Consider the following 57,671-nt stretch of genomic DNA (forward strand, 5'->3'; position numbering starts at 1 on the left):
GAAGGTAAAATTAAAAGACCTGAGTCCGATAGAATACCGAACTCAGGTCTTAGAAGCTGCTTAAACTATATGTCTAACTTTATTGGGTCAGATCAACTCGATTTTCATCGAGTTTGTCTACAGTCTGAGCTGACATCAAAAATGATGTCAGCTTTTTCTTTGGAAAATATCAAATAGTTGAAGAATGACAGTAAATGTTGTGAAAAAAAGAAAAGGTAAAAAAAAGTTAAGCCAGAGTGAAGTGATTAAAGGATGCAGCAATATACCGAAGAAAATAGAGAACAGCAAAAGGTCGAGAATGATAAACACTTTTAAACTGTAGATATCAAGAACTTCTTCGGCAAGTTCACGGTGCTCATGCAGGATGACCTTTTTATTATTGGTTTTCATGTAATCACCTTAAACCTTTTACGATTAGATACTGTTGATATATGAAAAATCCGGAGAATTGGTGCTTCCTGGGAGAAATCTTAAGCCAAATTTACCAGAAAAACATAGAGTTTTTACATTGTTTTAATATGCTATACTAATATAATAGTTTAAGGATTTTTGGTAGTTTAATATACATATATTTTCACAATATACAATGGATTTATGGAAAGGAATGGTTGAATGTGAAATATAAAAATTGGATAGCAGTACTTGTATTATTTGCTTGTTTCCTTTCAATGCTTTCCCTTTCCTTAGCTAAAGCGGAAGGAGTGAAATGGCGGAATTTGACGAAAGATAACCCTTTAAGGCAGGCGGAAATATTGCAGGAAAATAAAGAACTGCAAAGTTTATTTTTATTTCCTGAAGAGGATTTCGATGAACAGGAAGCCTTAAGAATTGTAGAATCTATTGATGCACTACCTCATTCCCTATTGTTGAAAACCGTAGACCATGGAGTGAGAATGAAGCTATTCAACGGAAATCTGACAGAAAATCAATCAGCGGCCTATTTAAAAGGGAAAGCTCCACGTGGTTATTTGAATAAAGATACAACATGGGATTCAGTACCAGGCATGGGTGGGTCATATACCGTATTAGTTAAAATCGGTGCAAGCGATAAGGGACACGGACATGGTTCTGTAAATTTGGAGCTACATGAACTTGCGCATTCCATTGATAATATTGTTTATAATGGCATCCGTGAGGATATAGATTATTTGAAAATTTGGGGAAAGGAAGTAGATGCACTGTTTCCTGGACAGTCTTATTTTTTAAATTATCCTGAAGAATACTTTGCAGAAACATTTGCCATGTTTTATGTAAACTTTGAAGAAAATCAATTACTTAGACATAAAGCACCTGAGACTTATAATTTTATTAAACAATTAGATTAAACATTGAGCTGAAATACGTTAAAATAAGAAAGATGAATGTAGAAAAGGTGGTTTACCATGAAGCAATATTTAGATTTATGTAAGCATGTACTTGAAAATGGATCTCAAAAAGGTGATCGTACGGGAACAGGAACGATAAGTACCTTTGGATATCAAATGAGATTCAATTTAAAGGATGGGTTCCCTGTCCTTACAACGAAAAAAGTTAGTTTAAAAGCCATTATTCATGAATTATTATGGTTTTTAAAGGGTGACACAAATGTCGGGTACCTTCAGGAAAATAGCGTGCGTATTTGGAATGAATGGGCTGATGAAAATGGAGAATTAGGCCCGATTTATGGTCATCAATGGCGTTCTTGGGGAGCAGCGGATGGAAGGCAAATCGACCAAATCAGTGAAGTGATTGAACAAATAAAAACGAATCCAAATTCAAGAAGATTGATAGTAAGTGCTTGGAATGTGGGAGAACTGGACGAAATGGCATTGCCGCCTTGCCACGCTTTCTTTCAATTCTATGTCGCTGATGGCAAGCTTTCGTGTCAGCTTTATCAGCGTTCTGCTGATGTATTTTTAGGTGTCCCGTTTAATATAGCTTCATATGCGCTTTTAACGATGATGATTGCTCAAGTATGTGATTTAGAAGTTGGGGAATTTGTACATACATTTGGGGACGTTCATATCTATTCGAATCACCTTGACCAAGTGGAACTGCAGCTGACACGAGATCCCAAACCATTGCCAATCATGAAAATAAATCCGGAAGTGAAAAATATCTTTGATTTTAATTTCGAGGACTTTGTTCTGGAAAACTACGAAGCCCATCCCCATATAAAAGGTGAGGTTAGCATATGATATCGTTGATAGTAGCTATGGATCAAAATCGAGTGATAGGGAAAAACAATCAACTACCATGGCATTTACCTGCAGATCTCCAGTATTTTAAAAAAGTGACGATGGATCATCCAATCGTGATGGGTCGTAAAACTTTTGAATCAATCGGGCGAGTACTGCCTGGTAGGGAAAATGTCATCGTTACCCGAAATCTCGATTATACTGCAGAAGGTTGTACCGTATTACATGATATTTCAGAAATTAATACGTTTGCAGATAAAAGTGACAAGGAAGTCTTCGTGATTGGTGGAGCGGAAATTTTCAAAGAAATCCTTCCTTATACAGACCGCTTATATATAACTGAAATTCATGAGAACTTTGAAGGTGACACTTTTTTTCCGGCAATTAATGATGAAGAATGGGAAAAGATCTCCTCTCACCCGGGAATCATGGATGAAAAAAATCTCTATCCGCATGAATTTATTATCCTACAAAAAAAATAAGAGTGAAATCCGATTATGGAACATTAGCCATAATCGGATTTTTTTGGTTTAAAACAAACAAAAGATAGAATTTTTAGAAAAATCAATTACATTAATAACAGTAAAGTGCTATAATAATTTAATTGATTAGGAAGGAAATGAGGGATTGTTATGAACCAGACTGCATCTAGGAATAGGGGGATACAATTGGAAGATATTCTAATTGCCTATAGAGAACTGAAAGAGATTGTTTTACATACTCCTTTACAAAAAAATCAGAGACTCTCTGATAAATATGAATGTAATGTTTATTTAAAACGAGAAGACCTTCAACATGTGCGTTCCTTTAAATTAAGAGGAGCCTACTATAAAATGAAAAGCTTGACCCAGGAAGAGACGAAGAACGGAGTCGTATGCGCCAGTGCAGGAAACCATGCACAAGGAGTAGCCTTTTCCTGTAGTCAATTAGGAATCCATGGAAAAATTTATATGCCTGCTACAACACCAAGGCAAAAAGTCGATCAAGTTCAGTTATTTGGCAGAGAAAATGTTGAAATAGTCTTAGTTGGTGATACATTTGATGATGCATTTGCCATGGCGATGGAATGCTGTGAAAAAGAAGACCGCTGCTTTATCCATCCATTCAATGATGAAAAGGTGATCGCCGGGCAAGGTACAACAGCTGTTGAAATCCTAAATGATTGTGAAGATGGAATTGACTACGTATTCGCAGCCATCGGTGGTGGGGGACTAATGGCCGGTGTATCAAGTTATTTCAAATTGGTCTCGCCGAAAACGAAATGTATTGGAGTAGAGCCACTTGGTGCTGCTTCAATGGAATACTCATTCAAAGAAGGAAAAGCGACTGAACTTGAAAATATAGATACGTTTGTTGATGGTGCAGCTGTTAAGTGTGTAGGACAGATGACATATCAGACTTGTAAGGAAAACTTGGAAGATATCGTTGTCGTTCCTGAAGGGAAAATCTGTACCACGATACTGGATTTATATAATCAGCATGCGATTGTGGCTGAACCGGCTGGGGCGTTATCTGTAGCTGCACTTGATTTGTATAAAGAACAAATCAAAGGAAAAACAGTTGTTTGTCTTGTCAGTGGGGGTAACAACGATATTGGCCGTATGCAGGAAATTAAGGAAAAGTCTTTATTATATGAAGGTCTGCTTTATTACTTTATCGTAAATTTCCCACAACGGGCGGGAGCGTTAAGGGAATTTCTTGATGAGGTGTTAGGACCGAATGATGATATAAGTCGTTTTGAATATACGAAGAAAAACAATAAAGAAAGCGGGCCAGCTCTTGTTGGTGTGGAGTTAAAAGACAAAAATGATTATAATGGACTGATTCAAAGAATGAATAAAAAAGGATTCTCCTTTGTTGAAGTTAATAAAGACAGTAATTTATTTCACTTATTAATTTAATTATAGACAAAATGATAAATTAGGTTAGAATAATACATATGTTTTTACATTTTATTCTACCTGTCCATTAATTTTGAGTAATCTGTCGATAATGTTACCATTTTATGAAGAAATGCCAGTTTACTTTCAATTGGCTGGAAATGGTATTATAATCAGAGTAGGTCGAATTACAACACCAAAGGGGATGTATCCATGTCGAACATTGGAGTACCTGGTCTAATTCTCATTTTAGTATTAGCTTTAATCATTTTTGGCCCGAAGAAACTGCCGGAAATCGGTCGTGCTTTTGGACAAACACTTCGTGAATTTAAAAAATCCACAAGTGAATTAACAAAAGGTGAATATGAAGAAGACAAAAAAATACAACAAAAAAATCAGGACTGATTAAATGCTGGGCGTAAGATGGAACCGTCTTGCGCCTTTATGCTGTAACAAAGATACGGATTTTCAGATGAAGGCGTGATCAACTTTGGAAGATAAAGAATTGAATATCATCGATCATCTCGATGAATTGAGAAAACGGCTTATTATTTCAGTTGTTGCTTTTTTCATCTTTTTTATCGTCAGTTTTGTTTATGTTGAAGAAATTTATCGTTGGTTTGTGAAGGGTCTTGATTTTGATTTAATGGTATTAGGACCGAGTGATATTATTTGGATTTACTTTATGCTTTCTGGAGTTGTAGCCATTGCTGCAACGATTCCGATAATTGCTCTGCAAATCTGGCTATTTGTTAAACCGGCATTGATGCCAAATGAAGTAAGAGCGACCCTTTCCTATATACCTGCTCTCTTCCTCCTTTTTATTGGAGGGCTTGCTTTTGGTTATTTTGTTATTTTCCCAACGATTCTTCAATTTTTGATCGAATTGGGCGATGGGATGTTCATAACCAACTTTACAGCGGATAAGTATTTTTCATTCGTCTTTAATATGACAATACCTTTTGCCGTTTTATTCGAGCTCCCTGTAGTTACCATGTTTTTGACCTCGATTGGTCTAATTAATCCATACGTTCTTCAAAAATTAAGGAAGTATGCATACTTTGTACTTGTAGTGATAGCAGTCTCTATTACGCCGCCCGATTTTATGTCGGATTTCTTGGTTATGGTTCCCTTATTATTATTGTATGAAATCAGTATTTCACTTTCTAAATTAGTTTATAAACGTAGAGTGAAACGCGAAAGTATGCGGGAAGAAATCCTTAACAATGAGGAAGGATTATAAAAAAAGTGACCCATAAAGGCATTATGCCCTTGTGGGTCATTTTTGTAATTTGAGAAAAGCTGGTGCTTGTCTATTTTTTATACATATGAATATTTATACTTTTGGGTTTATTGTGTATAATGTAAGCAATCGGTTAAAAATGAGGATTGATATTTTGATGTTCAAATGCTTGGAATTCAAAGATTGTTTTGGACATAAGGTCACAATTTCAGAAATTCCTGTTTTATTGCCTAGTGATCCGAATTTTTTTATGTTGACCGTGCGTTTGGAGGTATTTGTAAATCGAGTTTTTGATAATAAGGATCATAAAGAAAATTACTCATTTAAGCATTATTTAGCATCAGTACTTAAACAGCCTGTTTATCACAAGATTTTTTTTGAGAATTTACTTAATAATGCTTAAAGTGGACTGTTCCCATAGCTAACTTCTCCGATAAAAGAGATGCCTCTAATTCCATGTAATATCGAAAAAGCGGCGTGTGGTTAGTTGGCTTATGGGATGGTCTTTTTTTTTGTGTGATCATTTAGGGTTAAATATATTCTATAAAATAAAAAATGATTAGCTTTAGTTTGAATGCGTTCTTTGAGTAGGTATAATACAATAGATATGTTATGTTAATTTAGGGATGTGTGTAATGATGAATAAAGTAAAAATTGTAACAGACTCAACAGTAGATATGACACCGGAAGAACTTGAATATTATGATATAACAATGATCCCTCTATCGATCTATATTGATGGGGAGACTTTTTTGGATAAGGTTGAAATCGAACAGGAAGAATTCTTGGAAAGAATGAATCAGTCTAAGGAACTTCCAAAAAGCTCACAACCAGCAGTAGGAACCTTTGTGGAGGTTTATGATGAACTTGGGAAGGATGGTAGTGAGATTATTTCTATTCATATGACTGGTGGTATGAGTGGCACTGTCCGCTCAGCGGAGAGCGCAGCGAGTATGTCTGATACAAAAGTTACTGTTTTAGACTCTAAATTCATTTCAAAGGCCATGTCATTTCAGGTGATTGGGGCAGCAAAAATGGCGAAGGAAGGGAAATCTTCTGAAGAGATCATTGAACGGCTAGAAAACATCAAAAAACAGACAAGTTTAATTATTGTCATTGAAACTCTTGATAACCTTGTGAAGGGTGGAAGAATTGGTAAAGTTTCTGCGTTTATCGGTTCCCTATTGAACATCAAGCCGATTGCTCTTCTTGACGATGGTGTACTGAATCCTGTGTCCAAAGCTAGAAGCCAGTCACAGGTTGTGAAGTATATTGTCAAGAAATTCAAGGAAGATACGCAAGGAAAAACAATTAAAAGCATTGGGTTTGTTCATGCAAACGGTTTTGAAATTGCGGATAAAGTCCGGGAATCTATATCAGAATTATCAGGTTTTCACGATATAAAGATAGAGGCAACTACTGCTGTAGTCAGTACCCATACAGGTGAAGGCGCCATGGCTATTATGTATTATTGGGACTGATTTCTTATAGAAAAGCAGATACCGAAGTTATGTGTATGATTTGAGCTAGTTCATTGTTCAATAAATTGTCTTTAGTTTGTAGAAAGAGTTACTTTTCTCACACCACTTGGTCTGGTAGAATAAATGAAGTAACAGAATATTTTATACATAAAGGACGGGGTAGGGATGAGAATGCTGCATTTGCTTAAGGCAGCTATAGGCACAACGGTATTATTGCTGTTAACAGCATGCGGTTCAAGCGGAGTACCTGATGCGAAAAACTGGGACCTTGAAAATTTCAGTTACATAGATCAGGAAGGGGAACCCTTTTCAAAAAGTGATCTTAAAGGAAAGGTTTGGGTAACGGACTTTATCTTTACTAGTTGTGATGATGTTTGTCTGCCAATGACTTCAAATATGTCGAAGCTTCAAAAAATGTTGAAGGACGAAGGCGTCTCAGATGTAGAGTTTGTTTCCTTTTCTGTGGATCCAGAGATTGACAAACCCGATGTATTAAAAAAGTTTGGAGATCAATTTAATGTAGACTATGGAAACTGGCACTTCCTAACTGGTTATGGCCAAGAAGAGATCGAGCAGTTTGCATTGGAGAACTTTAAAACACTTGTTAAGAAGCCTGAAAAAGAGGACCAGGTTATTCACGGGACTAGCTTTTTTTTAGTGGATCAGGATGGGAAGATTATTCAAGAATACACAGGTTTGCAGGATATTCCATTTGATGAAATCATCAAGCACATTAAAATCTTACAGAATTATTGAACAGGTTAAATTACCTGTTCTTTCTGTTTTTATAGTTTTTAAATTAAAATAAAGGGAAAAGTACATTACCTATAGTCAAATAGTTGTAAATCGTTTATGAACGCAACAGCAGAAGTGAAGAATGATTTTACATGCTAAGTACATGCTAAAATTTATAGGACTAGCTTTAATTCCCTGCTTTATTTCATAGTATATAGTAACTATTGCTTTAGTAAGAAGTAGAATAGAAAGAGGGTAGATTGTTTGCAGTCTTTCGTTTTCTACATGATATAATATATGGGTAGGAAGGTGAGGATCATGTGGTACAAAATCACCTGTCTTTTCATATGCCTAGTTTGGATTTCAGGTTGCAGTCAAAGTGAAACTGTTTCAAATCAGTCATCAGTTCAGCAGAAGAGCGTCGTTGAACTGAGTGAAAAGGAAACCATTCCAGCCAGCTTTTTTCCGGATCCTGTTCAAATTGTTTCTATCGGTGATTCCTTGACCCAAGGTGTCGGCGATAGCAAAGATAATGGCGGCTATCTGCCTTATTTACAAAATAAGCTGGAAAAAGAACCATCCATTATTTCTGTAGAGATGATTAATCACGGAATTCGGGGAAATCGGACCGATCAACTTTTAAAAAGATTGGATAAGGCCGATATTCAAGAAGACATTGAACAAGCCGACTCCATTGTTGTCACAATCGGTGGAAATGATATCATGAAGGTATTTAAACAGAATTTTTCCAACTTGGAACTGAATCAGTTTGATTCAGCAAAAATAGGATATGAGAAAAGATTAAGACAGATACTTGATAAGGTGCGCTCTGAAAATGACCACGCCCAGATTTACCTTGTGGGCGTATATAATCCATTTTCAAAATGGTTTGCCGATTTTTATGAACTTGATATGATCATGAATGATTGGAATGAAAGCGGGAAAGAGATTATCAAGGAATATGACTCAGCTTATTTTATCGAGATAGCTGATATTTTTAAAAACTCTGAAGAAGACCTGCTGTATGCTGAGGATTATTTTCACCCGAATGATCGCGGGTATGAGTTAATTGCAACAAGAATCTATAATAACATGGAAATTACCACTATTGGAAAGGATACGTTAGAGGCAAGTGCCAAAGGAGATGATGACCAAGAATGACAAAAGTCAAATGGAAGGCTTTGTTTATTTCTTTATTAGCCCTAAACATCCTGGTCATCCTGTTCGTCCTGATTTTAGTTAATCTTCCGGCTAAAGATAAAGAGCTGATACCAAAAGTAAGTTACGAAGAGGATATACAATTTCAGATTCATACGAATCGGGAAGACCTGACTCGATTAATAAACCAGTATCTTGATAAAGAAGGATTGACAGGATCCATTCATTATGAAGTTTTTTTAACGGATGAAGTGGAGTTGTATGGAACAATGCCATTTTTCAATCGTGAAGTTGAAATGAAATTAACGTTTGAACCAATTGCTCAAAAGAATGGTGATTTGATCTTAAAGCAAAAATCTGTTGCTGTTGGACGAATGAATCTACCGGTTTCATATATCATGAATTTAATAAATGATCGGTATAGTATGCCGGAGTGGGTCAGTATTCGCCCCAACGACGAAAGTATTTATGTATCACTGCAAGATATGGAACTTAAAAGCGACATTAGGGTAAAGGCAAAAAAATTTGATTTGGAAAATGATGATATTTCATTTTTATTGACCATCCCATCTTCGCTGCAGTGATTAAAGAATAAATGGGTAAAAAACCAGGATAAGGGGTATCCTGGTTTTTTACCTATTTATGGAGTTAATGTTAGTGTTTCTAATGTAGGTTGATCTTGATTCAATCCGATTATATAAATGGTTGAGGAGGTGTCTGCTTGGAAATCTGTGTTAGGTAATGAGAGTGCAACATCTTTGGTACCAGCGGTTCTCACCTCAAAATCAACTTTCATAGGGTATAGATTTAAATATTCGCTTACTTTACGGAAGGGAAGATTCGCAAACACGACATCTCCATCTTTTACGGCAATATCTACTGAAGGGGTATTATATGATAGATGGATAAATCGAACCTTGGCCTCATTTTGAGGAACATATGGATTATCTTCTAATGTTAACATTTTCAACGATTCATTTGCCCCAGCGGTAGCAACTGTAAATGATTTTCCACTTTCGAGCCCGAGCTTACGGCTCAATAAGGTTGAAGTGGTTTGCCCAGTAGGGTATATATCAATTTGGTACTTTCCAGGGGGTAATGATAAATAACCACTGTTACTTTTATATGCAAAGTTCTTGAGAATGCGCATTTCGTTTACATATACATCGATTGCTGGAGCTTTTGGTGCAGCGTGTAAAATTCTTACATGTGCGGGTGCTACTGCATTCCTTTGTTCATATCTCATTGGTTGTGTTGCTTTTTCAAGATTTTTTAAGTGCTTATGATAATAATAATCATGCAGATGTGGATTGGTGTATTTATAGTAAGAGGATAGTAAATCATAAGCTACCGCTTTTTGTAAAAATGATTGTTTATTGCTCATATTTCTTCACCTCTCATTTTTCTTCACTATGAACCCATCATATGGAAGTATGCTTGGGCATGTGCCAAACCTAACTTAAAATGGTGAGGCAGCATATATAAATAATTTTGAACAGCAAAATATTTTACAGGGCAAAATAAAAGCGATAAAATGCATTCAATGGAACGTTTGTATAAAAGGAGGATTTTTCATTTGACAAAGCAATTAGAGAAAGCAACATTCGCAGGCGGCTGTTTCTGGTGTATGGTAAAACCATTCGATGAGCAGCCAGGTATCGAATCCGTTATCTCAGGCTATACAGGAGGTACAAAGGAAAATCCTACGTACAAAGAGGTTTGTTCTGAAACCACTGGACATTTTGAGGCTGTTCAGATTACTTTTGATCCGAGCGTATATCCTTATGAAAAACTAGTCGAATTGTTTTGGCAGCAAATTGACCCAACGGATGCTGGAGGACAATTTTATGACCGTGGCAGTTCCTATCAAACGGCGATTTTTTATCATGACGAAAATCAACGTGAAATTGCTGAAGCTTCCAAAGCAAAACTGCAGGAGAGCGGCAAATTTTCCAAGTCAATTGTTACTCCGATTATTCCTGCCCAAACGTTTTATCTGGCTGAGACGTATCACCAGCATTATTATAAAAAACAACCTGAACATTACGAAAGGTATTCGATTGGGTCAGGACGTAAAGCATTTCTACAACATCACTGGGGGGAAAAAATGAACAGTAAAGAAGAGTTAAAGCAGAAGCTTTCACCAATTCAATATGAAGTCACTCAAGATAATGGGACAGAACCAGCTTTTCATAATGAATATTGGAATTTGAAGGAAGCGGGACTATATGTGGACGTCGTTTCAGGCAACCCTCTATTTACTTCAAAGGAAAAGTTTGATTCTGGCTGCGGATGGCCAAGCTTCACTAAACCTCTAGTGGAAGAAGAAGTGGTAGAAAATCTAGATACTAGCTACGGTATGAGAAGGATTGAAGTACGCTCAAAAACTGCGGATTCACATCTTGGTCATGTTTTCAACGATGGACCCGGACCATCCGGATTACGTTATTGCATTAATTCTGCCTCGTTAAAGTTCATTCCGGTCCAAGATCTTGAAAAAGAAGGATACGGGGAATATAAGAAGCTGTTTGATTAAATTAAAAACCCTATCACTGGATGATAGGGTTTTTCTATCTGCTTTAGTAGTGGTTAATATCATCAGTGATGATCGATGATATGCGGACATATGGTAATGTGGTAGGATCGCTTTCCATTGTTCTTCCGGTTACTTCAAAACGGACCGTGTGTGAACCGGGAGAAAGACCATTGGTGATAAACAAATATCTTTCTCTGGCAAAGGGCCACCATGTATTTAAAGAAGTGATATTATTTCCATCGATAAATACAGCCGCTTCACCGCCATCGGGACTTCTAAGTAGTTTCACACCAAGAATACTCCCTTTGAAATTGTATTCAATCAGGCTCCCCTTTTCATTACTTGTAAAGTAGTCTCCTCTCGGACGAAAACCGATCATCTTTTCAAAGTTGTCAACTTCTGATAATTCTAATTCAGAACCGGCGTGAAGCTTGGAGGGAAGGCTTGCTATGGGCTTCTCCTGTTTTATATTATCAAGAAATTGTTCATAAATTGCATTAGCATAAAATTGATAGCCTAGTCCATTTGGATGAATCAAGTCTTTAGTCAGCTGTTTTTCAGTATACCCTGATGTCTGAAAAATTGGCCGCATATCTACATTAGTAGCCCCATAATGTTTAGATAATAGTTCGATAGCTGATGCAAATTCCTCATATTCCAAGCTACTTTCCGTTATTGTGAACACTTCCGCATTAGGATGGAGACGCTTCGCCTTCCTAATTAACGCCTCATACGTCATGATGAAATCGTCTACATTCATGTATTTGCGGTCATTTTCGCCGAATACAATGAAAATTAAATCTTTATGGTCATGTTTCTTTCTGTGGGAGAGCTTATATAGGCCTTCAAAAGCAGTAGAGCCGCTTTGGACCACATGATCCCCGTGTAAAGGAATATCGTTGACGTCATTCATCTTGTTTTCTAGCTGTTTGAACCATGTTAAATTAGGACTTTCAGCTCCAGAGCCTCTTCCAATACTGTCACCAACAACAAGGTATTGAATCGGCTGGCCGGATTGGAATTTTTGATAAACATTTAATGAATCATCTGATCCATAGGTTTTAGGAACTTTTTGAAGGATATAGCTGATTAGAAGAATCGTGGCAATTGCAGCGAAAGGGATGAAGGATTTTGCGTTCTTTTTCAATTTAGTTCCTCCGAATTAACATTTTATTTATCTAAATGAGATAGCTTAAAGGGCTAAGAATGGTTTTTTCCTTATTATATGCCAATTTGTAACTTACACAATAAGTACTAAACGATTTTTTGACATTTTCGCGGTTGCTCTTGGCTGCTCACCTAAATATGATTTATTAAGTTGAAAGCAATAATTGGAAAGTTTTTTTCTTAAATCTGAAAAAATAGGCTAATGCACAGACCAAGGCGGGCTTAATGACATATGGTAAGGTGTAAAGAGAAATAAGAAATTAAGAAGGAGTGAAACTTAATGTACGGATATGGTGGATTTGGCGGAGGATATGGTTATGGTGGTGGCTGCGGTGGCTGCGGTTTTGGTTCAGGGTTCGCATTAATCGTTGTCTTGTTCATTCTGTTGATTATCATCGGTGCTTCATTCTGTTGCTAACTAAATAAAAACTAAAAGACCAGTTAATAAAGCTGGTCTTTTCTTATTGTTAGTATTTCACCGGATTTAATTCTTATTTAAATACATACTTGCTCAGGCCAGTGCCTGGGGGGCTGGATTGCCCTTGAGATTATCGAAAAAAAACCAACAGAAAAACATCAAAGAATCGGTTTTAGCTGGTGAAAGAAAATAACCAGGAATCCTAGTTATTTTGGTGGATTAAAATGAACAGGGAAAACTAGAACTTGTGATAATATAATGAGAATGCATGTTCTTAAGTGTCCCGGTTTTTCTTTATTCAGCATATCTGCTAAAATAACGAAAGATGTAATTATTTTAGGGGGAAAAAGATATGAAACCTTCTCGTTTAAAAGCTGGCGATGAAATCCGGGTTATTGCACCTTCGAGAAGTCTGGCGATTGTCAAAGGGGAACAACGCAGACTGGCAGAAGAAAGATTAATGGAGCTTGGATTTAAAGTGACATATGGTAATACGGCTTTGGTCCATGACGACTTTTTCTCGAATTCAATTGAAGATCGAATTGAGGATTTACATAATGCGTTTAGGGACCCAAATGTAAAGGGAATCTTTACGGCTATTGGTGGTTATAATGCCAACCAATTACTACGATATATCGACTACGATTTGATTAAGGAAAATCCTAAAGTGTTGATGGGGTATAGTGATATAACGGCTATCTTATTGGCAATTTATAAAAAAACAGGTATAACTACATACTCTGGTCCTCATTTCTCGACGTTCGGTATGAAGGCTGGACTAGAATATACAATGGAATACTTTAACAAAGCGGTTCTCCAAGTTGAAGATTTTTATCTTGATCCAAGTGAAACGTGGAGTGATGACTCATGGCATTTAGAACAGGATGATCGCACTTTCCATACAAATTCAGGATATATGGTCATTCAGGAAGGGGAAGCGACAGGGACAATTATTGGAGGTAATCTTTGTACAATCAATCTTTTACAAGGTACAGAGTATATGCCTTCTTTAAAGGATAGTATCCTGTTTATAGAAGATGATGAAGAAAGCCATCCATTCAGTTTTGACCGAGATTTACAGTCATTGCTTCAATTGCCAGATGCAATCGGAATAAAAGGAATAGTCATAGGTCGTTTCCAAAAGGAATCCGGGATGACAGATTATGCGTTGCAGGAAATTATTGCAACAAAGAAAGAAATAAATGGAATACCTGTCATCGCGAATGCTAACTTTGGACATGTACATCCATTTGTAACAGTCCCGATAGGTGCAAAAGCAGTGATGAATGTGAAAAACGGAAAAGTAACTGTTAATGTTCTTTCATAAAAAACTATAGATAAAACGCCGTTCAAAAGTGGACGGTGTTTTAAGTTATTTTGGATGTGGTCTGGATTCCCTATAATATGAATACATGTCTACTTGCCTGAAGCTTTGTTTTTTTGGTTTATTTTAGGAGTAATACCTCTTATCAGCGCTGAATATTTTACTATTTTACAAGCATTATTAGGGAATATGAGGCTAATTGTTCAATTTCTATGTTTTTCTGATATAATACTAAGAGATTTAAAATAGAAAAGGTGATTATGTGTTATTAACAATTCCCGCATCCATTCGTTTAGAAGGGGCTTTGGCCGAGTATAATAAAAAAGGCCGTGTAAGCCATACTTGCTTCGTTTGTAACGAAGACACTTCAAATGGTGATGCAAGTAACTTGAACTACTATAAGTTAGGTACTAAAAAAGTTTGTCATTCCTGCATGAAACATGTTTTACGTCATCCATCTTTAAAAGAGTATGAATATGTACATACCTCAGTCATTGATAAAACTGCTTTTTATAAAAATGTGCTGGCTGTTTTAAAGGATGAAAATTTTTTAGAGTCAATTCGTCAAGAAAAGCTAAATAGCGCATTGTAAGAAAAAAGTGTATCTCTTGTGGATACACTTTTTTTGTCCCCTTTTAAGAAACCTCCTTATAATGGCCCATTCCATAAATCTAAAAGAAATTTACAAGCTTAGGTCAATTTCCTTAGCAAGATTCCCTGAAACAGGACATACACTTTACTATAATGCTAGTTTGTTTCTCAAAAGAAGGAGAGTGTGGGCATATGGATCAGTCTTCATTGATCAAGCCGGTACTAGGTGGAGCCTACCCGACTATCAGTCATGGTCAGGGAGTATTTTTATACGATAAAGAAGGAAAGAACTACCTGGATGCTTCATCCGGTGCTGTTACGGCTAACATCGGCCATGGTGTTCAGGAAATCTTTGATGCTTTGAAAAAACAAGCTAATCAGGTTTCATTTGTGTATCGTTCACAGTTTACGAGTGAGCCAGCCGAGAAGCTCGCAAAAAAAATTGCTGAACTAACAAAAGGAGAACTGACTTATAGCTTTTTTGTAAATAGCGGCTCCGAAGCGACCGAAACTGCCTTGAAAATTGCCATTCAGCATTGGCAGGAAAAAGGGAAACCTAAAAAACAAAAAATTATTTCCAGATGGATGAGCTACCATGGCATCACGATGGGGGCTCTTTCTATGTCGGGCCATCCGATTCGCCGTGAGCGGTTTACTGCTTTACTTGAATCATACCCTTCCGTTTCTCCTCCATATTGCTACCGCTGCCCACTTCAACTTGATCCCCATACGTGCGGAATGGCCTGTGCTGCGGAATTGGAAGCAACGATTCGACGCATTGGTGGTGACAATATTGCTGCTTTTATTGCTGAGCCTGTCATTGGCGCAGCCGGGGGAGCTATTGTTCCACCGGATGGTTATTTTCAAAAACTCAAGAAAATTTGTGAAGAGCATGACATTTTATTCATTGCCGATGAAGTTATGACTGGATTCGGTCGGACTGGTAAGATGCTTGCTTCCGAATATTGGGATGTAGAACCTGATATCGTAACATTCGGAAAAGGAATGAGTGGGGGCTATACTCCTATAGCTGCCGCTGTAATGACGAGAAAAGTGATGGAGCCAATCATGAGTGGCTCTCAGTCGATTATCGGAGGGCATACACTTAGCGCCAATCCTTTATCGTGTGCGGTATCGTTAGCGGTGTTAGAATATGTAGAAAAAAACAATCTCGTTGAAAAATCAGCCGACAGAGGGAGAAACTTAATTGGAGGGCTGAAGAAGTTAGGAGAGAAGTATTCCTTTATCGGAGACATCCGTGGTAGGGGTTTATTGATTGGTATGGAATTCGTCCAGGATAAAGCGACGAAGTCTCCACTTCCAAAGGTTGTCGACGTGACTAATGAAATCATTAAATTGGGAATGAAAAATGGAATCCTATTGTACCCTGCAGCAGCGGGTCTAGATGGTGTAACGGGGGCTGCAATTATCATATCTCCACCTTTAACGATATCGGAGGATGAGTGTGCAGAATTGTTAAGGAGGCTCGATATAACACTTCGGCAATTTAATGAACAGATACTACCAGGTTATCTGTCATCCTAACAAGGAAGTGAGTTAGTGTGTTAGAAAATTCATTCCAGAAAATTTGTCGTTTCGAGGATGTCCTGCATCTCTTTAAAGATAATCAGTCTGTTCTCTTTGGAGGGTTCGGTGGCATCGGTACCCCGCCGGGATTGATCAATTTAATCTTGGAGTCAGGTATTAAAAATTTAACCTTAATCGGAAATGATACTGGTTTTCCAGATATAGGGGTCGGGAAACTGGTCACACGGCGACGTGCGAAAAAAATCATTGTTTCTCATATTGGTTCTAACCCAAATGCGGGCTTATTTATGAACAACGGAGAGCTGGAAGTAGAGTTCTCACCGCAAGGGACGCTTGTCGAACGTATCCGGGCAGGTGGGATGGGTCTTGGTGGGATTTTGACCGATATTGGTCTGGAGGCCGATATAGTCCGTGACGGAAAACAAACCATAAGGATTGGTGAGAAAAATTATCTAGTGGAACCTGCGTTGACTGCAGATATCGCTATTGTTTACGCAGAAAAGGCAGATCCTTATGGAAATCTAATATTTGACAAAAGCGCTCGGAATACGAATCCGCTCGTAGCGACTGCTGGACAAATCACTATTGTCGAAGCAGTGCAAATCGTTCCACTTGGCGCTTTGAATCCGGAAGACATTATTGTACCGGGAGCATTTGTGGATTATATCATTCAATCAAAAGGAGTCGATTGGAAATGGGTTTGGGAACCAAAATCAGAAATCGATTAGCGAAACGAGCCGCAGCAGAAATAAGCAATGGCATGCTGGTCAATTTGGGAATTGGTATACCATCCCTAGTGCCGAATCATCTTTTGAATGATCACCGAGTTATGTTTCATGCTGAAAATGGGCTTGTTGGAATCGGGAGTTCTCCAGAAAAGGGGAAGGAAGATCCGCATCTCTGCAATGCTGGAGGTCTTCCCATTACCATTAGAGAAGGAGCTTCATTCTGTGACAGTACGATCGCATTTGGAATGATACGACGGGGCAGGGTGGATATTACGATTCTTGGAGCACTACAGGTAAGTGAATTAGGCGACTTGGCTAATTGGAATGTACCAGGAAAGAGGGTACCAGGGATGGGTGGGGCGATGGAACTTGCGGCAAAGGCCAAAAAGGTCATCGTTTTGATGGAGCATACCGATAAAATAGGCATGTCTAAATTAGTAAAAAAATGTACGTTACCTTTAACCGCTAAAGAATGCGTACATATGATTATCACGGAGCTTGGCGTGTTTTCTGTGACGCCCGAGGGCCTCTTACTAACTGACTTATTTGAAAATTCTAGTGTCGAGGAAGTCAGGAATCATACCGAAGCCTCGTTTACGGTCTCTAAAAATATCCATATTTTAAAAGAATGAGGGAGGAGAATGGTGATATGTATGAAGAAAAAATCAGAACTTGGTTGAACGAACATCGAACGAATGGAATTAGGCTGTTACAAAAGCTGGTGCAGGAACCGAGCAAGCGTGGGCAAGAGGGAAGTGCACAAGCTATTGTAGTTGAAAAGTGCAGACAACTTGGTCTCGAAATAGATTTATGGGAGATTGGGGATGAAAAATTAAGAAATCATCCCCATTTTTATTGTGATCGTAAGGATTTTAAAGGAAACCCCAACCTTGTTGCGATTAAAAGAGGAAGCGGCAACGGCAAATCTCTCATTTTAAATGGTCATATTGATGTGGTTCCCGAGGGAAATCATGCAGCTTGGCACGATGACCCATTTAGCGGCGTAGCAAAAGACGGAAAAGTGTTTGGGCGTGGAACGACCGATATGAAAGGTGGCAATGTTTCTTTATTATTAGCACTCGAGGCAATTGTTGAATCTGGGATACAATTGAAGGGGGATGTGATTTTCCAAAGTGTGATTGAAGAAGAAAGCGGAGGTGCAGGTACACTTGCCGCAGTCTTGCGAGGATACCAGGCTGATGGGGCAATCATTCCTGAGCCAACCAATATGAAACTATTTCCACTTCAACAAGGATCGATGTGGTTTCGGCTAATAGTCAAAGGTAAGTCGGCACATGGTGGTACAAGATATGAAGGGGTAAGTGCAATAGATAAAGCAATTGGTGTAATGATAGAAATCAAGAAGCTTGAACAAGAACGAAACGAGTCACTTCGTCATTCTCTCTATAAAAATGTAACAATTCCAATTCCGATTAATATTGGTAGTATTCAAAGTGGGAATTGGCCTTCTTCTGTGCCGGATACAGCCGTCCTAGAAGGCCGGCTAGGGATCGCTCCAACGGAAACAATGGAAGCGGCACAACGCTCGCTGATGCAGCGTATCGAGGCTCTAAACCAGACTGATTCATGGTTCAAAGAAAAGCCCATTGAATTAGAATGGTTTGGGGCTAGATGGTTGCCTGGCAGTCTTGAACTTGAGCATCCACTGATGAAAACAATAGGTGCATACTATGAAAAAGTGATGGGTGAGCAGCCGCTAGTTGAAGCTTCCCCCTGGGCGACGGATGGAGGTTATCTTTCATCAGTAGGGAAGACTCCTGTAGTTGTCTTCGGACCGGGGGAAACGAAGTTGGCTCATGATTCTAATGAATATATAGAAGTAGATAAAATGATGGACGTTGCAGAAATCATCGCTTTAACTATTATCGAATGGTGTGGAGTGGAAGAGCAATAATACATTTCTCACGGGTCTGATTCTCCAAGGGTCAGGCCTTTTGTTACAATAATTAGATTGATAGGAAAGGAGCAAGTTAGATGGAGACAGGAATTATTGAAAAAAGAATTCAAAAACCGCGTTGCACATTACATATTACAATCGACGGGTTTAATAAGAGGGTCCGGGTGGACGATTATCTCGGTCATTTTCAAGATTGCTTAGAGGAATCTTTGAAAGTGGCTGAGAACATATCAGCAGAGAAAATTATTTTTAAAACACGAAAGGAAAATGTTCAAGAATTACTAGTTCAGGGTTTTTTATATGAAGGAAGTATCGATAAGTACTTTTTAGGAAGCGATTGCTTCTTCCTTGTAAAATATAATAAGAATGAACGTAGAAATAGTGAAAACTGGGAAAAGGAGGATCAAATCCTTGCAGGTGTACAGAGTCTCGCGTTAAAAGCAGATTTAGATGTTCCGCCTGCAGCCTATCAATGTCGTAAGGTAGAGGAATCTGATGCTATTCAGCTGGCACAATTGTATGGAAAGGTGTTTGAAGTATATCCCACTCCGATGAATGATCCGGAATATGTGAAAAAGTGCATGAAAAACGGAACAGTTTTTTATATTTACGCCCATGAGGATAAAATCGTTAGTGCTGCCTCAGCAGAAATCGATGCCTTCTACCATAATGCGGAAATAACTGATTGTGCGACACTGCCCGAACACCGGCAGTACGGCTTAATGAAGCATTTGATCGCTAAACTTGAAGACCACCTTGTCTCACATGAAATTTATTGTATCTATTCAATTGCCCGATCACTGTCATTCGGTATGAATGCGGCCCTGCACCAGCATGATTACTCATACCGAGGGCGATTGGCCAATAACTGCTACATCTTCGATAAACTTGAGGACATGAATCTGTGGGTGAAAAATTATACATGAATGCTCATTTTCAGGCAGGTTTATGACAAGTTTTTGGCATTTCCTCATATATATTAAGTAAGGACGTATTAGAGGAGGTGGACCTTGCCTAGTGAATTTTTTAATACAAGTGAAGTATTAGAAGCCATACTGGAAACCATTGATGAGGGCATTCATGTTATTGATCCGAAGGGACAAACCATCTTTTATAATGGAGTGGCTGCCAATCATGATGGAATGAAAGTAGGGGAAGTACTCGGGAAACCATTACTTGAAGCCTTCCCTTCGTTAAATCACAAATCTTCTACATTACTGAGAGTTATTAAGTCTGAAAAGCCTATTTATAATTACAGTCAATCGTATGTTAATGCACATGGGAGGATCATTGAAACGTTAAATACAACGCTCCCCATATATGTAGATGGGTTTATAGTTGGTGCCATAGAAATAGCCAAGGATTATTCGAGTTTGAAGCAGTTATCTGAACGGTTAGCTGACCTAGAAAGCTCGCTCAAGACAATGAAAGGTCCTGAAAAAAAAGCGGAAGTAAATGGTGATTTATATACGTTCAACGATATTTTAACCAGTGATACTGAATTTAGAAACTTAATTTCACAAGGGAAAAAGGCTGCCCGTTCCTCTTCCTCTGTATTAGTTTATGGAGAAAGCGGTGTAGGAAAAGAACTTTTTGTTCAAAGTATCCATCAGGATTCTAACCGCAGAAAAGAGCCGTTCATCGCACAAAATTGTGCGGCCTTACCTGAAAATCTGTTAGAATCTCTATTATTCGGTACCGCTAAAGGCAGTTACACAGGTGCAGTGGATCGCCAGGGCTTATTTGAATTGGCCAATGGTGGCACCTTGTTTTTGGATGAATTGCAATCGATGCCGATTGATTTGCAGGCAAAGTTGCTGCGGGTGCTTGAAGATGGGTTTATTAGGAGGATAGGTGCCGCAAAGAATGTGCAGGTGGATGTAAGGATTATAGCAGCGATGAATATAGATCCGAAAAAGGCCGTTACCGAAAACAAGTTACGAGCTGATTTATTTTACCGATTACATGTATTAAGCTATGAACTGCCTCCGTTAAGAGAGCGCCCTGAAGATATAATACTCCTTACTAATCATTTTATCTTATTCTTTAACAAGAAATTAGGACTATCCATAGAGGGAATTGATGAGAAGACAAAGGTTTTCTTACAGAATTATCATTGGCCAGGGAATGTTAGAGAGCTTAAGCATACGATTGAATTCATGATGAATCATACGGAAAAAGATATATTGACACTTGAAGATTTGCCGCAGTTTTTAAAAAAACATCCAACTTCAATAGAAAAAATACTTCCACTGCGTCAGGCAATGATGGAAATGGAGACGAAATTGATCAACGAGGCGCTTCTTCAAACAGGAGGCAATGTCTTTCAGGCCTCGAAGCTATTGAAGATTCCACGGCAGACCCTGCAATATAAAATTAAAAAACATACTTAAATGTTTAAAAATTCGGATGTAACAAGTAATCCGGATTTTTTTATGTACATATGTAGCATTTGGTTGATTTTGGCATCCTTCTTGCATTATATACTACTATCAAGACTCAGGAGGTATTACCATGTTATTTGACTTATATAAGCCCGAGCGTGATTGGAAAGATATAGAGCTATGGAAAAATGTAACCGATGAACAATGGAACAACTGGCTGTGGCAGCTTACGAATACTATCCGAAATGTGGAGGATTTGAAAAAAGTAATAGACTTGACTCCTGATGAAGAGGAAGGTGTCAGGATCTCTACGAAAACTATCCCATTAAATATTACCCCCTATTATGCTTCGTTGATGAATAAGGATGACCCAAGGTGTCCAATCAGAATGCAATCTGTACCAATCTCAGAAGAAATGCATAAAACCAAATATGACATGGAAGACCCGCTTCATGAAGATGAAGATTCACCAGTACCGGGATTGACTCACAGATATCCTGATCGCGTCCTTTTTTTGGTGACGAATCAGTGCTCCATGTACTGCCGCTATTGTACGAGAAGACGCTTTTCAGGGCAAATAGGTATGGGCGTACCAAAAAAACAATTAGACGCTGCAATCGGCTATATTCGCGATACACCAGCAGTCCGAGATGTTCTTATTTCCGGCGGAGACGGATTATTGATTAATGACACCATCCTGGAATATATTTTAAAAAACTTAAGGGAAATCCCACACGTTGAAATAATAAGGATAGGTACAAGAGCTCCAGTTGTATTTCCTCAACGAATCACAGAAAATCTGTGTGCAATTTTAAAAAAGTATCATCCAATTTGGTTAAATACGCACTTCAATACATCAATAGAAATTACCGAAGAATCAAAGAAGGCGTGTGAGATGCTGGCAGATGCAGGTGTGCCGGTTGGCAACCAGGCTGTTATTCTAGCCGGTATAAATGATAGTGTCGCGATCATGAAAAAGCTGATGCATGACCTCGTTAAGATTCGTGTCCGTCCTTACTACATTTATCAGTGCGACCTATCAGAAGGAATTGGTCATTTCCGAGCCCCGATTTCTAAGGGGATTGAAATTATTGAAGGCTTACGCGGTCATACATCTGGGTATGCAGTCCCTACTTTTGTTGTAGATGCCCCAGGGGGTGGAGGGAAAATTACATTACAACCGAATTATATCCTTTCACAATCACCGACAAAAACAGTGCTTCGTAATTTTGAAGGAGTGATTACCACATATCCAGAACCTGAGCATTACACACCAGGACTTGCAGATGATTATTTCAAAGGGGTATACCCTGATATGGAAGAAAAAAGGTCAGATATAGGAATAGCTGGTTTGATGAACGACAAGCAATTTAATTTAGTACCTGAAGGGCTGAAGCGAATGAATCGCCGAGAAAATTACTTTACCAATCCGGAGCATGCTTCCTTAAAAAATCAACGTGAAAAGCGAGATCAGCTAAAAGAAAAGAAATTCCAGGCCCAGCAAAAAAAGAGCACTCCAAAGGGGGATGAATAGCATGGGAACTTGTCCATGGTGTGAGATAGGAAAACTTTCTTCGGTAACAGGTACGGTCTATTGGGAATTACCTGATGGAACGCGAGCCGTTGAAATTACTGAAACTCCTTCTTCCCATTGTGAGAATTGTAAAGCTCTTTTTCAGAGTGATGAAATAGTAAAAGAAATTGAAGATCAGCTATTTTTAATTGATTCGAAAAAGCTTGCAAAACAGACGACGTATGACGAGTTATTGAAGATGAAGCGGGTGTTAAAGCGGAATTATTTTGATTTTGGGAAATAACAAAATAATTAGAAGTTGCCTCATCTACTTTTTTTGGTGAGGTTTTTCTGTGCGCCCGGCGGTGCGGTCTATAGGGTGCACATCTCGAACGGTGAAGGCATTAGTAGCGGTTGCTTTCCGTGGTGACGCGGAATTCTGAAGGAAGCAAGCGGTAAATTGAGATGTATTATTTTGGAAGCCTCTTTTGGAGAGGTCTTTTGAAATTTCTTCAAAATGAAGGAAGAGGGAGTTCCTTAAACTTTTTTAGCTTTTTAGAGAACAAAGCTGAAGCATCACCGCCATCTGCGAGGGTCACAAGGAGTGTTGTTACCCCAAATAATGAAACGGTCATCGTTGAAAAACCAGCTAAGATAATAGTTGCATTAAATACAGGTGGAAAAAAAGAAAAATGATATTTATCTAGTGCCGTTACAAAAGGACTTCCTTTTCATTAAACGCCCCATTTGCATCTCCTCACATATTCAAATTCCTTTTCAAAGCAAGTAGGTATTTAGAGATTACCTGTTTCTCTGAACATTCCCCAAATGAATTCATACATATTCATCCCGCCTATAAATGTGATTGTGAGAAATTACCACTCTTAATAAACATTTTTTGGGATAACTTAGAAATGAAATCTTAATAGAAAGGATACATATATGAAAACAAAATGGGTTTTATTAGCCATTCTTTCTACCATAGTCAATGTGCTTTCTGGCTGTGAATCATTAGCGGTCTTAGATCCTAAAGGACCTCAAGCCCAAACGCAAGCCAATGTGATTTGGCTATCAATTGCGATCATGGCGGTTATTGTTATTGTTGTTTGTGCTATTTTAGTCTTTGTGTTAACGAAATACCGTGACTCTAAACTACCTAAAGATTATGAACCACCCTACATTGAAGGGAATCATGTTGTTGAATCGATTATTGTTGGGGTGCCAATTTTAATCGTCATTTTCTTCTCCGTTGTTTCTGTAATTTCCAACAATAAAGTGGAAGCCACTCCGGAAGGGTACAAAGGTCAAGATCCATTAGTTATTTACGCTTCGTCATCTGACTGGAAGTGGCATTTTAGTTATCCAGAAAACGATATCGAGACAGTAAACTACTTGTATATTCCAACAAATCGACCACTTGAATTTAAACTTTATTCATTCGGGCCTATCACGAGTTTCTGGATTCCACAACTTGGCGGTCAAAAATATGCCATGTCTAACATGGTGACCACATTACACTTAGCAGCGGACGAATCAGGGGAAATGATGGGACGAAATGCAAACTTTAGTGGGAAAGGATTCGCTGAAAATACGTTCCACGTCGAAGCGATGTCTCAAGATAAGTTTGATGAATGGGTAAAGGAAGTTAAAGAAACTGCGAAACCTATTACTGAAGTAAGATTCAATGAATTATTAAAACCGGGTCATGAGGGACAGTTAACGTTTACTGGAACTCATTTAGACTTCTCACCAGCTCCAGAAGGTGAAAATGCGGGACATCATCATGGCTCAAGTGACTCTAACGCGAATTCAAAAGGTGAACATATGGAGCATGATCACAAGTCAAGTAGTAGTAAAGAAAAATCAGCACACAATCATGAATAATTTTTTAGTCTATCTCAAGAAAAATATTTTCAGAAAGGAAACACAAAAGTATGGGTTTTTTCTCTAGATTTCTTATACCTAATCCTAGTCCCGTCATTTACTCATCAATGCTGGCCATTGGTGTTACTGTTCTCTTGATCATTGTTGGTTTAACCCACTTTAAAAAATGGTTTTATTTATGGAGTGACTGGCTTACAACAGTCGATCATAAAAAAATAGGTATTATGTATCTAATATCTGCTTTGTTGATGCTATTTCGTGGTGGGGTAGATGCTGTGATGATGCGTGCGCAACTTGCCGTACCGGATAACAAATTATTAGATTCACAGCACTATAATGAAATTTTTTCAACACACGGGGTAGTGATGATTATCTTTATGGCGATGCCGTACATTATGGCCTTAATGAATTTCGTAGTGCCATTACAAATTGGAGCCCGAGATGTAGCATTCCCACGTCTAAATGCAATAAGTTTCTGGTTATTTTTTATGGGTGCGATGCTATTCAACATCTCTTTTGTAATTGGTGGTTCGCCTGATGCAGGGTGGTCATCTTATTTCCCGCTTGCAGGTAATGAATTTAGCCCGCATGTTGGAACGAATTATTATATGATTGGTATTCAGATAGCCGGAATAGGTACATTAATGACGGGGATTAACTTTTTGACGACTATTCTTAAAATGAGAGCACCCGGTATGACATTAATGAAAATGCCAATGTTTACATGGTCTGCTTTAGTCACAAGCATTATTATCATTTTCGCATTCCCTGTATTAACAGTGGCGCTGATCATGGGAACAATGGATCGATTATTCGCAACCAAGTTTTTCACAATGACTGATGGCGGTATGGATATGCTTTGGGCTAACCTGTTCTGGGTTTGGGGACATCCTGAAGTATATATCTTAATCTTGCCTGCATTTGGTCTTTTTAGTGAGATTATCCCAACCTTTTCACGACGTAACCTATATGGCTATCGATCAATGGTTGCTTCAATGGTATTTATCTCTATATATTCATTCTTCGTTTGGACGCACCATTTCTTTACAATGGGGCAGGCAGCATATGTTAATAGTATTTTCTCGATTACAACGATGGTAATTGCTATTCCGACTGGAATCAAGATCTTTAACTGGTTGTTCACGATGTGGAAAGGTAGAATCAGATTTACCGTACCTATGCTTTATTCAATAGGTTTCATACCTCTTTTCACAATCGGTGGAGTTACCGGGGTTATGCTTGCGATGTCAGCGGCGGATTATCAATACCATAATACAATGTTTTTAGTAGCTCACTTCCACAATGTCATTATTCCGGGTGTGGTATTTGCTGTGCTTGGTGCCGGAACTTACTACTGGCCGAAAATGTTTGGTTTCATGTTGAATGAAAGGATTGGGAAATGGGCGTTCTGGTTTCTAACCATTGGTTTTTGCTTAGCATTCTTCCCTATGTATATCACTGGTTTAGATGGTCAAGCACGTCGTATATACACATACTCTGAATCGACTGGATTTGGACCATTGAATATGATTTCGTTTATCGGGGCAGCTTTTATGGCAATCAGCTTTGTATTAATCGTATATACGATTTACTATAGCATTCGCCATGCTCCAAGAGATGTTGGTGATGATCCGTGGGATGCACGTTCCCTTGAATGGGCTACTCATAATCCAGTACCAGAATATAACTTTGCTATTATTCCACAAGTGAACTCAAGGGAAACGTTTTGGGATGCTAAATATAAAGGTCATGAATTATTCAAGGGTGACTATGAAAAAATTCATATGCCCAATAACAGCGGCGTACCGTTTATCATGTCCTGTATCTTCTTTGTCTTTGGATTTGCGTTAGTATTCAGCATATGGTTTCTTGCGATTATTGGGTTAATCGGTATCTTTGTTTGCATGGCTCATCGTTCATTCGAAATAGATCATGGGCATTACATTTCTGTAGAAGAAATTAAAGAGACAGAAGCAAAATTTGGGGGTGTCAATAAATGGAAATAGATCACTCGCAACCTCTTGAATATAGTACGGAACAAAATCGTCTAAATATTTTAGGCTTCTGGATTTTCCTTGGAGCCGAAATTATGCTTTTTGCAACACTCTTTGCATCATATTTTACATTAGTTGATCGTACGGGTAACGGTCCTACTGGAGCAGAAATTTTTGAAATCACTCCAGTACTTGCTGAAACATTCTTGCTCTTAACTAGCAGTTTTGTCATCGGGCTTGGAATTCATGCCATGCGACTTGGCAACAAGAAAGCCATGTTGACATTCTTCGTAATCACTCTCCTTCTTGGATTAGGATTCTTAGGATTTGAAATTACTGAGTTCATTACCTATTATCGCGAAGGAGCTACACTGCAAACTAGTGCATTTACATCGATGCTCTTTACAACATTAGGGACACATGGAGCGCATGTTACATTAGGACTTTTCTGGGGGTTATTTATTATCCTTCAAGTGAAAAAACGCGGGTTGACACCTGAAACAGCCAATAAATCCTTCATTTTCTCTCTTTACTGGCATTTCTTAGATATCGTTTGGATCTTCATCTTCACCTTTATCTACATGAAAGGAATGACATAAACATGAAGGAATTATTCCCGGCTAAACAAGTATGGGGTTTTGTATTTTCATTGATTTTGACGTTTGTAGCTCTTTTGGTTTACTTCTTCAATATGTCAAAAGCAACAGGCATGACGATTTTTATATTGACAGCATTCATACAAGCAGCTGTTCAACTAGTTGTGTTTATGCATGCTCGTGAAACTGATGATAGCAAATCAATTTTTATGACTCTATATTGCGCTATATTCCTAGCTCTAATTACTGTCTTCGGTACAATACTATGTATGGTCTGGGGTTGGAGTTATTGATATGAAACATCTTTGAGAAACAGAAGGCGTATGATGAGTAAGTGAAGTTGAAATAGGGGCAATGAGCTATGAATAGGGAAAAGCTTATAATGCCCTATCACAATATAACTGCTGATAAATTCCAATTTTAAAAAGCGACCTTCATTTAAGTGGTACGGCTTTTGTAATTCCCTTTTAAGGTTATTTCCAACCCCAATGAGAATTCAGACTTAGCTGCTGGATCTCAACGTTTTAACATTCTCACTATTCATATTAAATAATACACTCTACTCTAATGGATTTATTGTTATTTTAGTATATGTATTTAATGTTTTGTCAGAAGTACCTCTTATGGAATCTAACTAATGAGGGGTAAAAGTAAAAAGATTCTTACATTTTCTAACGGAGAAATCGATTCTTTAGTGACAGAAACAAGCGAATTGCTGGGGGAAATAGCCACTGATAGTGCGGATTCAGATAGCCATCTAAAAAATGTTTAATAAACTATTAGGGAAAAGTACCAAAAAGAAATTTCCTATTTCTCCAGATGCAATGAAAGCTTATCAAGAACTTCATCGTGAAAATCCTACTCATGAGTTATATGTTCTTCATACTAATCGTAAGAACCCCAATATCATTGAGAAAAAAATGGGTAGGTGTAAGGTGATAGTGAAAAGATTGGATTTTTCACAGCAAATAAAAGCAATAAAATAAATAATATAGAAAAACTAACAATAGAGTTCAATTGAAAGGCAAGTAGAGATGATTATTCTGTACTTGCTGTTTAATTTATATGTACCCACTTAAAAAGTAAGTTAAACAATAGCTAAGTTCTTTTTGCTTATTAAAGTAACAGATGGTGCTAGCAAAATAACTAAGGAGTCAGTGGAACAACCGTGTGTCTATTGGCTTCTTTTCGCATGTTTTCTTTAGAATAAGACACACATCTCATACTTACAATAAAAAACGACGTCCCTACTTTTGTTGTAGATGCCCCAGGGGGTGGAGGAAAAATTACATTACAACCCAATTATATCCTTTCACAATCACCGACAAAAACAGTGCTTCGTAATTTTGAAGGAGTGATTACCACATATCCAGAACCTGAGCATTACACACCAGGACTTGCAGATGATTATTTCAAAGGGATATACCCTGATATGGAAGAAAAAAGGTCAGATATAGGAATAGCTGGTTTGATGAACGACAAGCAATTTAATTTAGTACCTGTCGGGCTGAAGAGAATGAATCGCCGAGAAAATTACGTTACCAATCCGGAGCATGCTTCCTTAAAAAATCAACGTGAAAAGCGAGATCAGCTAAAAGAAAAGAAATTCCAGGCCCAGCAAAAAAAGAGCACTCCAAAGGGGGATGAATAGCATGGAAACTTGTCCATGGTGTGAGATAGGAAAACTTTCATCGGTAACAGGTACGGTCAATTGGGAATTACCAGATGGAACGCGAGCCGTTGAAATTACTGAAACTCCTTCTTCCCATTGTGAGAATTGTAAAGCTCTTTTTCAGAGTGATGAAATAGTAAAAGAAATTGAAGATCAGCTATTTTTAATTGATTCGAAAAAGCTGGAAAAACAGACGAAGTATGAAGACCTATTGAAGATGAAGAGGTTATTGAAGCGGAACTACTTTGATTTTTCGTAGGAGAAGCGAATAGACAGGGTCGAAGAAACATATTATCTCCTACTTATATGTTTCTTCGGCTAAAACAAAACTTGGATATATCGAAAAATCTACACATAGGAGAAAAGTGATCCCAGAAACTAGTTATTTTGATTTGAAATGTATTTCAATCGATCATTAGAAGCAAAGGGTGGTTGGACTCGTAAATCAATAAAAAATATGAATCGGTTTTTTACCCGAAGACAGGTAAATCATATGACAATGTGCAGATGCTTTCCCTAAAGCGGTTGAGGATTACATATAATAAATCGATTTATAGAAAACGCTGCTGAATGTAGGTTTTTTTTTGAACAAAAAAGTTTTTCATGCATTTGGTTAAATGAATAGATGCTTAAAAGGAGGATGCCATGCATTGGTTCACTATTGTTCTTATAGGTATAGCAACTAACTTAGGCAATTTAGGGATTGGTTTAGCCTATGGAGCAAAACAAACGAAAATCCCAATTTTTTCAAACGTTATCATTGCTATTATGTCGATGATTATCACTTATATTGCAGTTGTCGCCGGTGGTACGATTATCGAATATATTTCACCTAGTAAAGCTAACCTTTTGGGAAGTCTTTTGCTATGTGCTATTGGTTTATGGACTTTATTGTCCAATCGTTTCTCTAAGCAAGAAACGTTAATAAATCCTGAATTGATTGACGAGGATAGGGATTATACAATCTCTTGTAGAGAAGCAATCACCCTTGGGTTTATCTTATCTGCAAACTGCTTAGCGAGTGGAATTGCTATTGGTGCAAATGGTATTTCGGCCATTTGGACAGTAATATCTATTGGCTTTTTCTCGATAGTAACAGTTGGAGTTGGAAGTCATCTTTGCTATTTACTTATCAAAACATTTGTTGGTAAATATTCTACATCTATTTCAGGATGGTTACTTATTATGATTGGGATATACGAGATTTTCGCTTAAAAGATATTGGCAAAGAATAAATGTAATAAAAGGTGAATATCTCTTACTTGAATACGACTCATCTACTTATTTGAAACAAATTGAGGGGAGAAATAAAATGGAAACACAATTCATAATGAGGGGATAACTGGATTAGATAGTAGACGTGATTTTATGTTTATTAACGAAAGATCTCGTTATGTTAAGGCTGTGGGGACTTCCATATATATTAGATGATTTCTTTTTTGTAAAATGTGAAACGTTCAAAACTAAAGTTGGCATAACAAATTCCTTTTCTACTAATCGCACGAATCCAATGAATCCTGCCGGCATGAAATCGAGTATTTACATTAATTCACATTGACAGCCCTTACATAAATTAATATGATGAAGTGGTTATTTGAATATGACTCTTGTTAGGTTAGGCTTGCGAAAAAATGTCCAGAGACGCTTCTATAAAAGGAAGTCTTTTTTTATGTCTCAATTCCTTATAACCTGAAGTCATCATTCACGTAAACATTCTATTTGACCTATGTTTCTGTAAAAAGCAAAATATTCATAGAGATTAAAGAGAAGGAGGAAAGTTATGAACCGTGGATAGAGACAATTGAATATAGGTCTGGGAGAGGTAGGCATTAATTGAAGAGAAATGAAAATCAGCTAGATTACATCTTGCTAGTTACTTTATTTTGTTTATTCATATACAGCTTGTTTGCTGTTTATAGTGGCTCGGGGCAATATGAAACACATGATCCTTACTATTTTGTGAAAAGACAAATAATTTGGTACATCATTGGTGTGGCTATTATGGTGGGAGTGGCGTTATTTGATTTTGAGTTGCTTGAAAGATGGGCAGCGCCCCTTTACTCGGTAGGAATAGGGTTGTTAATACTAGTACATTTTTTTGGAACGTTTAAAAATGGAGCTACAAGATGGATAAGTTTGGGTTTTTTTGAGTTGCAGCCTTCGGAGTTTATGAAAGTGTTTCTAATTTTATATTTAGCTGTAGTTTTAAAACGAGTTGCAAATCGAGCACTTTCATTTAAAGATAGTATCCCAATTACTATAAAGGTACTTTTGTTTACAATTGTTCCGTTCTATTTAATTTTGGTACAGCCTGATTTAGGGTCTGCACTAGTCATTGCAGCAATAACATTTAGTTTAATACTTGCTTCTGGAATATCTTACAAAATAGTTTTCATCTTGGTTTCTTGTTTTGTAGCGTTAATTCGCCTTCTTGTCCACTTACATAATAATTCTTATGATATTTTTTCGAAAATTATTAAGCCACATCAATTGGAGAGAATTTATGGCTGGTTAAGCCCTGATGAATATGCCTCAAGCTATGGTTATCAACTAAAACAAGCCATTTTGGGGATTGGATCAGGTCAAATGTATGGGAGTGGATTCAATCAGGGAAGCCAAGTACAAAGTGGAAGAATACCCGAGGCACACACTGATTTTATCTTTTCAGTCATTGGTGAAGAATTTGGGTTTATTGGTGCAACTATATTAATAAGCTTGTATTTTATCTTGCTTTATCGAATAACGATTATTGCATTTAGTTCCAATAATGTGTTCGGCTATTTTATTTGTACGGGGGTTATTGGGTTACTATCATTCCAAGTCTTTCAAAATATTTCTATGACAATCGGTTTAATGCCGGTTACTGGAATCGCTTTGCCATTGCTGAGTTATGGTGGAAGTGCGCTTATAACAAATATGATTGCTCTGGGATTAGTATTCAGTGTAAATAAACGTTCAAAAAAATATATGTTTAGTAAAAGTGAAATATTGTGAATTTATCATTGAAAATCCGTCCGCTACATAACATCACATTAAATGAAATATATTAGATTAACAGGGTCCAACTATGACAAAGATGAAGATTTTTTACCGTCCCCAGCTCGTATGGTTATGGGAGGAATTAGTCTGGTTAAAGTGTTGACATTTTGTCAAATTATTTATTTCCTTTGAATGAAGAAAATATTTTTAATTTATTTAAAGGGTAACGAATATTACCGATTTATCATTTCGTGAATCGGGAAGGAATCAGTCTGGTTAAAGTGTTGACATTTTGTCAAAATAGGAATAAATTGAATGTAGCGGATGTTCGGATTTATTTGAAAAGATAGTAAGTGGAATAATTAATTTAGTAACTTCTAAATAGGAGTGTTAATTGAATCAAAGAGTGCAGTGAAGTTAAAAAAACTTTGTCTTGGTGACAGAAATACATAGTAATAAACAAACTCACATGCGCTCTTTTATCTGAATTAAGTTTCTATATTGAAGGAGAAATAGAAGTGCAGTATGATTAGAAGAAATGTTAGGTTATACTCTTTTCATAAAGGGAAATAATTAGTTTACAAAACCAAGTAGGTTTTAAATAATCCTATTACTCTCTAGAAATTCTAATGCGTGCTGAAAATGTTTGTGCCTTAGTTTGAACGAATAGGATTGTAATAAATCTCATGGATCGATCATCAACGATATTCAAAAGGACTGCTTAAAATAGCTGTCGCATATTTTATCATTTCGAAAACCTCGTCTTCACGACTCTTTTTATGCTTCTTTTTGAACGGAGCTATAATAGAAAGGAAAATAGAATATGTCTGAAGGAAGAACAAATAGTAATCTCGGTTTAATGTTAAAAGATTTATTGAAGGAACGGTCATTATCAATGCGGAAACTCAGTGAGCTCACTGATATTGATACAGCTACGATTTCAAGGATTATCAATGGTAAACGGAAAGCAAGGCCTGAGCATCTACAAAAATTTGCGAGCTACCTCGGAGTTCCTTTTTCAGAGTTATTTGCTGCAGCTGGCTATGATATTGAAAAACAGCAGGATAAACCAGATTCGGATATTCATGCTTCAGTTGACAGCATTCAAACCGTCCTCGAATCTGCTAATTTATATGATAAAGACTTTTCTTTAGCAAGTGTTAAACAAAAATTAGCTAATTATGAACAATATACACAAACTGATGAGGGAAAAGAAACGATCCTTAATAGCTTTGGGGAGAAGGTTCAAAAAGTAGGTAGTATAGGTCCATTTATTAGTCATTTGAAGGAAATGTATGAGAAATTCCGCTTAAAGAATGGTACTCCAGCTGAACTCACCTTAATTGGAAGTGCGCTCATATATTTCATATTACCAGTGGATGTAATACCGGATTACACCTTTCCGATTGGTTATTTAGACGACGCTATGGCTGTACAACTGGTGATAAATTTAGTATCTATGAAAGAAAGAGGCTCAATGAAAAGCTAAATCTCCTTAAAAAGAGATTCCCTAATAAACTCAGGTAAATAATATGAAATCGAAGTGGAATGCCGAGATGGTGGCATAGCAGATACAAGAGAATAATCAATATACACACAAGTTTTAGAATTAAAAGAAATGAGTAATTTTTACGGCATCTAAAACGGTAGTAGCAGATGTTGACATTGGATTTCTAGCTTTAGAGAAGGCTTTAGTATTAAGAGAATAGTATAACCCGTTGTAAGTGATCCTTTCCTGGTTTTATAAATGCTTTTCATTGAAAATCCTCTGGTGCATAACAGGGGATTTTTTTTCATTTGAGGATTTGGTTCGGCAAAGTTATTGATGAAGAATGGAGAAAGAAGGAAATGCATTCGAATGCATTTCGATATAAAGTGAAGCGGTTTCTGGTGAAATATCGTTAATTGTCCTATAATTGTTAGGAAGAAAAGCCCATGTTGGTTTTTAAAAATGTAGACGGAAGAGAAAGTTTCCGATATATTAAAGCTGAAATCTTAGTTACTTTTTTAGGAGGGCTCGTCACATGAGACCATTTTATTTATATTTAATGAAGTTCCGACAACCGAAAGAAATTGATGCCATCACTAAATTTGCTAATCACGCTTATAACGATCACAGTTTCCCAAAGCAATCGGATGATTATAATGAAGTAAGTAGTTATTTAGAATTGAATGGCGACTATCTCGAAAGTATGACTGTATTTGATCGTGCGTGGGAACAATATGTCCAAATAGAAGAAGGACTCCAGTAGGGAGATCAGGAATAGGGAGGGTCGAAGGATGCTTAAAAGCCTTCAAACCCGAATTTTGCTTTATTCTTTACTTATAGCCAGTGTACCAGTTCTGATATTAGGAATAATTTCCTATGGGTCACAACGCTCCTTGCTTGAAAAAGAGGCAAAAAATGCCTTGAATGCAGGTGCACTTAATATCGTTAATGAAACATATAATTATTTTAACGAACGGATTAGTGATGTGAAGTTGATAAGTGCAAATTCGGTAATCATAAATCCTGACTCATCAAAAGAAGAGAAGTCTAATGAACTAAAAAAGTTCATTGGAGCAAAAGGGGAATATTACGGAGCTTTGTATTTGGATTTGGAAGGTAAAGTTATTGCAGATACATCTAATAAAATGATCGGAGCTAACCTAGCTGAGAGTATATGGTTTGAAGAAGCCGTAGACGGTAATGAATTTCTTTCTGACGTGTATAAAACACGAGCTTATTCTGAACCCATTATAACTATAAGTGCACCGGTAAATGATCGTACAGGGCAAATGATTGGTGTTGTGTCCTCGGCTTTCCGGTTAGAAAAGCTTTGGGAGATGATTGAGAGAAAAACTGTTGATATTAGCGATAAGTATCCTGTGAACATTTTCATGATTAATCAAGAAGGTATCATGATTTCCCAAAAAAATCCCCATGGTGTCAAACAGAATTCTACCTTAGAGAAAATGGGTTTAACAAAAGAAAAACTGATGGAAGCTTCTGAAACGGATAACTTGTATAGTGCAGAGAATGGAGAGAAAATATATGCTATCCAGGCTGTACAAACGATAGCCCAAACGGAAAATAAATGGTTTGTGGTTGTGGGTGCTGATAAGAAAAAAGTGTTCCAGCCTTTGAATGATCTTTTGTCACGTTATCTAACCATTTACACGATTGTATTTGTATCAATCATTATAGTGGTCTATTTATTTACAAAGACTCTTGTACGACCTGTTCAAGATCTTGTTGAAGCAACTGAGGAATTTATTGAAGGAAAAGAATTCGTCGTTTCTAACAAGAGAAGTTTTGAAGAAATGGTAAAACTGAACCTTGCTTTTCAGAGAATGATGGAAACGATAGAGGATCGTGAAAAGGAAATCGTTCGTACGGAAAAATTGAAATATGTAGGTCAGCTAGCTGCAGGGGTTGCCCATGAAATTAGAAACCCATTGACGACAATAAAGGGGTTCTTCCAACTATTGAAGAGCCAGGATTATGATAAAACTTTAATTGAAAAGTATAGTGATGTAATGCTTGATGAGGTCAATCGGGTTAATGTATTTGTGACTCAACTTCTTGATTTAGCGAAGCCTCATCAGCTTGAATGGGAGAAATTTGATCTAAAAGATTTCCTCGATGAAATTATCGATGTCTATTCTTCTTCAATTCCGAGTTCTCATGTAACATTAATTAATAGGGTGACACAATCAGTATATATTTATTCCGATCGAAACCGATTGAGGCAGGTTCTCTTGAATGTCTTGAATAATTCTTGTGAAGCATTCGATTCAAAGGGGCGGATTGAATTGAATCTTACTATCGTTCCTCAATATATAAAACTAATCATTCGTGATGATGGAATAGGAATCAGCCCCAAGAATCTAAAAAATATCGGCATGCCCTTTTATACCACGAAATTGGATGGAAATGGTCTAGGGGTAGCAATGTGCATCCAAATTATGGAGGAACTAAAAGGGAAATTCCAAATTGAAAGTACATATGGCCAAGGAACAGACGTGATCCTGACTATTCCTACAAAAAACCGTCTCATTCGATGAGACGGTTTTTATACGTAAAGAATGAATAGTGACACTAAGTGTTGATATGACCCTTTATTAAATGAGAGTACTTTTGTATCTAAATGAGCAAAATGCCCCCCTCTTTCTATTAACCTCCATGTTTGTTTGTGCATATAATTTACTAATCAAACGATAAGGACCATATTGGGGGATGTCTCTTATGGGCAAGAAAAAACAGCCGAAATTTAAATTAGGCGATACAGTCGTAATAATAATGTATGGGACAGTCGGGAAAATAACCGATGTAAAATTTCTCGATGGTGCTTATGTGTATGAAGTGAATTATAGTGAAGGTCTTTATATTGAAAAAACATTGCAATCCATAAATGAATACGAAGGAGAAATCCTTTATCAAAGAGAACAGATCGATATTGAGTATAAATATTTATTAGGTGACTTAGTCCAGGTAGATGGATATGAACAGGATTATTTCAAGATTATCGGCTATAGAACAGAAATATGGCGCTATAAGGAAAATGCCTGGGAGGATGTGATCTATGAGTTATCACGAATCTCCGACGGGGAATGGCTTGAAGCGCATGAAGAAGAATTGACCTTAATAGCCGATGCCAAACGTGCAGATGCAATAATTCGAAAATTAGGGCTGCTCCTTTCTAAAAAGAATAATGAGCTTGCTATCATTGCTAAACAAAACAACCCTGGTAAAGGTGAGCGAGAAATGACTATGACAAAAAATGAAAAAAAGGAAATGATCGATGGACTGTTAGATTTATATAATGATTACTGTAAGCTCTATGAACATTTTGGCGATGATGAATATCACCATATCATGAAAATCGCCCTTGCTAAAATAGAAAAGGCGGCAGAGGAAATTTATCCGGATCAGAAAAAAAAGCAAACAAAGTGAAAGGTATTCCACCGTTCTAAGAAGCCATTTAACTAATAACTATACAGAAGCTTTCGTTCAATATGGCAGGAATAGATACTAATTAGTGGAGGCAATTTTCATAAACAAGTAAACGCTTCATATGTTTTTCTATTATGAAATGCCTTACTGGAATATTTGTCTCTATACATTCATACACCTTTAATTAAGGGGGCGATGATTTGCGAGAAATTGAGGTTTTTATTGATACAGAAGAGATAGCGGAATTCTTCTTCCAAGAATTGATAAGACGGGGCTATCTTCCAACAGAAGCTGAAGTTGAAGATCTTGCTGACATCACATTCGAATATCTTCTTGAAAAATGCATAATTGATGAAGAAGTCGATGAGTAACCTGTCATTAGACGGTTAGCAGCTTCCTTCCCTTAATTCTAAAAATTATTTTAAAAGACGGCGGACCACCGCCGTTTTGTTTGTATTTTTATATGTATGAGCCTTAATCTAGACCTCTTAATAGATTCCAGATTTCAATCCCTTACAGGCTCTTGAAATTAAGGTTCTGTTTTCCTATCTTGAGGTTGATATGGTATAGTAGTTTTTGAATATCTTTTCAACCAAAAGTTAAGGAGGACATAGTTGTATGAGCGTACATATTGGTGCTAAAGAACATGAAATTGCGGAAACGGTCTTACTTCCTGGGGACCCGTTACGTGCAAAATACATAGCAGAAACATTTTTAGAAGATGCTAAACTATACAATGAAGTACGTAACATGTTTGGATATACAGGGACATATAAAGGGAAACGCATTTCTGTCCAAGGTACAGGTATGGGTGTTCCATCCATTTCCATTTACGTAAATGAATTAATGAATAGCTATAATGTGCAGAAGCTGATTCGTGTTGGGACTGCTGGTGCCATTCAAAAAGATGTAAAAGTTAGAGATGTAATCCTGGCAATGAGTGCTTCTACGGATTCACAAATGAACCGCCTGACATTCGGGGGAGTCGATTTTGCTCCAACAGCGAATTTCGATTTGCTAAGAAAAGCTTATGAGGCAGGTATTGCCAAAGGTTTGCAATTAAAGGTGGGGAACGTGTTTACGGCCGATCACTTTTACAACGATAACAGTGAATTAGAAAAATGGGCGAAATATCAGATTCTAGCTATAGAAATGGAATCAGCTGCCCTATACACGCTTGCTGCTAAATTTGGACGTCAAGCTCTTTCTGTTTTAACTATTTCCGATCACATTTTAACTGGTGAGGAAACGACGTCGGCGGAGCGCCAGTCAACATTTAACGAAATGATTGAGGTAGCATTAGAAGCTGCTATACAGGACTGATAATAAGATGTAAATTTACTTGCGGGTGACAAGGAATAAATGAAGCTGTACGATTATAGTTAGGATACAGACTCATTTATCCCATGGTATCCGCATTTTTGTAATTTTACAGATTATTGGCAGGGAAATATTATTATGGGTTTGGTTAAGAATTTTATATCTGATTTTACCTACGCGAAATGGTGAAAAAAGATATATATATGATCAAAAAATGTTTTTTTGATAACTAATATTTTCCGATTAGCCTGAAAGCTGATAAAATAGAGAGAAAGTTTATATCGTCATGAAGAATGAAAGTGGTGAGGCTTCAGTGGAAGAAGAAAATCAAAAACAGCCTAAAGAGGCAGGGAAATTCATAAAAATAAAGAAGTTTACGTTCATTATGGGGATTTTCTTACTCATATTTCTAACCGCAGGGATTACTACAATAGCCTTGACTTTTGGAGATAAAAAAGTAGAGTCTTTAGCACCGGATAAACATTCGGAATTTGAAAAACTGTATTCTACATACGATACGATAAAAGATAAGTACTATGAAGAGATTGATCAAGACAAGCTGGTTGACGGGGCAATTAATGGAATGATCAAATCATTGGATGACCCATACTCTACTTATATGGATAAAAAGGAAGCATCGAGTTTCCATGAGAGCATCTCTTCATCTTTTGAAGGAATCGGTGCTGAGATACAAGAGCAGGATGGAAAAATTATGGTCGTCTCACCGATAAAAGGGTCTCCAGCAGAAAAAGCAGGGGTAAAACCGAATGATATCATTTTAAGTGTGGACGGTAAGAGCCTTGAAGGATTAAGCTCTTCTGAGGCTGTCCTGAAAATCAGAGGCGAAAAAGGGACGAAAGTGGATTTATCCATCACTAGAGCAGGTAAGGCAGAACCGATTGCTCTTACGATTAAGCGGGATACCATTCCAATTGAAACAGTATATGCCGAAATGCTAGATGATGGAGTTGCCAAAATCCAAGTAACAAGTTTTTCTGAGCATACTGTTCAAGAGTTGGAAACGGCACTTAATGATATGTCCAAAAAGGATATGAAAGGCCTTATATTGGACTTGCGTGGTAACCCTGGTGGATTGCTAGACCAAGCTATAGATATGGCAAGCTTGTTTATTCCAAATGGGGAAGTAGTTCTTCAAGTTGAGGAACGCAGCGGGAAAAAAGATGTCTATAAATCCAAGAATAATGGAGAGCTGAAGGTTCCGGTAGTCGTATTGATTGATGATGGAAGTGCAAGTGCATCTGAAATTGTCGCAGCGGCTGTCAGTGAATCGGCGGATATTCCATTAATAGGTGTTAAATCATTTGGGAAAGGAACTGTGCAAACAGCCCAAGACTTCAAAGATGGATCTAACTTTAAATACACTGCAGCAAAATGGCTGACTCCTAAAGGTAATTGGATTCATAAAAAAGGGATCAAGCCGGATATTAAAGTAAATCTTCCTGATTATGCAAGTCTTCCATTTATTTCACCGGATAAGGAATTGAAAGCATCTGATTCTTCCAGTGAAGTAAAGGCAGCTGAAGAAATGCTGAAAGCAGCAGGTTATAATCCAGGTAAGATAGATGGATTCTTTGATGAAGAAACAACAAATGCGGTCAAAGAATTCCAAAAAGAACAAAAGATTAAAGAAACAGGTATTATCAAAGACGATACAACCGTGAAATTAATGCAGGTTATCCGGGAGAAAATCCTTGAAAATGATACACAAGTGAAAAAAGCAGTGGAAGTTTTAAAGAAGGAAATCAAATAATTGAGTATAAACAGCCTGTCAGCGATTATCGTTGACAGGCTGTTTATCGTTAAGTGCTAAGACTTCAATATAAGGGGGGGATATGGATACTTTTACCGATGAGGTGAGGATATGAAAGAGAAGGTACTGTTCATATGTTTAATTGTCTTAATGATGGCTGGTTGTTCATATTCTTCTGTTCCCCAATTAAATAGGAATGCAAAAACGGAAAAAAACCTTTCCAAAGAAGAGAGCCAAGAAAGTATGAAAACATTTCTATTGATTGGTTTCGATTCTCGTGGGGAGAAGGATTCTCGGGCAGATTCTGTTATACTAGCACGTTACTTTCCTGATCAGCAAAAGCTAAAACTGGCTTCTATTATGCGTGATAGTTACGTTAAAATACCGGGTTATAAATACGGATATAACAAAATAAATGCTGATTATTATTATGGTGGAAGTGAACTACTTAAGAAAACAATACATGAAAACTTTGATATTAAAGTCGATCATGTTGCAGTAATTGATTTTAAGGGATTCGTAAAGATGGTTGACCTACTTGCCCCAGAGGGTGTGGTGGTAGATGTGAATCAGGAAATTATTGATGATATGAGCATTGAAGCCAGCACCGGTGAAAATGTATTACATGGTGAGGAAATATTGAAATATGTCCGGTTCCGACATGATGATGAAAGTGATTTTGGGCGGGTCGCGCGTCAACAGGAAGTATTAGTTCAATTAAAACCGGGGTTTATAAATCAAATCTCTTCCTTTGAAGGCATGGTCGCCCTTCCTAGTATTATTGAAAAATGGATGTCCTACCTGGATACGGATATTGGGTTGAAAACGATTATGAAATTTGGCTCTAAATTTGTCTTCCAAACCCCAGATTCTGTCGAATCCTTAAGGGTTCCAGTTGAAGGAAGCTTTAAAGATGAAATATATCCCCAGTCTGGAGCAGTTTTAAAAATAGACTACACGAAAAATAAGGAGGCACTTCAAGAATTTTTTTCAAGGTAAGAAGTGCTGATTACTATTTGTTTATATCTAGTCAATGTTTTGAAAAATTAAGGTTGACTTAATATAGAATCCTTTATAAAGAACCTCGGAAGAATAGATATCATAGTTAAATGAACGAGGCGGAATCACCTATGTGATTCCGCCTCGTTTTTATTAGTTTCATCTAAAAAATGAAACTTGGTTCAATTGACAAAAAGCGGAATGTTTTTCACATAGTCTGGTGAAATGATACCGTTTTCTGTTATGATGCTCGTGATTAAATGATTCGGTGTTACGTCAAAGGCTGGATTGAATGTTTTTACATTATCCGGGGCTATCCTTACTCCCTGAATGAAGGTAATCTCGTCCCCATTCCGCTCTTCAATCGGGATGGATGTGCCAGATTCAAGGGAAAGATCGAAAGTGCTTGAAGGAGCGGCCACATAGAATGGGATACCGTAGTGATTAGCTAATATTGCCAATCCCAAAGTCCCAATTTTATTAGCAGTATCTCCGTTTGCCGCAATCCTATCAGCACCAACTATAATGCCATTGATTTGTTTATGATGAATAGTATGAGCAGCCATATTGTCAGAAATTAAAGTGACGTCCACTCCAGATTGCATTAGTTCCCAAGCAGTCAAACGTGCCCCTTGCAGGACAGGCCTTGTTTCACATGCATATACCTTTATCGGAAAGGCTCTTTCTTTCGCTAGGTGAAAGGGAGCCAAGGCTGTACCATAGCGAGCAGTGGCAATTCCCCCTGCGTTGCAATGCGTTAATATGGAATCTCCTTCAGTAAATAAGGATAAACCATGTTCTCCGATTTTTCGGCACATTTCTTCATCTTCTGTAAAGATTGCTTTTGCTTCCAATAAAAGTGCTTCTTTGGCAGTTGGGATGCTTTTGGCTGCTTGCAAAATGTTCTCCATCCTTTTTAACGCCCAAAAAAGGTTGACTGCAGTAGGTCGTGAAGAGGCTAGTTTTTCAATATGTTTAGTTACATTCTGCTTGAATTCCCCTAAATCCGTTGAACTTTCCTGATTCGCTCCAAGTGCGACACCGAATGCTGCAGTAAGACCAATAGCTGGGGCACCGCGGACCTTTAATGTCAAAATGCTGTCAAATACATCCTCAACGGAATAAAGTTTTATAAATTCTGTAATAGTAGGTAGAGCCTGTTGATTTAATAACGTTATATGAGTATCATCCCATTGAACGGGATAAGGTAAGGCTGTTGTCGTCGTCATATGCAGTTCTCCTTTTAAAGGGTTGAATAAGAAGGCAGTGTATGTTGCTTCAACGCTTCAATCACAGTTGGAACATCTAATTCTTCCCGTTTTTTAATTAAAAAAGCACCAATTTTCAATGTAGCCGTTTTGGCAGCTATTCTTGTATCTTTATCTTCAATGGCATTTAAATCTGCAACATGAGATAAGCCTATTGTTCTCCGAATCAGCTCGCAGCCAGCAAAACCGTATGCATCTCGTCTGAATTTAGTGAGCATATATGATAGATAACCATTTACTTGACGAAACGGACTTTTGTTTTGGGTATTCCATAGACTAGTATATGTCTCTTCAAAAGTATCCCAAAATTCTTGGAGATGTGTAAAAATTTCCTCCTTTCCAGCGGGATTACGTGTAACTGCCTGGAAGAGAAGGTTGGCTGTGTATTGACCAAGATCAAAACCAATTGGTCCATAAAAAGCGAATTCAGGATCAATAACTTTCGTTTCGGTAATACTTGCAAATATACTTCCCGTATGTAAATCTCCATGAAGTAAGGCTTCCTGCTCGGTTTCAAAACTTTGTTTTAGCTTAGCGACTTCAAGTATTACTTCTTGATCATTCCAAATGCTTTTGGCAGCATCCGTCAATTCTACTTCATACTCACCCGGTAGGTCTTCAAAAAAAGGATCCGTGAAAACATAAACTTCAGTAATTTTGCAGAGTTCAGGATTCGTGAAGTTTCGAGCCACTTCTTTTTTCGCAGACGGTTCTAAATGAAAATCAGATGTGTAAAATGCCGTTTTCGCAACATACTCACCAATATGTTTCGATAGTAATGGAAATTGATCGCCATCGATTAAGCCTGTTCTCGCTATTTTTAAGTGAGAAAGGTCTTCCATGATTGTGATAGCAAGCTGTTCATCTGAATAATATACTTGTGGTACAAATTTGGGACAATAGCTTTTGAAATGGATAAGTGCATTTGCTTCAATTGCAGCCCTTTTTAAAGTCAGCGGCCAACTTTCGCCAATTACCTTCGCATAAGGAACCGCTTGTTTGATTATAATTCCTTTTTTGGTGGATGTGTCTGTAATATGAAAGACATAATTTAAGTTTCCATCGCCAATCTCTTTACATTTTAAAGTGGCGTCTGTATTGACCAACCCTAGTTTTTTTGCAAGAGTTATTGCAGTTTCATTTGACAGTAATTCATAATTCGAATGGTTTAAAGTCATTCTTTTCCCCTCCAAATACTTTACATAATAATGAAAAAGCCTCTTTCATATAGAAAGAGGCAGAAGTTTTAGCTTCGGACCTCTTATCTTCCAGAAAAATTGCTTTCTGGTGGAATTAGCACCGTGCCCTGTGGATTTAGAATCCGGCGGAAACTCCGCCCCATTTCACAATGGTATTACAGTCGGTTGCTGGGCTTCATAGGGCCTTTATCCCTCAGCCTGCTCTTGATAAGAGTAAATGTATATGTTTTCTGAAATTTTAATCTTCGGGAAAATAATATCAACTTTTTAAATAGTTTGTCAATGGGTAATTTAATAATAATCCAGCCGGCGTTCTTCGAATTCAGAAATTTTGCTACGTGCCTCCGTAACTTTAGTGAATTCGGTACCTGGTTTTTTCTATCCAGTGTTTGCGAAATGAAAATTAATACTTGGTTGTCTAAAGGCTTATCAATTTGGATTTTCCATTTCATTTTTTAAAACATCTATATGTAAAAAAACACTTTACAAGACTATGATAAACATATATCATTTGTGACTAGAATTTCAAGAAATTTCAGAGAAGGTGTTTAAATGTTGCAATTCGAAAAATCCAGACAGCTTCAGGAACTACCCAAGCAGTTTTTTGCTACTCTAGTTGCAAAAGTTAAGACTATTACAGAGCAAGGTCATGATGTCATTAATTTAGGGCAGGGAAATCCTGACCAGCCGACGCCAGAGCATATCGTGAAAAAATTGCAGACTGCTGCAGAAAATACAATAAATCATAAATATTCTCCTTTCCGAGGACATCAATACTTAAAAGAAGCTGCGACTGTCTTTTATGAACGTGAATATGGTGTCAAGTTAGACCCTAATAGTGAAGTGGCTATTCTATTTGGTGGAAAGGCAGGACTTGTCGAACTTCCACAGTGTTTATTAAATCCTGGGGATACAATTCTGGTACCTGATCCAGGCTATCCTGATTATCTATCTGGTGTAGTTTTAGCCCAAGCAAAAACAGAAATCATGCCTTTGACAGAAGAAAATGATTATCTTCCGAATTATGGAGAAATACATACAGAAACCCTTGAAAAAGCCAAAATGATGTTCTTGAACTATCCGAATAATCCAACTGGAGCATCAGCAACTGTGGGTTTTTTTGAGGAAACCGTCTCGTTTGCGAAAGAACATTCAATTTGTGTGGTTCACGATTTTGCATATGGTGCGATTGGATTTGATGGGAAAAAACCGATTAGTTTCCTTCAAGCAGAGGGGGCAAAAGATGTAGGTATCGAAATATATACTCTATCTAAAACATATAATATGGCAGGGTGGAGAGTTGGCTTCGCTGTTGGAAATAAAAGTGTCATCGAAGCTCTTGAACTCTTGCAAGACCATCTTTATGTAAGTCTTTTCCCAGCAATTCAAGAAGCAGCGGCAAGTGCGTTACTGGATTCACAGAGTTGCGTAGAAGAATTAGTGAATAAATATGAAGGACGCAGAAATGTTTTTATTGATGGATTACGATCCATCGGCTGGGATGTCCAAGCTCCTAAAGCATCTTTCTTTGCATGGCTCAAGATTCCAGAAGGCTTCACCTCTGAAAGTTTTGCTGATTATTTATTAACGCATGCTCACGTAGCTGTTGCTGCCGGAAATGGATTCGGAGAATTTGGAGAAGGGTATGTTAGGGTAGGGTTACTTACTTCGGAAGAACGGCTTCAAGAAGCGGTTGAACGGATTCGCGCATTGAACATATTTGGAGAATAGGAAAAAGATTACAAGTTAGCTACCGTTAAATTATTGAAAACTTATTGACAAAGTATGGATTACCTGTCAGAATACAAAATAAATTCTTAATCTTTTGATACTTGAAGTTTAAATATATCAGCGTTTTCTTATTATGAGCAGGTGGAGGGACTAGCCCTATGAAGCCCAGCAACCGACCGTAATTCCATTGCGAAATGGGGCGGAATTCTTCGCCGGATTTTTTTGGAATCCACAAGGCACGGTGCTAATTCTTGCAGCTATTAGCTGGGAGATAAGAAGATGGCTTTTTTAAAGCCTCTTCTTTATGAAGGGGCTTTTATTGTTTCAATCATGGATTACAATCGATAAGATTCCCTTCTCCATTTATCGTGGTAACAGGAAAATGGATAGAAACCGTATAAGCTAGATATTAGAATACTGACTTCAAGACTTTACTAACGTTTAATAGGAGTGATCTGATGAGCGAGATAATCGCTACTTATTTAATTCATGATTTCAATGGTGAGCATGAGAAAAAAGCCGAGAGCATTGCTTTAGGTTTGACAGTAGGAACATGGACGGACCTGCCTCATTTGGTCCAGAAGCAGTTGGAGAAACATAAGGGGCGTGTTGTTTCCGTCACCCCTCTTTCTGAAGAAGATAGAGCAAACCGTTATTTCAATCGTAAGGTGTACCGTTCGACGATAAAAATTGCCTACCCGTCGGGGAATTTTTCTAATGACTTACCGGCTATTCTCACAACAGTATTCGGTAAATTGTCATTGGATGGGGAAATCAAGCTGATTGACTTGGATTTTGTCGGTGAGATACACAATGCTTTTCAAGGACCTCAATTTGGGATTACAGGCATAAGAGAAAAGATTAACGTATTTGACCGGCCTCTCGTGATGAGTATTTTTAAAGGGGTATTAGGACGGGATCTTTCCTTCCATAATGAGCAGCTAAAACAACAAGCATTAGGAGGAGTCGACCTGGTAAAAGATGACGAGATTCTCTTCGATCAGGAGCAGACCCCATTCATTGATAGAATAAAAACGGGCAGAAAAATTTTGAAAGAAGTCTATGAAACAACAGGCCATCGAACTTTATATGCTGTCAATCTATCAGGGAAAACATTTGAATTATTAGATAAGGCAGAGCGTGCAGCAGAAGCAGGAGCCGATGCCTTATTATTTAACGTTCATACATATGGATTGGATGTACTTCAAGCTTTGCGTGAACACGATCGTATCAATCTTCCGATTATGGCCCACCCTGCATACAGCGGAGCATTAGCGTCATCGTCATTTTATGGTGTCAGCTACTCGTTATTGCTTGGAAAATTAGTAAGACTATCAGGTGCGGATTTATCCCTATTCCCTTCACCATATGGAAATGTGGCACTTGAAAAAGAGGAAACATTAGCGATTGCTGAAGCTTTAACGAAAGATGAGCTGTCATGGAAAAAGGCTTTCCCGGTTCCTTCTGCAGGTATTCATCCCGGGATGGTTCCTAATCTAATAAAGGATTTTGGAACGGACAGCGTAATTAATGCAGGCGGTGGAATCCATGGACATCCCGACGGAGCAATGGGCGGGGCAAAGGCTTTCCGTTCTGCTGTAGAAGCTGTTCTTACAGGCAAGAAATTATCTGATGCGGCTTATGAAGAAGAAGCACTAAGCAAAGCACTTGAGTTATGGGGAGGCTTGTAAGGAATAATGAAACCGATAATTTTTTGTGATTTTGACGGAACAATTACTAACTCAGATAATATCATCTCTATCATGAAAAAATTTGCACCTCCGGGATGGGAAGAGCTAAAAGACGGTGTTCTTCAGCAAAAAATCAGCATATCTACAGGAGTTGGGGAAATGTTTTCCCTGCTTGACAGTAGCTTAAAGGACGACATTATTCAATATGTGAAGGAAACAGCAGGCATTCGCCCAGGATTCAACGAATTTGTGGATTTTACAAAACAAGCGAACATACCTTTGTATATTGTAAGCGGCGGTATGGACTTTTTTATTGAACCGCTTTTAAATGATATCTTGCCTTCAGATTGTGTTTATTGTAACAGAGCCTATTTCAATCAGGAAAAGATCTTAATTGAGTGGCCGCATATTTGTGATGAACATTGTAACAAGGATTGCGGTTGTTGTAAGCCATCCATTATGAGGGAAATTACAGAAGCAGATGATTATAAAATTGTTATTGGAGATTCGGTGACTGATTTTGAAGCGGCAAAGCAGGCTGATTTTGTTATCGCCCGTGACATACTGCTTGAGAGATGCAGAACAGAAGAGATTCCCCATCAAGGATTTGAAACGTTTTATGATGTGATGCACATTTTAAAACAGCAGATGGAGGTAAAAGCATGAAGAACCATACAAAAGAGTGGCAGGAATTAGCGGAAATTAAGGCTGAACTTGCCGAACGGGATTGGTTTATGGGGACGAGTGGGAATTTATCCATTCGCGAGACTAAAAGCAGTTCCTTTTATATTACGGCAAGTGGTAAGGATAAACGGAAGCAAACAGATGCGGACTTTTTACTAGTAGACCTAAAAGGAATTCCAGTTGAGAAAACAGAGCTAAGGCCATCTGCGGAAACTCAGCTTCATACAGTGATTTACGAGAGAACCAATGCGAACTGTGTACTTCATGTTCATACAGTAGAAAATAATGTGATTTCTGAATTATATGGAGATGAAGGGGAAGTGACTTTCCGTAATCATGAAATTATTAAAGCGACAGGGCGATGGAATGAAGAGGCAGAGCTGAGGATTCCAATAATCTACAATCACGTTGACATCCCTCTGTTAACTGAAAAGTTCAAGCCTCATGTCGAAGAAGACTCAGGAGCCGTGCTTATTCGCAATCACGGGATCACTGTTTGGGGGAAAAGTGGACTTGAAGCAAAAAAAATTCTAGAAGCATGTGAATTTTTGTTTCAATACCAACTGTTGCTAAATCAGCAACAGGCATTATCTACAGGTTCGGTAAGATAAAAACTCAAAGAGGAGGAATAGGTAATGGCTACAATTAGATTCCATGAAACAAATGAGGTTATTGAAAACAGTGAACAGGTAAAAAAATTTTTAGAAACACAAGGCGTTATATACGAACAATGGGATATTTCGAAATTACCGTCTCATCTGGTAGAAAAATATGATCTAACTGAAGCCGAAAAAGATGCAATTCTTGTAACATTCAAATCAGAAATTGAAGAGATTTCTGAAAGGCGCGGATATAAAGCACATGATATCATCACACTATCCGATGCTAACCCAAACTTGGATCAAATGCTTGAAAACTTTAAGCAGGAACATCATCATGAAGATGATGAAGTACGTTTTATAGCCGGTGGAACTAGTATCTTTGCTATTGAAGGCAGTGAACAAAAATGGTTTGATGTACGACTGAATCCTGGAGATTTGATTAGTGTACCAGAATCGACGCGTCATTATTTCACGTTAGCAGAAGATAGAAAAACTGTAGCTGTCCGGATCTTCGTAACAGCAGCAGGTTGGGTTCCAATTTACGAAAAAGACGAAGTTCAAGCATAAATCAATCGAGAAAAACCAGCTTTCAGGCTGGTTTTTTTATGTGGCCTTGGCGAGTGCTTTAAAAGGGCAAGTATGATAAAATTTAACGGAATTAAATTTAGCTGGACTATAGGAGCAGATACGAATGAAAACAACCGAAGTGTACATATTAGGAGGTTTTCTCGGCAGCGGGAAAACGACGCTTCTTCGAAATATATTAAAGCAGGAAAGTGAAGCGGGTAGAAAAGTGGCCGTGCTATTAAATGAGCTCGGCAGTGTATCAGTAGACAGCGGTTTGATTGGTGATGACGTACCTCTGAAGGAGCTGTTTGACGGTTGTATCTGTTGTACAATTCAGGATAAGCTCGAGGTTCAGCTGCATGAATTGTTGACGGAAAATGATTTAGACGCCGTTTATATTGAAACAACAGGTGCTGCACATCCAGTTGAAGTGCTTGATGGAATTATGTCACCGCTATTCGCGAAAAACCTGGAATATAAAGGGATTATAACAGTCGTTGACTTGTTGAGGTGGCGCGACCGAGATGAGCTTTCTCCACAGCTTCGCCGGTTGCTTGCTGAGCAAATCCATCATGCGGATTTCATTTTATTAAACAAAGCGGATCTAGTAAGCGAAATGGAGGCTGCCCAGCTTATTTATTCCATTCAAGGGCTGAATCCTGAAGCTGTAAGTTTATTGACAGAGTATGCAGCCGTTTCCTTGATATCTCTGCAACATATGCAAAGGAAACAGCCTAAAGTCCATCAAAAACTTGGTGTCCACAGCCATTTACATTTAACGGCCATTGTTCATACTTTTGAAGGGACAGTGGCACAAACCGACTTTGAAGATTGGCTTAGGGCACTTCCAGAAACGGTCTATCGAATGAAAGGATACATTTCTTTCACACATTCACAGTACCCACATTTATTTCAATACTCTTACGGAATGCCAATGTATATGAATGAAATGATAAAAATGCCATTAAATATCGTAATTATCGGTGAAAAATTGGATAAAGAAATGATGATCAGTCAGTTAAAAGCTTTGGAAGTAAAAGCAGGCCATTAATCGTTTACCGCCAATTAAAGACGGGAAAAGAAAGGTAACTTTCTGTTCAAGGAGGCGGTATAAGGTGCCATGGAATAAAAACGAGTACCCTGATTCAATGAAAAATCTTGATAAAGATGTCCGGGAAAAAGCAATTCAGATTGCGAATGCCTTACTCAATGAAGGCTATGAGGACGGAAAAGCTATTCCAATTGCCATTGACCGGGCCAAAATGGCTGCCGGAAAAGATTGAAAAATGGTCAGACCCCATTAATCGGGTCTGACCATTTTAATTGCTGCAGCCCACCAAAGGCTGCAAATGTTTTCTCATCTTCAATTAACCCACATGCAGCACATTGCACACGAACTTCAGGACCATTATAAGCTAGATGGAATGGCTGAAGAGAATCATTCGAGTATTGTTCAATAATCTCACCGGATTGCGGATCCTTTTTAACAGGTGTTGGTATTTGCTGAATGAGATTGAAGCGAGATTTATTTGTCCTGCAATTTGGACAGCGGTATACTTGAGACATTATACTCACTCCTTTTTTGAATTTTTAAAAGTGAAATCGTAATATAAATGATAGTCTTTACGAAAATGATTCTTAATATGTATAAATTAGTAATGGATGGAAGGGATAATTTTATGAAAGAAACGGTCATGAATGAAGCATTATTGGAAGCGTATATTAGTGTCTGGAATAATCGGAAGATAACGAATGGGGAAGGGGGAAAAGTGCTAACAGAACTTATTCGTCGTGAACTTTTAGATGAGAATGCCCATCCTCGTGCCCGAAAACCAATACTTGAAAAGTTTTACCTCAGTATTAAACGGGTGATGGAATCTTCGCTTTCTGATGAGAAAAAGAACGCAATCGTTATGGTCTATGTCACGGAACTGGAAAGGCTCTCCTCTTCGAAGTAAATATAACAAGTGAATGTTAGCTAATATTCTTTTTTGCTTCATACTTTTTTCACAACTCATTGTTAAAATTTTTAAAAAATAGATATTTAATGAATAAGGAGCCTAAAATATGAAGTGGGGTGCTGCGCTTTTGTTTGCCGTCATACTACTTAGTGGGTGTAATAGCAGTGATACATATACAAAAATAAACAAAGATAAATCTTTTTTGGCGACCGTCAATATCAAGGATACGTCCCTGACATTCATAGATGAAAACTATCAACCTTTTGCCAATTGGGATATTTCAGAACCGATTACCGGAGCATTACTCCTAGCGGATAAAGATACTATACTTCTTTATGGAAAAGAGATGGAGAAAATCCAGGTGTTTTCATTATCAGCTGGAAAATTGATAAATAGCTGGGAAATAGGGAAAGGAATTGTCAATATGCAGTTGCTACATGATGGAAAAACCATCGTAGCAGTTAATCAGTCGAATCATTCCATCTATTTTTTAAATGATAAAGGTGAGGAGCAGGATATAGTCAAGGTTGGGAAAAGCCCCTTGACCGTTCTTCAAGGAGAGAAAGCGAATCGCTTATATGTAATTAACTTTGGCGATACCAAATGTTCGGTGATCAATCTTAAAACGAAAAAGGTTGATATGGAATTCCCGATACATAGTTCTTCCACTGGTACCTTAATAAGGGAAGAAAAGGATGAAATTTGGATAGGAGGCCATGGAGTTGGGGACCAAGTAGAAGAAAATCTCTATATATATTCGGCCAAAACGGGAGAGTTAAAGGAAAAGTTGAAGGCTCCGACTATGCCGATTAAGTTCATTGAGAATGATGAAGGGATTTTTATCCTCAGTCATGGTACAAGCTCCTTATATAAATTGAATGATCAATATGAAGAAGTGAAAAGCAGAGTGGTCGGTGTCAATCCTTTTGAAATGGCGAACTTTAAACAAGATGTGATTGTGGCGGGATATGATAGTGATGAAGTGTATGTAATGGATGCTGAAACAGTCGATATTAAGAAAACCATTAAAGTCGGTGAAGGTCCATTTCAATTGATGTTGAGGGAGTAGATAACATGCACGTTTACACCATTTTAGTCGTTGATGATGAAGAAGATATGCGTAATTTAGTTGAAATGTATTTACTTAACTCAGGGTATCGATGCCTTCAAGCTGCAAATGGTAACGAAGCTATAAGTCTGGTTGAAAAAAATGATGTCGATTTAATCCTTTTGGATATCATGATGCCAGAAATGGACGGTTTTACTGTCTGTGAAAAAATCCGCACAAATTCGGATGTTCCTGTTATTTTTGTCAGTGCGAAAGGTGAAGAATGGGATAAGGTAAAAGGGTTGAAGCTCGGTGGGGACGATTACATTGTAAAGCCATATAATCCGGGTGAACTCGTAGCAAGGGTGGAAGCGGTATTAAGAAGAACAGGGAAAACGTCATTGAATGAAGAAAATCAAAATTCCGTCCGATTCGGTAAAATCAATTTAAACCTCCAGTCTAGAACGGTTCTACTAGATGGGAAGCCAATCAATTTGACCTTGAAAGAGTTTGAATTGCTTCTATTTCTTATGCGCCATAAAAATCAGGCACTCAGCCGTGAACAACTACTTGATAATGTATGGAGCGGAGAATATGGAGGATCTTTACGTACAGTCGATACCCATATCAAAACGCTTCGGATGAAATTGAGGGCAGCCGATTATATTCAAACGGTCTGGGGAATTGGTTATAAGATCGAGGAAAAAAATGATTAATAAGTGGTCATCACTCTCCTTTAAATTATGGCTAACTATCATCACAGCGATTATTCTATCAGTGTTGTTCGCTTACTCTCTTTCTCAATATTATTATAAAAATTTGTATGTGGAAAAGCTGAAAACAGATCTAGTAAATGAAGCTTCCTTGCTTGGAGCGGACTATTTCGGAGGCGAGATCAGTGATGACTTCAAACAAAAGGTTGAATGGTTTAACAGTAAAAATGACAGCGAGGTCTTTGTCGTAAATAATCCAAGAGAATTAAGTGCCTGCCTGCCCTTTGAAATCAATTATGACACCCTCATTTCTGCAGAAGAACGACAAATGCTCTTAGATGGAAAGGTTGTTGAAAAAGAGGGCTATGAGAAAAGGTTTGAAAAGAACATCGTAGCAGCGATCATTCCCTTGATTGATGACGACCGCCTCGAAGGTATCATCTATACATATATTCCTGTAGACTCGATTACTGATTTATTTAAGGAATTTGCTGTAAAATGGGTGGCAGCCGTTCTCTTATTCTTAATCGTTTCCATTTTATTAACAACAAAATGGTTGAAAAAGCTAGTCAGTCCGATTAAGGAAATCGAGACAGCTGCCCATCGTGTCACAGAGGGAGATTATGACATACAGATTCAGGTAAGGAGTCATGATGAAATAGGGAATCTAGCACATGCTTTTAATGAAATGGCTAAATCCATACATTTAGAGGAAGAAAGAAAAAAAGAGTTTCTCGAAAATGTTGCCCATGAACTCCGGACGCCGCTGAGTTACGTGAAGGGTTACACGCAGGCTATATTGGATGGTGTTGTGAAAAATGAGGAAGAAGAACAAAAATATCTTCAACTCATTTCTAGGGAAGCACTTAGGCTACAGAGGCTTGTAGGAGATTTGATGGACTTATCTAAATTGGACAGTGATCAATTTACTTTAAATAAAACTCCGATTGCCTATGCGCAATTCATTGAAGATGTACTTGCCAAATATGAACCGATATTAAAAGAAAAGCAGCTTTGTTTACAGCTTGAACTAGATCCGGACCCAATTATAATAGGAGATGAAGGAAGGATAGAACAAATCCTTCATAATGTCTTTGATAACGCCATTAAGTATACGAATCCAGATGGATTCATCAAAATCACTTTAAGACAGTATAAAGAAGATTGCGAGCTCATAGTCACTGACACAGGCAATGGGATTCCTGCAGCCGATCTACCTTATGTCATGAATCGCTTTTATCGAGTAAACAAAGCACGAAGCCGATTTGATGGTGGATCGGGGCTGGGACTTTCCATCGTGAAAAAATTGGTTGAACTACAAAATGGTAAAATTGAAATAGAAAGCCGGGAACATACAGGTACAAAAGTCAGCATTGTGCTTCCTACCATAAAAGAAGATTGGACTTCATAAAAAGGGGAATCGTTTCATGATAAAAAAGATAATGTTATTATGTACAGCTTTAATCTTGTTGGCAGGATGTGGCAAGGAAGAGGAAATTCCGAAAATGCTAAATGTCGAGTTAACAGTCGATCCTATAAAAGGAGAAATAAATGAGCCGGTAAAGTTTCAGGCAAAAGTGACGTATGGGGAGGAAGAAGTGACGGATGCGGATGATGTCAGTTTTGAAACATGGCTTGCAAATAGTGATGACCATGACAAAACGGCAGTAAAACATAAAGGAAAGGGTATCTATGAATTGGAAAAAACCTTTGATAAAGAAGGAACCTATTATGTTTATGCTCATGTAACAGCAAGGAATATGCACAACATGCCTAAAGAGGAATTCGTCATAGGTAAACCAAGCCAGCGTGAAGAAAACGGCGGCAAAAAGAAAATGGACGAGATGAATAAGGAAGAAAAGAAATAATAATTTTACTGTTAAAGTTAAAACAATTCGGGGTTTACCCGGATTGTTTTTATTTTTGGAAAAATGAAGGATTTTAAAAGAGTTATAGGATATATGAAATTTGAATTCTCATGATTTAAAAAAGCATACAGAAAAATAACGAAAATCATATTTAAATCGAAAAATTTGTAACATAAAAGTAAAGAAAGTCATACTAGTGGGGTTGGCAATGAGATGTCAACTAAAAGTTATTAGTATTCCATGGAAATGGTTCTATGTAACTACCATTGACAAGGATTGTCTGGAAAAATATGAGTATATATACTAGATAGCAAAACATAGATATAGAAAGCTTTTTTGCTTGCTTTCGATGAAACTTGGATAATAAATTTTTCACATTCGTTACCTGTAAAGCATTTGGAAATAGATGGTGCCTATATTACAAAAAACGCATGTTATGATGAGTTCAGAAAGAAAACACCAATGAACTTTACAGGAGGAATTACGAATGAAAAAGAAAATGTTTATGTCAGCAGCAGCAGCAGCAGCTATTATATTCACAGGAGTTGGCGTTAACCAAGCAGAAGCAGCAAACTGTGATACTGTTAAACAAGTAACATATAAATCTATTAATCAAGAAGATATGCAACAAGTCCTTAACCAATATTTAAATAAATACAACATAACATTACCTGCTTCACAATCCTTACAAGTTCAACAACCAGCTCAACAACCAGCTCAACAACCAGCTCAACAACCAGCTCAACAACCAGCTCAACAACCAGCTCAAAAACCTGCTGGAACAACGAATGCAAAACCTGTAGCAACACCTGAAAAAACTACTGATGAAAAAACAGAGACAAGCTCTGAATTAAGCGCTTTTGAACAACAAGTGGTTAAATTAACTAACGCAGAGCGTGCAAAACAAGGTTTGGCAGCTCTTAAAATAGATACAGAATTGAGCAAGGTTGCTCGTTTGAAATCTCAAGATATGAAAGACAAAAATTACTTTGATCACAATAGCCCAACTTACGGCTCTCCATTTGATATGATGAAAAAATTCGGAATCAGCTACACATCAGCTGGGGAAAATATCGCACAAGGTCAAAAAACACCTGAAGAAGTAGTTGAAGCTTGGATGAACAGCCAAGGACATCGTGAAAACATCATGAACTCAAGCTTTACTCATATCGGAGTAGGCTACGTAGAATCTGGTAACTACTGGACTCAACAGTTCATCGGAAAATAATAAGAATGATAGATTAATAGAAGAGTGTACCCTAATAGGGGTACACTCTTTTTTGAAGTGAACCCAAAAAGTTAGACACTTTTTTTTATTAGGCAGCCTTAAGGGGGGCATTTTGGATAGTCATGAAAAAAAGGAAATACGATTGAAGTGGATGAATCAAAACTATAGTACATTTACATATTAAAGATTAACAACATCACCTCAAGTTTTAATACTTCCATTTTAAAACAAATAAGACTGTAGGCAAAAGATGTTCTATCTAAATTTTATAACAAAGTTGATTGGAACGGGTGTGCGAGACTCCTGCGGGAAAAGCGCGTCTAGGGGAGACCCCGCAGGCGCAAGCTGAGGAGGCTCCCGGACCGCCCGCGGAAAGCGAGTGCCCTACGTTCCAATCAACGTTCAAATTGTACAAGCCATAAAAAAACTGTAGGCAAACTCGATTTTCATCGAGTTTGTCTACAGTCTGAGACCACTATAATTGGTCTCTTTTTTTCTAATTGTAGAGCGTCTTAAGGTAACGTCGTTTTGTATTGTTCCATTAAATCTCCGGCATACAAGCTTGTTATCATTAAGATAATGGCTAATCCTATATATAGTGAAAACCAAACCACTTTTGTTTTTAGGTTAGACGAATAATAAGATTGTTCTTTCTCCATTATTTTCGTTTGTTCTTGTACTTCATTAAAGAATCGCGCAACGATTAGTTCATACTTGCTAATGTCTTCGAAGTCAGTAGGTCCATACTGATAATCACTTTCAGATTGCGCAGCCTCGATTAATGACCGATATATCTCTTCTTTTCTCTCATTCATTTGTCTTTCTTTTAGCTTGTTATCTTCGAAAAGTGGAATATGCCACGTCTTCGCTTTGTTAAGCTTTTCATTCAGCTGGTTTAATTCCAGATTCCAAACATTAAACAAGCGAATTTTTTCTTCTTCCGAAGCACCCGCATATCGTTCTAACTGTTCTAAACCAAATTGATTGAATTCTATTACGCTAGCTCTTTGGCTTCTAGTAATCTCGCTGCGGAATTCCTTCCACCATTTACTTATACCGAATAATAGGAACAGAATTAATAGGGGATTAGGATGGAAGAACATGTAAACAACCATGCCGATAATTCCTAGAACCCAAATCTTTGTAGAAATGACACCGACTATACGCCCACCGTCTAGTGGATGAACGGGCATTAGATTAAATAGATTAATCATTGCTCCTAGTGTAATCACCAATAGCCAAAATGGATTATCTGTCATCATGAATAGTGGTATGGCTGGTAGAAAAGCCAGGGTGCCTAATAAAGGACCTCCATAAGCCAGATACGCCTCTTCATTCGCATTTTTTGGTTCTTCTTTGAGAGAAATAAGAGCTCCTACAAACGGTATGAAAATAGCTTTTGAGGTTTTAATTCCTTTTCTTTTAGCAGCAAGTAAATGACCCATTTCATGAATGTAAATTAAATAAACAAGAGCTACAGCAAATTTCCAACCGTACACCAGGGCATATGCTCCTAATGAGATAAATATAGAAATTAACGACCCTAGTTTAGCTATTTTAAGTATAGCTAAGAGCCATTTCATTTTTCCAAGCAATAATAAACCGATTGCTCCAAAACTAAACCAAGATGTTTTCGGTTTTGATTGTTTCAAAAATATGTACCCCCTAAAATAAAACACTTTGTTAAATAACTGTTTATTAAAGTAAAAAATAGAACTTTAATCCTCTTTATTATACTCTCAATTACTTCTATTAGCTTGTTTTCTTGTTTTATTTCACTTTTTGTATAAAGTCGTTGAAATACATAGGATAGTGAAGGGCTTTGATTCTCCAATGAATTGCATCAATTCCGCGGATAATTGAGTCGATACCGCTATTAATAACATCATTTTTACAAATAATTGCATCAACACAAAAGAAGGAACCGCACTTAATCATTAGTGGGGCTCCATTAAGGCCAAATTAAATTTCTGAAACATCTATTTCCGAATACTGGGTATTGTAACTTTTCTGCAGACGGATTTCCAATGTTGATTCTTTGAATTGTGCGGATGCTCCTTTCTTCTTTACGAGAGCAGGCAATGTAATTATATGTCGGTCCGACGCTTCTGGGATTCCCTCAATGATGGATTGATTAGATGTATGGTAAAGTTTCATTT

Annotated in this window: 61 protein-coding genes, 1 pseudogene and 2 riboswitches (1 of these 64 running past the window's edge); of the genes and pseudogenes, 53 read left to right on the top strand and 9 right to left on the bottom strand. The window is 37.6% G+C overall.

Annotation, left to right across the window (positions count from 1 at the left end; all coding sequences use genetic code 11):
* Nucleotides 1–147: 147 nt before the first annotated feature.
* Nucleotides 148–390 (bottom strand): hypothetical protein, encoded by a 243-nt coding sequence (locus ACQKMR_RS13145; RefSeq protein WP_427697689.1) that lies wholly within the window; start codon nt 388–390, stop codon nt 148–150.
* A gap of 224 nt (nt 391–614) precedes the next feature.
* On the opposite strand from ACQKMR_RS13145, the gene ACQKMR_RS13150 reads away from it, so the two are divergent.
* The 11 genes from ACQKMR_RS13150 to ACQKMR_RS13200 all read left to right on the top strand — a co-directional run bounded on the left by ACQKMR_RS13150 (nt 615) and on the right by ACQKMR_RS13200 (nt 9,258).
* A complete protein-coding gene (locus tag ACQKMR_RS13150) occupies nt 615–1,325 on the top strand; it encodes an anthrax toxin lethal factor-related metalloendopeptidase (protein ID WP_427697690.1) in 711 nt (236 codons plus the stop codon).
* Nucleotides 1,326–1,382: 57 nt separating this feature from the next.
* Nucleotides 1,383–2,177, top strand: coding sequence for a thymidylate synthase (locus tag ACQKMR_RS13155; RefSeq protein WP_427697691.1), 795 nt, complete (start codon nt 1,383–1,385; stop codon nt 2,175–2,177).
* Entirely contained in the window at nt 2,174–2,659 is a 486-nt protein-coding gene (locus ACQKMR_RS13160; protein ID WP_427697692.1) for a dihydrofolate reductase, read from the top strand. The genes ACQKMR_RS13155 and ACQKMR_RS13160 overlap by 4 nt, the downstream gene beginning before the upstream one ends.
* A gap of 150 nt (nt 2,660–2,809) precedes the next feature.
* Entirely contained in the window at nt 2,810–4,078 is a 1,269-nt protein-coding gene (ilvA, locus tag ACQKMR_RS13165) for a threonine ammonia-lyase IlvA (RefSeq protein WP_427697693.1), read from the top strand.
* 192 nt (nt 4,079–4,270) lie between these two features.
* Nucleotides 4,271–4,462 carry a twin-arginine translocase TatA/TatE family subunit gene (gene tatA / locus ACQKMR_RS13170; protein WP_427697694.1) on the top strand — a complete coding sequence of 64 codons (192 nt, stop codon included), beginning with the start codon at nt 4,271–4,273 and terminating at the stop codon, nt 4,460–4,462.
* A gap of 85 nt (nt 4,463–4,547) precedes the next feature.
* Entirely contained in the window at nt 4,548–5,300 is a 753-nt protein-coding gene (gene tatC / locus ACQKMR_RS13175) for a twin-arginine translocase subunit TatC (RefSeq protein WP_427697695.1), read from the top strand.
* 157 nt (nt 5,301–5,457) lie between these two features.
* Nucleotides 5,458–5,703: a DUF2535 family protein gene (locus tag ACQKMR_RS13180; RefSeq protein ID WP_427697696.1), complete on the top strand. Its 246-nt coding sequence runs from the start codon at nt 5,458–5,460 to the stop codon at nt 5,701–5,703.
* A gap of 235 nt (nt 5,704–5,938) precedes the next feature.
* Nucleotides 5,939–6,781: a DegV family protein gene (locus ACQKMR_RS13185; RefSeq protein ID WP_427697697.1), complete on the top strand. Its 843-nt coding sequence runs from the start codon at nt 5,939–5,941 to the stop codon at nt 6,779–6,781.
* 165 nt (nt 6,782–6,946) lie between these two features.
* Complete coding sequence (locus ACQKMR_RS13190) at nt 6,947–7,537, top strand: SCO family protein (protein ID WP_427697698.1); 591 nt, start codon at nt 6,947–6,949, stop codon at nt 7,535–7,537.
* Between the two features lie 297 nt (nt 7,538–7,834).
* Entirely contained in the window at nt 7,835–8,677 is an 843-nt protein-coding gene (locus tag ACQKMR_RS13195; protein ID WP_427697699.1) for an SGNH/GDSL hydrolase family protein, read from the top strand.
* A complete protein-coding gene (locus ACQKMR_RS13200) occupies nt 8,674–9,258 on the top strand; it encodes a YpmS family protein (protein ID WP_427697700.1) in 585 nt (194 codons plus the stop codon). Before ACQKMR_RS13195 ends, ACQKMR_RS13200 begins: the two co-directional genes overlap by 4 nt.
* Before the next feature lie 56 nt (nt 9,259–9,314).
* Here ACQKMR_RS13200 and ACQKMR_RS13205 read toward each other — a convergent pair whose 3' ends face one another.
* The gene (locus ACQKMR_RS13205) at nt 9,315–10,058 is read right to left on the bottom strand and encodes a DUF4397 domain-containing protein (RefSeq protein WP_427697701.1); all 744 of its coding nucleotides are present in this window, start codon (nt 10,056–10,058) and stop codon (nt 9,315–9,317) included.
* A 192-nt stretch (nt 10,059–10,250) separates the two neighbouring features.
* Between ACQKMR_RS13205 and msrB the strand changes: the two genes are divergently transcribed.
* Nucleotides 10,251–11,210: a peptide-methionine (R)-S-oxide reductase MsrB gene (gene msrB / locus ACQKMR_RS13210; RefSeq protein ID WP_427697702.1), complete on the top strand. Its 960-nt coding sequence runs from the start codon at nt 10,251–10,253 to the stop codon at nt 11,208–11,210.
* Between the two features lie 43 nt (nt 11,211–11,253).
* Here msrB and ACQKMR_RS13215 read toward each other — a convergent pair whose 3' ends face one another.
* A complete protein-coding gene (locus tag ACQKMR_RS13215) occupies nt 11,254–12,357 on the bottom strand; it encodes a GDSL-type esterase/lipase family protein (protein WP_427697703.1) in 1,104 nt (367 codons plus the stop codon).
* A gap of 300 nt (nt 12,358–12,657) precedes the next feature.
* On the opposite strand from ACQKMR_RS13215, the gene ACQKMR_RS13220 reads away from it, so the two are divergent.
* The 28 genes and pseudogenes from ACQKMR_RS13220 to ACQKMR_RS13355 all read left to right on the top strand — a co-directional run bounded on the left by ACQKMR_RS13220 (nt 12,658) and on the right by ACQKMR_RS13355 (nt 40,952).
* Nucleotides 12,658–12,795: a YjcZ family sporulation protein gene (locus tag ACQKMR_RS13220; RefSeq protein WP_427697704.1), complete on the top strand. Its 138-nt coding sequence runs from the start codon at nt 12,658–12,660 to the stop codon at nt 12,793–12,795.
* 352 nt (nt 12,796–13,147) lie between these two features.
* Nucleotides 13,148–14,122: a S66 family peptidase gene (locus ACQKMR_RS13225; protein ID WP_427697705.1), complete on the top strand. Its 975-nt coding sequence runs from the start codon at nt 13,148–13,150 to the stop codon at nt 14,120–14,122.
* 259 nt (nt 14,123–14,381) lie between these two features.
* Complete coding sequence (locus ACQKMR_RS13230) at nt 14,382–14,711, top strand: hypothetical protein (protein WP_057216807.1); 330 nt, start codon at nt 14,382–14,384, stop codon at nt 14,709–14,711.
* Nucleotides 14,712–14,902: 191 nt separating this feature from the next.
* Nucleotides 14,903–16,255: an aspartate aminotransferase family protein gene (locus ACQKMR_RS13235; RefSeq protein WP_427697706.1), complete on the top strand. Its 1,353-nt coding sequence runs from the start codon at nt 14,903–14,905 to the stop codon at nt 16,253–16,255.
* Nucleotides 16,256–16,272: 17 nt separating this feature from the next.
* The gene (locus ACQKMR_RS13240; protein ID WP_427697707.1) at nt 16,273–16,986 is read left to right on the top strand and encodes a CoA transferase subunit A; all 714 of its coding nucleotides are present in this window, start codon (nt 16,273–16,275) and stop codon (nt 16,984–16,986) included.
* A complete protein-coding gene (locus ACQKMR_RS13245) occupies nt 16,953–17,618 on the top strand; it encodes a 3-oxoacid CoA-transferase subunit B (RefSeq protein WP_427697708.1) in 666 nt (221 codons plus the stop codon). The genes ACQKMR_RS13240 and ACQKMR_RS13245 overlap by 34 nt, the downstream gene beginning before the upstream one ends.
* Nucleotides 17,619–17,635: 17 nt before the next feature.
* A complete protein-coding gene (locus tag ACQKMR_RS13250) occupies nt 17,636–18,901 on the top strand; it encodes a peptidase (RefSeq protein WP_427697709.1) in 1,266 nt (421 codons plus the stop codon).
* Between the two features lie 80 nt (nt 18,902–18,981).
* Nucleotides 18,982–19,830 carry a putative beta-lysine N-acetyltransferase gene (gene ablB, locus ACQKMR_RS13255; RefSeq protein WP_427697710.1) on the top strand — a complete coding sequence of 283 codons (849 nt, stop codon included), beginning with the start codon at nt 18,982–18,984 and terminating at the stop codon, nt 19,828–19,830.
* An 84-nt stretch (nt 19,831–19,914) separates the two neighbouring features.
* Nucleotides 19,915–21,297 carry a sigma-54 interaction domain-containing protein gene (locus ACQKMR_RS13260; RefSeq protein WP_427697711.1) on the top strand — a complete coding sequence of 461 codons (1,383 nt, stop codon included), beginning with the start codon at nt 19,915–19,917 and terminating at the stop codon, nt 21,295–21,297.
* A 121-nt stretch (nt 21,298–21,418) separates the two neighbouring features.
* Nucleotides 21,419–22,822 carry a lysine 2,3-aminomutase gene (gene ablA / locus ACQKMR_RS13265; RefSeq protein WP_427697712.1) on the top strand — a complete coding sequence of 468 codons (1,404 nt, stop codon included), beginning with the start codon at nt 21,419–21,421 and terminating at the stop codon, nt 22,820–22,822.
* Between the two features lies 1 nt (nt 22,823).
* Nucleotides 22,824–23,105: a YokU family protein gene (locus tag ACQKMR_RS13270; protein ID WP_427697713.1), complete on the top strand. Its 282-nt coding sequence runs from the start codon at nt 22,824–22,826 to the stop codon at nt 23,103–23,105.
* A 197-nt stretch (nt 23,106–23,302) separates the two neighbouring features.
* Nucleotides 23,303–23,497 (top strand): hypothetical protein, encoded by a 195-nt coding sequence (locus tag ACQKMR_RS13275; protein WP_427697714.1) that lies wholly within the window; start codon nt 23,303–23,305, stop codon nt 23,495–23,497.
* A 246-nt stretch (nt 23,498–23,743) separates the two neighbouring features.
* The gene (gene qoxA, locus ACQKMR_RS13280; RefSeq protein ID WP_427697715.1) at nt 23,744–24,685 is read left to right on the top strand and encodes a cytochrome aa3 quinol oxidase subunit II; all 942 of its coding nucleotides are present in this window, start codon (nt 23,744–23,746) and stop codon (nt 24,683–24,685) included.
* Nucleotides 24,686–24,735: 50 nt separating this feature from the next.
* Entirely contained in the window at nt 24,736–26,691 is a 1,956-nt protein-coding gene (qoxB, locus tag ACQKMR_RS13285) for a cytochrome aa3 quinol oxidase subunit I (RefSeq protein WP_427697716.1), read from the top strand.
* The gene (qoxC, locus tag ACQKMR_RS13290; protein ID WP_098369342.1) at nt 26,682–27,278 is read left to right on the top strand and encodes a cytochrome aa3 quinol oxidase subunit III; all 597 of its coding nucleotides are present in this window, start codon (nt 26,682–26,684) and stop codon (nt 27,276–27,278) included. The genes qoxB and qoxC overlap by 10 nt, the downstream gene beginning before the upstream one ends.
* 2 nt (nt 27,279–27,280) lie before the next feature.
* Complete coding sequence (gene qoxD / locus ACQKMR_RS13295) at nt 27,281–27,568, top strand: cytochrome aa3 quinol oxidase subunit IV (RefSeq protein ID WP_053346601.1); 288 nt, start codon at nt 27,281–27,283, stop codon at nt 27,566–27,568.
* Between the two features lie 950 nt (nt 27,569–28,518).
* Nucleotides 28,519–28,926, top strand: a pseudogene (locus ACQKMR_RS13300) (lysine 2,3-aminomutase); the annotation flags it as partial.
* A gap of 1 nt (nt 28,927) precedes the next feature.
* Complete coding sequence (locus ACQKMR_RS13305) at nt 28,928–29,206, top strand: YokU family protein (RefSeq protein WP_427697717.1); 279 nt, start codon at nt 28,928–28,930, stop codon at nt 29,204–29,206.
* A 386-nt stretch (nt 29,207–29,592) separates the two neighbouring features.
* Nucleotides 29,593–30,162: a manganese efflux pump gene (locus ACQKMR_RS13310; protein WP_427697718.1), complete on the top strand. Its 570-nt coding sequence runs from the start codon at nt 29,593–29,595 to the stop codon at nt 30,160–30,162.
* 618 nt (nt 30,163–30,780) lie between these two features.
* Nucleotides 30,781–31,941, top strand: coding sequence for a rod shape-determining protein RodA (rodA, locus tag ACQKMR_RS13315; RefSeq protein WP_427697719.1), 1,161 nt, complete (start codon nt 30,781–30,783; stop codon nt 31,939–31,941).
* 808 nt (nt 31,942–32,749) lie between these two features.
* Nucleotides 32,750–33,415 carry a helix-turn-helix domain-containing protein gene (locus ACQKMR_RS13320; protein ID WP_427697720.1) on the top strand — a complete coding sequence of 222 codons (666 nt, stop codon included), beginning with the start codon at nt 32,750–32,752 and terminating at the stop codon, nt 33,413–33,415.
* 535 nt (nt 33,416–33,950) lie between these two features.
* Entirely contained in the window at nt 33,951–34,178 is a 228-nt protein-coding gene (locus ACQKMR_RS13325) for a YozE family protein (protein ID WP_427697721.1), read from the top strand.
* Between the two features lie 28 nt (nt 34,179–34,206).
* Nucleotides 34,207–35,973 (top strand): ATP-binding protein, encoded by a 1,767-nt coding sequence (locus ACQKMR_RS13330; RefSeq protein WP_427697722.1) that lies wholly within the window; start codon nt 34,207–34,209, stop codon nt 35,971–35,973.
* A 181-nt stretch (nt 35,974–36,154) separates the two neighbouring features.
* Nucleotides 36,155–36,862, top strand: coding sequence for a hypothetical protein (locus ACQKMR_RS13335; protein ID WP_427697723.1), 708 nt, complete (start codon nt 36,155–36,157; stop codon nt 36,860–36,862).
* Nucleotides 36,863–37,062: 200 nt separating this feature from the next.
* Nucleotides 37,063–37,233, top strand: coding sequence for a YozD family protein (locus ACQKMR_RS13340; protein WP_064505166.1), 171 nt, complete (start codon nt 37,063–37,065; stop codon nt 37,231–37,233).
* 247 nt (nt 37,234–37,480) lie between these two features.
* The gene (deoD, locus tag ACQKMR_RS13345) at nt 37,481–38,185 is read left to right on the top strand and encodes a purine-nucleoside phosphorylase (RefSeq protein ID WP_427697724.1); all 705 of its coding nucleotides are present in this window, start codon (nt 37,481–37,483) and stop codon (nt 38,183–38,185) included.
* A 283-nt stretch (nt 38,186–38,468) separates the two neighbouring features.
* Nucleotides 38,469–39,953 carry a S41 family peptidase gene (locus ACQKMR_RS13350; protein ID WP_427697725.1) on the top strand — a complete coding sequence of 495 codons (1,485 nt, stop codon included), beginning with the start codon at nt 38,469–38,471 and terminating at the stop codon, nt 39,951–39,953.
* A gap of 111 nt (nt 39,954–40,064) precedes the next feature.
* Complete coding sequence (locus ACQKMR_RS13355; RefSeq protein ID WP_427697726.1) at nt 40,065–40,952, top strand: LCP family protein; 888 nt, start codon at nt 40,065–40,067, stop codon at nt 40,950–40,952.
* Between the two features lie 182 nt (nt 40,953–41,134).
* Here ACQKMR_RS13355 and mtnA read toward each other — a convergent pair whose 3' ends face one another.
* Nucleotides 41,135–42,181 carry an S-methyl-5-thioribose-1-phosphate isomerase gene (mtnA, locus tag ACQKMR_RS13360; RefSeq protein ID WP_427697727.1) on the bottom strand — a complete coding sequence of 349 codons (1,047 nt, stop codon included), beginning with the start codon at nt 42,179–42,181 and terminating at the stop codon, nt 41,135–41,137.
* A gap of 14 nt (nt 42,182–42,195) precedes the next feature.
* A complete protein-coding gene (gene mtnK, locus ACQKMR_RS13365; RefSeq protein WP_427697728.1) occupies nt 42,196–43,398 on the bottom strand; it encodes an S-methyl-5-thioribose kinase in 1,203 nt (400 codons plus the stop codon).
* 80 nt (nt 43,399–43,478) lie between these two features.
* A riboswitch (SAM riboswitch) is annotated at nt 43,479–43,633 on the bottom strand.
* 338 nt (nt 43,634–43,971) lie between these two features.
* Here mtnK and ACQKMR_RS13370 point away from each other — a divergent pair.
* From ACQKMR_RS13370 to ACQKMR_RS13400, 7 genes are all read left to right on the top strand, one after another.
* Nucleotides 43,972–45,150, top strand: a complete 1,179-nt coding sequence (locus ACQKMR_RS13370) for a pyridoxal phosphate-dependent aminotransferase (RefSeq protein ID WP_427697729.1) — start codon at nt 43,972–43,974, stop codon at nt 45,148–45,150.
* Nucleotides 45,151–45,275: 125 nt separating this feature from the next.
* A riboswitch (SAM riboswitch) is annotated at nt 45,276–45,428 on the top strand.
* 180 nt (nt 45,429–45,608) lie between these two features.
* Nucleotides 45,609–46,841: a 2,3-diketo-5-methylthiopentyl-1-phosphate enolase gene (gene mtnW, locus ACQKMR_RS13375; RefSeq protein WP_427697730.1), complete on the top strand. Its 1,233-nt coding sequence runs from the start codon at nt 45,609–45,611 to the stop codon at nt 46,839–46,841.
* Between the two features lie 6 nt (nt 46,842–46,847).
* Nucleotides 46,848–47,507, top strand: a complete 660-nt coding sequence (locus ACQKMR_RS13380) for a 2-hydroxy-3-keto-5-methylthiopentenyl-1-phosphate phosphatase (protein ID WP_427697731.1) — start codon at nt 46,848–46,850, stop codon at nt 47,505–47,507.
* Complete coding sequence (locus tag ACQKMR_RS13385; protein ID WP_427697732.1) at nt 47,504–48,136, top strand: methylthioribulose 1-phosphate dehydratase; 633 nt, start codon at nt 47,504–47,506, stop codon at nt 48,134–48,136. The genes ACQKMR_RS13380 and ACQKMR_RS13385 overlap by 4 nt, the downstream gene beginning before the upstream one ends.
* Before the next feature lie 24 nt (nt 48,137–48,160).
* Complete coding sequence (locus ACQKMR_RS13390; RefSeq protein WP_427697733.1) at nt 48,161–48,694, top strand: cupin domain-containing protein; 534 nt, start codon at nt 48,161–48,163, stop codon at nt 48,692–48,694.
* Nucleotides 48,695–48,818: 124 nt separating this feature from the next.
* The gene (locus tag ACQKMR_RS13395; RefSeq protein ID WP_427697734.1) at nt 48,819–49,745 is read left to right on the top strand and encodes a CobW family GTP-binding protein; all 927 of its coding nucleotides are present in this window, start codon (nt 48,819–48,821) and stop codon (nt 49,743–49,745) included.
* 64 nt (nt 49,746–49,809) lie between these two features.
* On the top strand, nt 49,810–49,977 hold the full coding sequence (locus tag ACQKMR_RS13400; protein ID WP_427697776.1) for a hypothetical protein: 168 nt from the start codon (nt 49,810–49,812) through the stop codon (nt 49,975–49,977).
* Between the two features lie 7 nt (nt 49,978–49,984).
* Here the strand turns inward: ACQKMR_RS13400 and ACQKMR_RS13405 are convergent, their stop codons facing one another.
* Nucleotides 49,985–50,260, bottom strand: coding sequence for a DNA alkylation repair protein (locus tag ACQKMR_RS13405; RefSeq protein ID WP_427697735.1), 276 nt, complete (start codon nt 50,258–50,260; stop codon nt 49,985–49,987).
* 113 nt (nt 50,261–50,373) lie between these two features.
* Here ACQKMR_RS13405 and ACQKMR_RS13410 point away from each other — a divergent pair, with 113 nt between their 5' ends.
* The 6 genes from ACQKMR_RS13410 (at nt 50,374) to ACQKMR_RS13435 (ending at nt 55,512) form a co-directional block, all read left to right on the top strand.
* Nucleotides 50,374–50,652, top strand: a complete 279-nt coding sequence (locus ACQKMR_RS13410) for a hypothetical protein (RefSeq protein ID WP_427697736.1) — start codon at nt 50,374–50,376, stop codon at nt 50,650–50,652.
* A gap of 109 nt (nt 50,653–50,761) precedes the next feature.
* Complete coding sequence (locus ACQKMR_RS13415; RefSeq protein WP_427697737.1) at nt 50,762–51,724, top strand: YncE family protein; 963 nt, start codon at nt 50,762–50,764, stop codon at nt 51,722–51,724.
* Nucleotides 51,725–51,729: 5 nt separating this feature from the next.
* Nucleotides 51,730–52,419: a response regulator transcription factor gene (locus ACQKMR_RS13420; protein WP_427697738.1), complete on the top strand. Its 690-nt coding sequence runs from the start codon at nt 51,730–51,732 to the stop codon at nt 52,417–52,419.
* On the top strand, nt 52,412–53,827 hold the full coding sequence (locus ACQKMR_RS13425) for a sensor histidine kinase (RefSeq protein WP_427697739.1): 1,416 nt from the start codon (nt 52,412–52,414) through the stop codon (nt 53,825–53,827). The genes ACQKMR_RS13420 and ACQKMR_RS13425 overlap by 8 nt, the downstream gene beginning before the upstream one ends.
* 16 nt (nt 53,828–53,843) lie before the next feature.
* On the top strand, nt 53,844–54,284 hold the full coding sequence (locus ACQKMR_RS13430; RefSeq protein WP_427697740.1) for a FixH family protein: 441 nt from the start codon (nt 53,844–53,846) through the stop codon (nt 54,282–54,284).
* Nucleotides 54,285–54,771: 487 nt separating this feature from the next.
* A complete protein-coding gene (locus ACQKMR_RS13435) occupies nt 54,772–55,512 on the top strand; it encodes a CAP domain-containing protein (protein WP_427697741.1) in 741 nt (246 codons plus the stop codon).
* 512 nt (nt 55,513–56,024) lie between these two features.
* Here ACQKMR_RS13435 and ACQKMR_RS13440 read toward each other — a convergent pair.
* The 3 genes from ACQKMR_RS13440 to ACQKMR_RS13450 form a co-directional block, all read right to left on the bottom strand.
* The gene (locus ACQKMR_RS13440; protein ID WP_427697742.1) at nt 56,025–57,164 is read right to left on the bottom strand and encodes a site-2 protease family protein; all 1,140 of its coding nucleotides are present in this window, start codon (nt 57,162–57,164) and stop codon (nt 56,025–56,027) included.
* 118 nt (nt 57,165–57,282) lie between these two features.
* Nucleotides 57,283–57,450, bottom strand: coding sequence for a hypothetical protein (locus ACQKMR_RS13445; protein WP_427697743.1), 168 nt, complete (start codon nt 57,448–57,450; stop codon nt 57,283–57,285).
* A gap of 24 nt (nt 57,451–57,474) precedes the next feature.
* Nucleotides 57,475–57,671: the end of an Hsp20/alpha crystallin family protein gene (locus tag ACQKMR_RS13450; RefSeq protein WP_427697744.1), read on the bottom strand. It continues 271 nt past the right edge of the window; the window shows 197 of its 468 coding nt (coding positions 272–468); its start codon lies beyond the right edge, outside the window; it ends in the stop codon at nt 57,475–57,477.

It is taken from the genome of Peribacillus sp. NPDC096540, from assembly GCF_050278525.1.
Taxonomy (GTDB): Bacteria; Bacillota; Bacilli; order Bacillales; family DSM-1321; genus Peribacillus.

Bases quoted from the DNA above. Each gene is read 5' to 3' on its own strand.
- ACQKMR_RS13145 (WP_427697689.1), bottom strand. From the start codon at position 390: ATGAAAACCAATAATAAAAAGGTCATCCTGCATGAGCACCGTGAACTT.
- ACQKMR_RS13155 (WP_427697691.1), top strand. From the start codon at position 1,383: ATGAAGCAATATTTAGATTTATGTAAGCATGTACTTGAAAATGGATCT.
- ACQKMR_RS13160 (WP_427697692.1), top strand. From the start codon at position 2,174: ATGATATCGTTGATAGTAGCTATGGATCAAAATCGAGTGATAGGGAAA.
- ilvA (WP_427697693.1), top strand. From the start codon at position 2,810: ATGAACCAGACTGCATCTAGGAATAGGGGGATACAATTGGAAGATATT.
- tatA (WP_427697694.1), top strand. From the start codon at position 4,271: ATGTCGAACATTGGAGTACCTGGTCTAATTCTCATTTTAGTATTAGCT.
- ACQKMR_RS13180 (WP_427697696.1), top strand. From the start codon at position 5,458: ATGTTCAAATGCTTGGAATTCAAAGATTGTTTTGGACATAAGGTCACA.
- ACQKMR_RS13185 (WP_427697697.1), top strand. From the start codon at position 5,939: ATGAATAAAGTAAAAATTGTAACAGACTCAACAGTAGATATGACACCG.
- ACQKMR_RS13190 (WP_427697698.1), top strand. From the start codon at position 6,947: ATGAGAATGCTGCATTTGCTTAAGGCAGCTATAGGCACAACGGTATTA.
- ACQKMR_RS13195 (WP_427697699.1), top strand. From the start codon at position 7,835: ATGTGGTACAAAATCACCTGTCTTTTCATATGCCTAGTTTGGATTTCA.
- ACQKMR_RS13200 (WP_427697700.1), top strand. From the start codon at position 8,674: ATGACAAAAGTCAAATGGAAGGCTTTGTTTATTTCTTTATTAGCCCTA.
- ACQKMR_RS13205 (WP_427697701.1), bottom strand. From the start codon at position 10,058: ATGAGCAATAAACAATCATTTTTACAAAAAGCGGTAGCTTATGATTTA.
- ACQKMR_RS13220 (WP_427697704.1), top strand. From the start codon at position 12,658: ATGTACGGATATGGTGGATTTGGCGGAGGATATGGTTATGGTGGTGGC.
- ACQKMR_RS13225 (WP_427697705.1), top strand. From the start codon at position 13,148: ATGAAACCTTCTCGTTTAAAAGCTGGCGATGAAATCCGGGTTATTGCA.
- ACQKMR_RS13235 (WP_427697706.1), top strand. From the start codon at position 14,903: ATGGATCAGTCTTCATTGATCAAGCCGGTACTAGGTGGAGCCTACCCG.
- ACQKMR_RS13245 (WP_427697708.1), top strand. From the start codon at position 16,953: ATGGGTTTGGGAACCAAAATCAGAAATCGATTAGCGAAACGAGCCGCA.
- ACQKMR_RS13250 (WP_427697709.1), top strand. From the start codon at position 17,636: ATGTATGAAGAAAAAATCAGAACTTGGTTGAACGAACATCGAACGAAT.
- ablB (WP_427697710.1), top strand. From the start codon at position 18,982: ATGGAGACAGGAATTATTGAAAAAAGAATTCAAAAACCGCGTTGCACA.
- ablA (WP_427697712.1), top strand. From the start codon at position 21,419: ATGTTATTTGACTTATATAAGCCCGAGCGTGATTGGAAAGATATAGAG.
- ACQKMR_RS13270 (WP_427697713.1), top strand. From the start codon at position 22,824: ATGGGAACTTGTCCATGGTGTGAGATAGGAAAACTTTCTTCGGTAACA.
- qoxA (WP_427697715.1), top strand. From the start codon at position 23,744: ATGAAAACAAAATGGGTTTTATTAGCCATTCTTTCTACCATAGTCAAT.
- qoxB (WP_427697716.1), top strand. From the start codon at position 24,736: ATGGGTTTTTTCTCTAGATTTCTTATACCTAATCCTAGTCCCGTCATT.
- qoxC (WP_098369342.1), top strand. From the start codon at position 26,682: ATGGAAATAGATCACTCGCAACCTCTTGAATATAGTACGGAACAAAAT.
- qoxD (WP_053346601.1), top strand. From the start codon at position 27,281: ATGAAGGAATTATTCCCGGCTAAACAAGTATGGGGTTTTGTATTTTCA.
- ACQKMR_RS13305 (WP_427697717.1), top strand. From the start codon at position 28,928: ATGGAAACTTGTCCATGGTGTGAGATAGGAAAACTTTCATCGGTAACA.
- ACQKMR_RS13310 (WP_427697718.1), top strand. From the start codon at position 29,593: ATGCATTGGTTCACTATTGTTCTTATAGGTATAGCAACTAACTTAGGC.
- ACQKMR_RS13320 (WP_427697720.1), top strand. From the start codon at position 32,750: ATGTCTGAAGGAAGAACAAATAGTAATCTCGGTTTAATGTTAAAAGAT.
- ACQKMR_RS13325 (WP_427697721.1), top strand. From the start codon at position 33,951: ATGAGACCATTTTATTTATATTTAATGAAGTTCCGACAACCGAAAGAA.
- ACQKMR_RS13330 (WP_427697722.1), top strand. From the start codon at position 34,207: ATGCTTAAAAGCCTTCAAACCCGAATTTTGCTTTATTCTTTACTTATA.
- ACQKMR_RS13335 (WP_427697723.1), top strand. From the start codon at position 36,155: ATGGGCAAGAAAAAACAGCCGAAATTTAAATTAGGCGATACAGTCGTA.
- deoD (WP_427697724.1), top strand. From the start codon at position 37,481: ATGAGCGTACATATTGGTGCTAAAGAACATGAAATTGCGGAAACGGTC.
- ACQKMR_RS13350 (WP_427697725.1), top strand. From the start codon at position 38,469: ATGAAGAATGAAAGTGGTGAGGCTTCAGTGGAAGAAGAAAATCAAAAA.
- ACQKMR_RS13355 (WP_427697726.1), top strand. From the start codon at position 40,065: ATGAAAGAGAAGGTACTGTTCATATGTTTAATTGTCTTAATGATGGCT.
- mtnA (WP_427697727.1), bottom strand. From the start codon at position 42,181: ATGACGACGACAACAGCCTTACCTTATCCCGTTCAATGGGATGATACT.
- mtnK (WP_427697728.1), bottom strand. From the start codon at position 43,398: ATGACTTTAAACCATTCGAATTATGAATTACTGTCAAATGAAACTGCA.
- ACQKMR_RS13370 (WP_427697729.1), top strand. From the start codon at position 43,972: ATGTTGCAATTCGAAAAATCCAGACAGCTTCAGGAACTACCCAAGCAG.
- mtnW (WP_427697730.1), top strand. From the start codon at position 45,609: ATGAGCGAGATAATCGCTACTTATTTAATTCATGATTTCAATGGTGAG.
- ACQKMR_RS13380 (WP_427697731.1), top strand. From the start codon at position 46,848: ATGAAACCGATAATTTTTTGTGATTTTGACGGAACAATTACTAACTCA.
- ACQKMR_RS13385 (WP_427697732.1), top strand. From the start codon at position 47,504: ATGAAGAACCATACAAAAGAGTGGCAGGAATTAGCGGAAATTAAGGCT.
- ACQKMR_RS13390 (WP_427697733.1), top strand. From the start codon at position 48,161: ATGGCTACAATTAGATTCCATGAAACAAATGAGGTTATTGAAAACAGT.
- ACQKMR_RS13395 (WP_427697734.1), top strand. From the start codon at position 48,819: ATGAAAACAACCGAAGTGTACATATTAGGAGGTTTTCTCGGCAGCGGG.
- ACQKMR_RS13405 (WP_427697735.1), bottom strand. From the start codon at position 50,260: ATGTCTCAAGTATACCGCTGTCCAAATTGCAGGACAAATAAATCTCGC.
- ACQKMR_RS13410 (WP_427697736.1), top strand. From the start codon at position 50,374: ATGAAAGAAACGGTCATGAATGAAGCATTATTGGAAGCGTATATTAGT.
- ACQKMR_RS13415 (WP_427697737.1), top strand. From the start codon at position 50,762: ATGAAGTGGGGTGCTGCGCTTTTGTTTGCCGTCATACTACTTAGTGGG.
- ACQKMR_RS13420 (WP_427697738.1), top strand. From the start codon at position 51,730: ATGCACGTTTACACCATTTTAGTCGTTGATGATGAAGAAGATATGCGT.
- ACQKMR_RS13425 (WP_427697739.1), top strand. From the start codon at position 52,412: ATGATTAATAAGTGGTCATCACTCTCCTTTAAATTATGGCTAACTATC.
- ACQKMR_RS13430 (WP_427697740.1), top strand. From the start codon at position 53,844: ATGATAAAAAAGATAATGTTATTATGTACAGCTTTAATCTTGTTGGCA.
- ACQKMR_RS13435 (WP_427697741.1), top strand. From the start codon at position 54,772: ATGAAAAAGAAAATGTTTATGTCAGCAGCAGCAGCAGCAGCTATTATA.
- ACQKMR_RS13445 (WP_427697743.1), bottom strand. From the start codon at position 57,450: ATGATTAAGTGCGGTTCCTTCTTTTGTGTTGATGCAATTATTTGTAAA.